Source organism: Nosocomiicoccus sp. HMSC059G07, from assembly GCF_001815515.1.
GTDB lineage: Bacteria > Bacillota > Bacilli > Staphylococcales > Salinicoccaceae > Nosocomiicoccus > Nosocomiicoccus ampullae_A.
The window spans coordinates 112,251-157,225 of the sequence record NZ_KV820808.1 but is presented as its reverse complement, the minus strand read 5'-3'; the positions used below and the strand labels follow the sequence as shown (position 1 = coordinate 157,225).

General features: G+C 35.8%; 38 protein-coding genes, 1 pseudogene, 2 riboswitches and 1 other annotated feature. Of the genes and pseudogenes, 7 read left to right on the top strand and 32 right to left on the bottom strand.

Going from position 1 to position 44,975, the window contains the following annotated elements; translation table 11 throughout:
- Window positions 1–450: 450 nt before the first annotated feature.
- Complete coding sequence (gene trpB / locus HMPREF3029_RS03800; protein WP_144265405.1) at window positions 451–1,629, bottom strand: tryptophan synthase subunit beta; 1,179 nt, start codon at window positions 1,627–1,629, stop codon at window positions 451–453.
- A 502-nt stretch (window positions 1,630–2,131) separates the two neighbouring features.
- Window positions 2,132–2,227, top strand: a riboswitch (TPP riboswitch).
- 73 nt (window positions 2,228–2,300) lie between these two features.
- Between trpB and tenA the strand changes: the two genes are divergently transcribed.
- Both tenA and thiW read left to right on the top strand, forming a co-directional pair.
- Window positions 2,301–2,972, top strand: coding sequence for a thiaminase II (gene tenA / locus HMPREF3029_RS03795; RefSeq protein ID WP_070709926.1), 672 nt, complete (start codon window positions 2,301–2,303; stop codon window positions 2,970–2,972).
- Window positions 2,973–3,500 (top strand): energy coupling factor transporter S component ThiW, encoded by a 528-nt coding sequence (thiW, locus tag HMPREF3029_RS03790; protein ID WP_070709925.1) that lies wholly within the window; start codon window positions 2,973–2,975, stop codon window positions 3,498–3,500.
- Window positions 3,501–3,550: 50 nt separating this feature from the next.
- On the opposite strand, the gene HMPREF3029_RS03785 is transcribed toward thiW, so the two are convergent.
- From HMPREF3029_RS03785 to HMPREF3029_RS03770, 4 genes are all read right to left on the bottom strand, one after another.
- On the bottom strand, window positions 3,551–4,798 hold the full coding sequence (locus HMPREF3029_RS03785; protein WP_070709924.1) for a peptidoglycan bridge formation glycyltransferase FemA/FemB family protein: 1,248 nt from the start codon (window positions 4,796–4,798) through the stop codon (window positions 3,551–3,553).
- A gap of 18 nt (window positions 4,799–4,816) precedes the next feature.
- A complete protein-coding gene (locus HMPREF3029_RS03780) occupies window positions 4,817–6,094 on the bottom strand; it encodes a peptidoglycan bridge formation glycyltransferase FemA/FemB family protein (RefSeq protein ID WP_070709922.1) in 1,278 nt (425 codons plus the stop codon).
- Window positions 6,095–6,110: 16 nt separating this feature from the next.
- Window positions 6,111–7,349: an aminoacyltransferase gene (locus HMPREF3029_RS03775; RefSeq protein WP_070709920.1), complete on the bottom strand. Its 1,239-nt coding sequence runs from the start codon at window positions 7,347–7,349 to the stop codon at window positions 6,111–6,113.
- Between the two features lie 134 nt (window positions 7,350–7,483).
- Window positions 7,484–8,746, bottom strand: a complete 1,263-nt coding sequence (locus HMPREF3029_RS03770; RefSeq protein WP_070456634.1) for a Y-family DNA polymerase — start codon at window positions 8,744–8,746, stop codon at window positions 7,484–7,486.
- 140 nt (window positions 8,747–8,886) lie between these two features.
- Between HMPREF3029_RS03770 and HMPREF3029_RS03765 the strand changes: the two genes are divergently transcribed.
- On the top strand, window positions 8,887–9,858 hold the full coding sequence (locus tag HMPREF3029_RS03765; protein ID WP_070709918.1) for a DUF1002 domain-containing protein: 972 nt from the start codon (window positions 8,887–8,889) through the stop codon (window positions 9,856–9,858).
- Window positions 9,859–9,894: 36 nt separating this feature from the next.
- On the opposite strand, the gene HMPREF3029_RS03760 is transcribed toward HMPREF3029_RS03765, so the two are convergent.
- From HMPREF3029_RS03760 to parE, 12 genes and pseudogenes are all read right to left on the bottom strand, one after another.
- The gene (locus HMPREF3029_RS03760) at window positions 9,895–11,103 is read right to left on the bottom strand and encodes an ABC transporter permease (protein WP_070709916.1); all 1,209 of its coding nucleotides are present in this window, start codon (window positions 11,101–11,103) and stop codon (window positions 9,895–9,897) included.
- On the bottom strand, window positions 11,096–11,428 hold the full coding sequence (locus HMPREF3029_RS09625) for an ATP-binding protein DrrA1-3 family domain-containing protein (protein WP_246830701.1): 333 nt from the start codon (window positions 11,426–11,428) through the stop codon (window positions 11,096–11,098). The genes HMPREF3029_RS03760 and HMPREF3029_RS09625 overlap by 8 nt, the downstream gene beginning before the upstream one ends.
- A 63-nt stretch (window positions 11,429–11,491) precedes the next feature.
- Window positions 11,492–11,907 (bottom strand): annotated as a pseudogene (locus tag HMPREF3029_RS09620) (ABC transporter ATP-binding protein); the annotation flags it as partial.
- 202 nt (window positions 11,908–12,109) lie between these two features.
- Window positions 12,110–12,484 (bottom strand): DUF3021 family protein, encoded by a 375-nt coding sequence (locus HMPREF3029_RS03750; RefSeq protein WP_070709914.1) that lies wholly within the window; start codon window positions 12,482–12,484, stop codon window positions 12,110–12,112.
- On the bottom strand, window positions 12,485–12,928 hold the full coding sequence (locus tag HMPREF3029_RS03745) for a LytTR family DNA-binding domain-containing protein (RefSeq protein ID WP_070709912.1): 444 nt from the start codon (window positions 12,926–12,928) through the stop codon (window positions 12,485–12,487).
- A 493-nt stretch (window positions 12,929–13,421) separates the two neighbouring features.
- Window positions 13,422–13,874, bottom strand: a complete 453-nt coding sequence (locus HMPREF3029_RS03740) for a hypothetical protein (RefSeq protein ID WP_070709910.1) — start codon at window positions 13,872–13,874, stop codon at window positions 13,422–13,424.
- A gap of 91 nt (window positions 13,875–13,965) precedes the next feature.
- Window positions 13,966–14,865, bottom strand: coding sequence for an acetamidase/formamidase family protein (locus tag HMPREF3029_RS03735; protein WP_070709908.1), 900 nt, complete (start codon window positions 14,863–14,865; stop codon window positions 13,966–13,968).
- A gap of 357 nt (window positions 14,866–15,222) precedes the next feature.
- Window positions 15,223–16,095: an Abi family protein gene (locus tag HMPREF3029_RS03730; RefSeq protein WP_084778844.1), complete on the bottom strand. Its 873-nt coding sequence runs from the start codon at window positions 16,093–16,095 to the stop codon at window positions 15,223–15,225.
- Window positions 16,096–16,289: 194 nt separating this feature from the next.
- Window positions 16,290–18,044, bottom strand: a complete 1,755-nt coding sequence (locus tag HMPREF3029_RS03725; protein WP_070709906.1) for a GMC family oxidoreductase — start codon at window positions 18,042–18,044, stop codon at window positions 16,290–16,292.
- The gene (locus tag HMPREF3029_RS03720) at window positions 18,037–18,837 is read right to left on the bottom strand and encodes a gluconate 2-dehydrogenase subunit 3 family protein (RefSeq protein WP_070456658.1); all 801 of its coding nucleotides are present in this window, start codon (window positions 18,835–18,837) and stop codon (window positions 18,037–18,039) included. Before HMPREF3029_RS03720 ends, HMPREF3029_RS03725 begins: the two co-directional genes overlap by 8 nt.
- 66 nt (window positions 18,838–18,903) lie before the next feature.
- Window positions 18,904–21,318, bottom strand: a complete 2,415-nt coding sequence (parC, locus tag HMPREF3029_RS03715) for a DNA topoisomerase IV subunit A (protein WP_070709904.1) — start codon at window positions 21,316–21,318, stop codon at window positions 18,904–18,906.
- The gene (gene parE, locus HMPREF3029_RS03710) at window positions 21,311–23,305 is read right to left on the bottom strand and encodes a DNA topoisomerase IV subunit B (protein WP_070709902.1); all 1,995 of its coding nucleotides are present in this window, start codon (window positions 23,303–23,305) and stop codon (window positions 21,311–21,313) included. The genes parC and parE overlap by 8 nt, the downstream gene beginning before the upstream one ends.
- A 174-nt stretch (window positions 23,306–23,479) precedes the next feature.
- Between parE and plsY the strand changes: the two genes are divergently transcribed.
- A complete protein-coding gene (gene plsY, locus HMPREF3029_RS03705) occupies window positions 23,480–24,076 on the top strand; it encodes a glycerol-3-phosphate 1-O-acyltransferase PlsY (protein ID WP_070622755.1) in 597 nt (198 codons plus the stop codon).
- A 39-nt stretch (window positions 24,077–24,115) separates the two neighbouring features.
- Here the strand turns inward: plsY and acnA are convergent, their stop codons facing one another.
- Window positions 24,116–26,809, bottom strand: coding sequence for an aconitate hydratase AcnA (acnA, locus tag HMPREF3029_RS03700; RefSeq protein WP_070709900.1), 2,694 nt, complete (start codon window positions 26,807–26,809; stop codon window positions 24,116–24,118).
- A gap of 226 nt (window positions 26,810–27,035) precedes the next feature.
- Between acnA and mscL the strand changes: the two genes are divergently transcribed.
- Window positions 27,036–27,440: a large conductance mechanosensitive channel protein MscL gene (gene mscL / locus HMPREF3029_RS03695; protein ID WP_070709898.1), complete on the top strand. Its 405-nt coding sequence runs from the start codon at window positions 27,036–27,038 to the stop codon at window positions 27,438–27,440.
- Between the two features lie 40 nt (window positions 27,441–27,480).
- Here the strand turns inward: mscL and HMPREF3029_RS03690 are convergent, their stop codons facing one another.
- From HMPREF3029_RS03690 to HMPREF3029_RS03630, 13 genes are all read right to left on the bottom strand, one after another.
- Window positions 27,481–28,746 carry a bifunctional folylpolyglutamate synthase/dihydrofolate synthase gene (locus HMPREF3029_RS03690; protein ID WP_070709895.1) on the bottom strand — a complete coding sequence of 422 codons (1,266 nt, stop codon included), beginning with the start codon at window positions 28,744–28,746 and terminating at the stop codon, window positions 27,481–27,483.
- Between the two features lies 1 nt (window position 28,747).
- Window positions 28,748–31,375: a valine--tRNA ligase gene (locus HMPREF3029_RS03685; protein ID WP_070709893.1), complete on the bottom strand. Its 2,628-nt coding sequence runs from the start codon at window positions 31,373–31,375 to the stop codon at window positions 28,748–28,750.
- Between the two features lie 43 nt (window positions 31,376–31,418).
- Window positions 31,419–31,629, bottom strand: a binding site (T-box leader).
- Window positions 31,630–31,662: 33 nt separating this feature from the next.
- The gene (locus HMPREF3029_RS03680) at window positions 31,663–32,715 is read right to left on the bottom strand and encodes an AbrB family transcriptional regulator (RefSeq protein ID WP_070709890.1); all 1,053 of its coding nucleotides are present in this window, start codon (window positions 32,713–32,715) and stop codon (window positions 31,663–31,665) included.
- A gap of 232 nt (window positions 32,716–32,947) precedes the next feature.
- Window positions 32,948–34,231, bottom strand: coding sequence for a glutamate-1-semialdehyde 2,1-aminomutase (gene hemL / locus HMPREF3029_RS03675; RefSeq protein ID WP_070456682.1), 1,284 nt, complete (start codon window positions 34,229–34,231; stop codon window positions 32,948–32,950).
- 2 nt (window positions 34,232–34,233) lie between these two features.
- Complete coding sequence (gene hemB / locus HMPREF3029_RS03670; protein ID WP_068129375.1) at window positions 34,234–35,214, bottom strand: porphobilinogen synthase; 981 nt, start codon at window positions 35,212–35,214, stop codon at window positions 34,234–34,236.
- The gene (locus HMPREF3029_RS03665; protein ID WP_083314971.1) at window positions 35,204–35,905 is read right to left on the bottom strand and encodes a uroporphyrinogen-III synthase; all 702 of its coding nucleotides are present in this window, start codon (window positions 35,903–35,905) and stop codon (window positions 35,204–35,206) included. Before HMPREF3029_RS03665 ends, hemB begins: the two co-directional genes overlap by 11 nt.
- On the bottom strand, window positions 35,883–36,806 hold the full coding sequence (gene hemC, locus HMPREF3029_RS03660; RefSeq protein ID WP_040928670.1) for a hydroxymethylbilane synthase: 924 nt from the start codon (window positions 36,804–36,806) through the stop codon (window positions 35,883–35,885). The genes HMPREF3029_RS03665 and hemC overlap by 23 nt, the downstream gene beginning before the upstream one ends.
- 7 nt (window positions 36,807–36,813) lie before the next feature.
- Complete coding sequence (gene hemA, locus HMPREF3029_RS03655; protein ID WP_070709888.1) at window positions 36,814–38,163, bottom strand: glutamyl-tRNA reductase; 1,350 nt, start codon at window positions 38,161–38,163, stop codon at window positions 36,814–36,816.
- Between the two features lie 102 nt (window positions 38,164–38,265).
- A complete protein-coding gene (gene yihA / locus HMPREF3029_RS03650; RefSeq protein WP_070709886.1) occupies window positions 38,266–38,853 on the bottom strand; it encodes a ribosome biogenesis GTP-binding protein YihA/YsxC in 588 nt (195 codons plus the stop codon).
- 49 nt (window positions 38,854–38,902) lie between these two features.
- The gene (gene clpX, locus HMPREF3029_RS03645; RefSeq protein ID WP_068129367.1) at window positions 38,903–40,159 is read right to left on the bottom strand and encodes an ATP-dependent Clp protease ATP-binding subunit ClpX; all 1,257 of its coding nucleotides are present in this window, start codon (window positions 40,157–40,159) and stop codon (window positions 38,903–38,905) included.
- 114 nt (window positions 40,160–40,273) lie between these two features.
- The gene (gene tig, locus HMPREF3029_RS03640; RefSeq protein ID WP_070709884.1) at window positions 40,274–41,566 is read right to left on the bottom strand and encodes a trigger factor; all 1,293 of its coding nucleotides are present in this window, start codon (window positions 41,564–41,566) and stop codon (window positions 40,274–40,276) included.
- Between the two features lie 77 nt (window positions 41,567–41,643).
- Window positions 41,644–42,639 carry a hypothetical protein gene (locus HMPREF3029_RS03635; protein WP_070709882.1) on the bottom strand — a complete coding sequence of 332 codons (996 nt, stop codon included), beginning with the start codon at window positions 42,637–42,639 and terminating at the stop codon, window positions 41,644–41,646.
- Window positions 42,632–43,243 carry an NUDIX domain-containing protein gene (locus tag HMPREF3029_RS03630; protein WP_070622767.1) on the bottom strand — a complete coding sequence of 204 codons (612 nt, stop codon included), beginning with the start codon at window positions 43,241–43,243 and terminating at the stop codon, window positions 42,632–42,634. The genes HMPREF3029_RS03635 and HMPREF3029_RS03630 overlap by 8 nt, the downstream gene beginning before the upstream one ends.
- 73 nt (window positions 43,244–43,316) lie before the next feature.
- Window positions 43,317–43,361: riboswitch (PreQ1 riboswitch) on the top strand.
- A gap of 5 nt (window positions 43,362–43,366) precedes the next feature.
- Between HMPREF3029_RS03630 and HMPREF3029_RS03625 the strand changes: the two genes are divergently transcribed.
- Complete coding sequence (locus HMPREF3029_RS03625) at window positions 43,367–43,825, top strand: QueT transporter family protein (RefSeq protein ID WP_068129359.1); 459 nt, start codon at window positions 43,367–43,369, stop codon at window positions 43,823–43,825.
- Window positions 43,826–43,861: 36 nt separating this feature from the next.
- On the opposite strand, the gene HMPREF3029_RS03620 is transcribed toward HMPREF3029_RS03625, so the two are convergent.
- Window positions 43,862–44,071: a hypothetical protein gene (locus HMPREF3029_RS03620; protein ID WP_070709879.1), complete on the bottom strand. Its 210-nt coding sequence runs from the start codon at window positions 44,069–44,071 to the stop codon at window positions 43,862–43,864.
- Window positions 44,072–44,246: 175 nt separating this feature from the next.
- On the opposite strand from HMPREF3029_RS03620, the gene HMPREF3029_RS03615 reads away from it, so the two are divergent.
- Complete coding sequence (locus HMPREF3029_RS03615; RefSeq protein WP_070709877.1) at window positions 44,247–44,789, top strand: helix-turn-helix domain-containing protein; 543 nt, start codon at window positions 44,247–44,249, stop codon at window positions 44,787–44,789.
- The last annotated feature ends 186 nt before the right edge of the window (window positions 44,790–44,975 follow it).

Genomic DNA, 44,975 nt, shown 5'->3' with positions numbered 1-44,975 from the left:
GGTCAATATAAGCGTCGAAAAGAAGAACTATATGACTAACATGAGATATGTATCATATCATTTAAAAGATGAAGAGCTTCGGTGACACGAGGTTTTTCATCTTTTTATTGTATTATAGAACGGTAAATGCTGATATTTGTGTTAATTTTACGCAAATTGAATTTGTGTAAACGACTGAGTTATTATGTGAACAATTAGATGATTTGCGTTAACGAAATGATAACTGTGTTTACACAAAAGAGCATTATATAAAATTAAATAATTTATATGAACGATAAAGCAATTTGCATAAACGAATTTTCGATACGTTAACGTAAAAAGGATAGTGAGTACTTGTTCGTATCCTACAATACATATAACTTCCTATAATATATGTTATGTAAACTTTATATATAAAAACAAGTACGCATCCTTATATATACTATATTCGGATACGTAATGTAGTTTTGTTTATTGATTTAAATATTCCATAACTTGTTCCATATCTTTGTCGCCACGACCGGAGATTGTTACGACGAGTATTTCGTCTTGGTTCATTGTTGGTGCAAGTTTTAGTGCATGTGCGACGGCATGTGAACTTTCTAATGCAGGAATAATTCCTTCAGTTTTAGACAGTACTTGGAGTGCGTTTAATGCTTCTTCATCTGTTGCGTATTCGTATGAAACACGTCCAATGTCATTATAATAACAATGTTCAGGTCCCGCACCTGGATAATCTAATCCAGCGGATATACTATATGCATCATCATCAGTTAAATACATTTTAGTACCATGTAATATATTTACTTTTCCTTTATTTATGGCCATTGAGTGTTGATTCGTTTCAAATCCCTTACCAGCAGCTTCTACACCATATAATTTTACCGTTTCATCTAGGATAAATGGATGCATCGTACCAATTGCGTTTGATCCGCCACCGATACATGCAACAATCGCATTTGGTAGTCGGTTTTCTTTTTCTAATATTTGAGTTTTAATTTCACGACCGATAACGCTTTGGAAGTCTCTGACAATTGTTGGGAATGGATCTGGACCTAATGCACTTCCGAGTAAGTAATGTGTGTCATCGACGTTTTTTACGTAATATTCAAGTGCAGCGTCTACTGCTTCAGTTAACGTACGATTCCCCTCTTCAACAGCGACAACTTTTGCACCAAGAAGTTCCATTCTAAAGACGTTTAATCGTTGTCTACGCATATCTTCAGCACCCATAAAGATTACGATTTCCATATCGAACATCGCTGCGACAGTTGCACTTGCAACTCCGTGTTGTCCAGCACCTGTTTCAGCAACGAGTCGTTTTTTACCCATTCGTTGTGCAATTAACGCTTGCCCAATCGCATTGTTAATTTTATGAGCACCTGTATGGTTTAAGTCTTCACGCTTTAAATAAATTTTAGCGCCGCCAAGTGTTCTCGTTAAATTTTCAGCGTATGTCAGTGGTGTTTCACGACTTGAGTATTCTTTTAAATAATAATTAAATTCCTCTTGGAATGATTCATCATGTTTTAATTCGTTGTACACTTCTTTTAATTCTGTCATAGCCGCTTTTAATTCTTCAGGTACAAATGCACCGCCATATTCTCCAAAAAATCCATTGTTATCTGCTTCAGTTTGAATTTTATTTATTGTGTTAATATTCATTATTATAATCTCCTTATTTTTAATATTATTTAGATTTATCACGATGACGCCATCGCTTAAATTTAAACTCACAATAATTATTTAATAACACTGTCATCACTCTCCTTATAAAAAAACGCGCAATTTGAATCCTAAAAAAGGACGCAAAATGCGCGGTGCCACCTATATTAACAGTAAATACTGTTCACTCATTCAATCAAAAAAGCACCACGTAATAATATTCGTAAGGACGATATTATTTCGCGGTGCCACCTTAATTGCTTCTCTTATCTATATTTGGTTAAACATTATTCGCCCAATTCAAAATAGCATTGTACATGTTCGCATCTAACACATGTTTTCTGACTGCTACAACAGCTACTTTTACTTTTACGAATAAGTAATTATTATATTAAACGCTCTATTTTAAATTGTCAATAATTTTTCATCTTTTTATATTTATAAGACAAAATGTAAAAAGTATAGTATACTTCGGTTGTAATCAAATATTAAGCACATGGGGAGCTTCGGCTGAGAAAGATAAGACCTGACCCACAACCTGATCTAGGTAATGCTAGCGTAGGTATTGTGTATATGCATGCTTATTTTGCATGTGTTTATTTCACAAGCCTCCTCTAATGGAGCTTTTTTTGTGCAAATAAAAGGAGAATTATTTTATGAAGTTTAGTGAGAAAGCTCGCGAATTATCAAAGAAATTCTGGGATGGTAGCCACACGCATCCGTTCGTTACAGGGTTAGCTGACGGTACGTTAAGCGATGAATCATTTAGATATTATCTAATACAAGATGGCTATTACTTAATCCACTTCTCTCGCCTATTTGGTGAAATTGCAGATCGCGCAGAAGATAAAGAAATTAAAGATATTATGACGCGTAACAGAGAAGATTTAGAAGCAGGAGAAATCGCAGTTCGTGAAGATTTCTTTAAAGACCAAAATATTTCGGATGAAGAATTTGACAACACAGAAGTTGCGCCGACAGCTGATCACTACATCGCTCATATGTATAGACAAATTGTAGAGTCTGAAGACTACATTGGCGTTGCGGTTGCGGGGATGTTACCTTGCCCTTGGTTATACCAAGATATCGGTGCTGAATTAGTGAAACATAAGTCTCCAGTACCGATCTACCAAAGCTGGATCGATACGTACGTGACTGACGAGTTTAACAACTTAACTGAAAGACATATCGATCTTTGCGACAAATTATACGATAAAGCAAACGACGACCAAAAAGAAAGAATGTTAAACGCATTTTATATGAGTGTCAGATTCGAGTACTTATTCTTTGATATGTCATATAAACAAGAAGAATGGGTGCAAATTTAATTGTCGACAAAGAAACTTACAATCATTTCAATATGTATAGCATTAAACACTGTATTATCTTCAGTTATTAGAATCGAAGGTATGGCACCTATGTCAACGGTGTTTAACATTATATTTGCAACATTTGGTACATTTTATGTCACACTAATCGCCCTCGTCACAGCAATATTAAGAATGTTTATCTTTAACATTCCACCGCTTGCTATAACAGGCGCTCTGTTTGGTGCGATTTTAGCCGGATTATGTTACAAATTCACAAAATCCATATTTGGAGCATGGTTCGGGGAATTCGTTGGAACAGGAATCATCGGATCGATTGTATCCGTACCTATTATGCAATTCTTTATGGACCTTGATTCAAATGCAGTCTGGTTCTTATATACACCGCGATTCGTCGGTGCAACAATCATCGGTGGTATTATAGCTGTACTCATCTACTCTAGACTTAAACATTCAAGAGTATTTAAGGACATACAACAGTTATTCGATAAAAGCCCTAATGAAAATCCAACTATACGTAAATCATAATAAAAAGAGAAGCACTATAGATTTTGAAAATCAGTGCTTCTCTTTTTTCATTATTTTCTAACTTTATCGATTAACTTTTGAGCATTTAAAACGATCGGTTTAAATACTTTTGTAAATGTGCCAGGGAGTTCTTCGATATAAGCATTGTAGCCTTGCTTAAACTTAAATACACCGTAATCACTCGCACCTTCATGGAAGTTACCTGTAATTCCGAACATATTAAAGCGTTCGAGGCCGAGTTCTTTTGCTTTTTTAATCATTTCCCACGTCACAAAGTTCGTACCTAGATACTGTGAGTGCTCTGGATAACTACCACTATATAGATATACCATCTCATTATTATTGTAGTAATACATACCGACAGATAGATCGATTAAACCACCATATTTATCACGATGTGTGATTGCTTCATTTAATCGTTTTTCTCTACTTTTCACTAGGTTTTTCTTTTCATTTAAGCGGCGTTTTTCACCGTTTGATTTATTCTCTTTATTTTCTAATACTTCAATCTCTTTAGATAATTCATCAAACTCTTTCTCTAGAGACTCGATATATTCGTTTAAATTAATTTGAGACATGACGATATATGATTTATCTTTTAAATTTCTCAACTGTGCTTTTATACGATGTTCTGGGATTGGATCGAATTGTAATCGTTCTTCAGTATCTTTATAGATTTCAATGAATCTATCATACTCTGATTCATCTAAATATTTTAGTTTCAGAGGGAGTTTCTCACACTGTCTCGTATTATATCGTGTAGACGAGTTCATATTTTTTAAAATATCTTTTAAACTACCGCTTATATCTACTACAGATTGGAATCGTATATTTTCTTCAAAGATCATTTGCCTTGTAAACCCGTGATGTTTAAATCCATTTCTTTCAAAAAGATGAATGACTTCATGATTATTTCGCTCATCGTTTTCTATGACATTTCCTTCAGAATCTCTCACTTGATATATCATATAAGGTGAAAATGTTAGACTTGCTGCGCCTTTGTCTTTTGCAAATGAACTGATTTCTTGAATAAAACATTCTAGCTTATCGTTAGTATAATCGAGAATTAATGGTCCAGAATGTGTAGTCATCGCTTTAAAGAATCTGACAAGCGGATACTCACTCAGCATTGATATCCCAATTACATTATCCATGTCATCTATTAAACCTAATAAATAGACTGTTGCGTTATTTTTCATGTAGTCATAATATAGTTCATCGTGCATAAAATGATACATATCTTTATATGTTTTCATAAACGTATAAAATTGTTGTTCTGAAATCTCTTCAACTTTCATTTAGAATGCATCCCTTTACTATCTTTTTCCAAGTTTTTGTCTTAACTTTGCTTTAACCTTGTTTACATTATTTGCAAGTGGATGAATGACTCTCACAAAATCTCCGACTAACTCTTCGATTTGAGCATTAAATCCTCTTTTAAAACGATATACTCCGTAGTCTTCACCGTCTTCGCTAAAGTCCCCAGATACGCCGTAGAAATTATAACGTGCAATTCCGTGATCCATCGCATACTTCATCATCTCTAAGTGCATCATGTATGGACCAACAAACATGTTAAATTCCTCGCTTGAAGCACCTGCGTTATATACGAGTTCGTAAGGTGTTACAAAGTATACCCCACTACCGAGATTTAATACGTTGCCGTATTTTTCTCTAAACTCTTTCGCTTTTTCAAGGTCATTTAAATGTCCTTCGATATTTCTCTCTAATTCGTTAATTCTATTTAACGTCTTTTGATTTTGATTTTCTTTTTTCTCTTGCTTTTCTTTTTGTTTTTGAAGTTTGTTGACTTCTTTTTCTGTTTGTTCGATAAAAGGATCGAGCTCGATATATGCTAAAGGTACGAGTACTTTGTCTTTGTAAGTTTCTTTGAATTGTTTAAAGTAAGTTCTAGGATCTTCGTTGACAAAAAAGTCTTGGCGCTCTGCAGTATCGAGATACATATCGACAAAAATGTCCATCTCATCTACTTCTAAAAAGCGAACCTTTACCCCGTAACGCTTGGCTTTACGCATATTTCTTCTGCGTAAGTTATCAAACGACTTTACAAGCTCATCTTCATTTTTAAATTGACTCACGTCTAACACACTCATCCAACGTGCTTGTGATGTATTAGAATAGCCTCGTGTAAATCCTTGGTGAACATACCCCATACTCTCTAATAGTTGAATGACTTCGTCACGGTTTTCATAATCATCATAAGGTTTTACATCTTTATCGTATTTTTTATAAATCCAGTTTGGATCCACTTTAACGAGTGATGCATCGTTTTGCTTTAAGTACTCAGTTAAGCCAGCAAAGTAAGCACGAACGATATTTAAATTATCGTAATCTAAGACAGGTCCTCTATTTGAATAGTAAAAGTATTTGCCTAATACACTCGGTTCTTTTGTAAATAGTCCTGCTGCAATGACTTTGTCCTCTTTGTCTTTAAGACCGAGCAGTTCTACTTCCCATCGTCCGTCGACTAAACGATTTGCTTTATTTTCAATCATTTGGAAAAAGGCACTTTCACGCCCATCGTTTTCAATGAAATTTTTATATTCTTCATCAGTTAATTGTACAAACTTCATACTTTTCTCTCTTTCCTTATCTTTTTAACAGGTGATATAACTTATCTAATGTTTTATTGATTGGCTTTACAAAATCTCCAATATATTCATTGACCGTTGCATTAAACCCTTTTTTAAATTGAATAACACCATAGTCTTCAGCATCTTCTGTAAACTTCCCACTAATTCCGTAGAAATTATATATATCTACGCCATGTTCTATAGCGTATTTAATCATTTCCCATTGGATACTATAGCTTCCTGCAAAATGTCTAAATTCATTTGCAGTGCCTCCAGCTAAATATGCAACTTCATGTGGTGTATTGATATAATAACTCGCTGCAACCGGCAACTCTTCACCGTGAGTTTCACGAAGTTTTAGACCTTCTTCTAATTTTTTCTCAATGTTAGCAAGTTGTTCTTTAAAGTTCTTTACTTTATTTTGTGCTTTCTTATTATCTGGATGACGTTCCAGTTGTTTTTCTGCTTTGTTTAAATCTTTTTGCATTTTTTGAACGTCAGACTGTAACGTATCTACATATTCATTTAAATCAACATATGCGAGTGGAATCATAACATTATCACCGAAATATTGTTTACGTGACTTGTAAAACTTCGGTCCACGGTCAAAGAATTCTTTCATCTCACTTGTGTCTTCCATAAAGTCAGTAAATATATCGATGTCATCTAAATCGAGATATTTAACTTTTATTCCATCTTTTTCAGCTTTTTTAATATTACGTTTACGTAGTTGATCAAAGTCATTAAATATTTCTTTTTCAGTCTTATCTTTTAAATCTAATGTTGAATGCCACCTAATTTGAGTGTCTGGGCTAAAGCCAACTGTAAATCCGTCATGGTCATACCCAAGATTTTTAAACGTATCAAATAATTGATGACTGTCTTTTTCTTCTAGAATATTTCCGTCGTGGTCACGTACGTTTAGTACGACATATGGATCTACACGAAGATACACGACTTTTTTATTTTTTAAAAATGATTCTAGACCTCTAAAAAATGCTTTAACGATATTTTCGTTACTGTAATCTAACACTGGACCACGGTTCGTATAAGCAAAGTTAAAGAATTTCATTACACGACCGAGCGTAACTAAACACGCTGCTTTTACTTCACCATCATGTTTTAAACCGACGAGATAACTCTCTGTGCCTTCATCTTGCTTTAAACGATAGTTATCTAACGTCTGTGTAAAATGACTAAAGTTTTCTTTCGTATATTGTTCAAATTCTTCTTGTGTAAGTTCTACAAACTCCATTCGTTTCAATCCTTTATCGTATACTCGTTTCATCGGTTAAAGTATAGCATTTTTTTACTATAGTATTCTATTCATACCATTTTCTGCATAACTTAATATCAATCTATCATTATAGCATAATTTATATAGCTTTTTTAGCGTTTATGACCCGCAATTAACCCTTCTCTTAGTTTTAACGTCGAGGCTTCTGTCATACTTAACGCACGCATCACACTAAGTGTTCCGTATTTCACTTTTAATTCGTCGATTGTCTTTAACAGTTGATCTCGTTTATACTCTTTTTCATTATCTTTAAATAAATTACCTTGTATATAATCATTACGAATTAAATTCGTTAAGCTAACACTAATCGTACGATACAGTGCGTCTGTATCAGCAATTTTTGTCAGTCGCATCCAAATACCAAACATCACTTCGTTTTCGTCATGTGTCCCTTCATCAATTGTAAATTGTTTCCCGTACGATTTCCCGAATTTTGTCGACACTTGAAAATGTATCGTTCGTGCGCGCTTATTCATTAAACGAAGTCGATGGATGACCTCATCCACGTGCTCGAGTAAGACGACATATAATTCGTGAAATTGATAATCTCTCATTAGTATTTGACTTTTTGCGATTGTCGGGCTTTTCGCATTGTATTTTTCACTTAATTTACTAAAATCAATACCGTTTGCGTGCATATGCCAGTCGATTCCAATCACGCCAAAATCTCTTTTTAAATATTCTACCGGATAAAGTGCTAAGTCTTTAACAGTAAATATACCCCGCTGATTCAATTTCTTTTCTGAACGTTTATTAATACCAAAAAAATCTCTTAACGGTGTAATCGGCCACAGTTTTGCAGGAATGTCATGATAGCGCCACTCTGTAATACCGCTCGGCATTTTCTTTGCTTCAATATCTAAAGATACTTTACTTAACAACACGTTATCTCCAATCCCAATCGCACAGTCAATTTTCGTTTCTCTATAAATATGTGCTTTTAACATTTCAGCTAACGCATACGGTGTTTCAGCAAATAAATGATAACTATCTGTCACATCCATAAAAAATTCGTCAATCGAATATTGATGAAAATCTTCAGGTGCAACGTATTGTAAAGCAATTTCTGTAATACGCTTTGAATACGTTAAATAGGTTTTCATCGAAGGATTAATAACTTTAATATGTTCGCCTTTTGGTATTTCAAAATGTCTCGATCCTGTTTTAATACCGAGTTCTTTCATCTTTGGTGTTGCTGCTAATACGACAGACCCCATCGAATCAACATCACCAACGACCGCGAGGTACGTCGTATTCGGATCCCATCCATTCATAATACAAGATACACTCGCAAAGAAACTTTTCTGATCGATACAAAATATATCTCTCTTTGGACATAAATGATAATTGTACATACGCTACCTCCTAATACGAACATATGTTCTATATTAGAATAACATATTTTTACGAAGCGTAAATACCTTATCTTTTGTATAACGACAATGAATATAGTATCCTTAAAACAAATTTAGAAGTAAGAGAGGTATGTTTATATATGAAAAAGTGGATAGCAGTAATCGCATCGCTTTTATTAACGATTACACTCGCAACACCAGCTCTCGCTGCAAGCGCATGGAAAGAAAGCGTCACAATTTATGGTGCTGGTCTTAAAGATTCACCTCAACAAGAGCAAATAGCAAAATTATTAGGAACTAAAGATGATGACATCGTCGATTACGTATATGGTAACGACACTGAAAAATATATTAACTATCGATATGACGACAGTATTTTATTCTCTAGTATTCGCATTATGGAGAAGAATTCTGGCGGACTAAAAATTGATATCGACGAAACGTACGGTAAAATCACTCAAATTAGTCCACAAACTTATCAAAACGCATTGATTACAGCAGGTGTGACTAATGCAGATGTCGTAATCGCTGCACCACACGACGTTACAGGAGAATCAGCGTTAACAGGAATTTATAAAGCGTATGAAGTCCAAGGGGATAGTTTAAATCCTGAATATACGAAAAACGCTCAAGATGAATTAAACACAATCTCAGACATCACGTCTGAAAACGAAGGTAAAGACGGCTTTAGTGAAGCACAATTAAACAAAGCAATTACCGAAATCAAAATTACGATCATTAACCAAATTAACAACGGTGCAAACCTCACAGAAGACGACATCCGTCAAATTGTCGATGAAAAAATTAAAGACAACGGACTCGATGGTATCGTGACTGAAGAACAAAAAACTCAAATCATTAACATTATTATCCAAATTAAAAACTCAGGATTTTTCAATGAAGAATCTGCAACAAAAATCTTAGAAAGTTCTAAAGACTTACTTAACCAAATTAAAGATAGTGATGCTTTTAAAGACGCAAAAGATAAAGCGAAAAACTTAGGTAACGATATTAAAGACTTCGCTGAAAGTGAAGAAGGACAAGGGCTCATCGAGTCTATTAAATCATTCTTTAGATCACTATTTGAAGCCATTAAAAACTTATTTAACTAAGTAAAATGCCGATGGGATATCCCATCGGCATTTATTTTACATATTTTTCAATTTTTTAATCGATTTTAACATATTAGAATCATTCATTAACACGTTTCGCTTGTACACTGTCGTCGTTAAGAACAGCAATAATATGATTGAAATAGCGAGAATTGCGATACCGATATATATGACACTCATCGGCGTATCTAAGTTAAGAAGTCGTACTGGCATTGTATACGGTGTAAAGAATGGGACATAACTACTTATCTTGAGTAAAGTTCCGTCACTATTCATGATGTTAAATAGACCGATATAAAATCCACCGATTGAAATAAATGATAATGGCATGAGTCCTTGCTGTAAGTCTTCCATACGCGATATAAACGATCCAAGTAATGCTGCAAATATTAAATATAGTAATAATCCGAGCACTAAAAATACAACAGAGTAAACAATAATTGGTACAGTGTGTTCATTTGAAACTAATTCAAATTCTGATAACGTCTCTTGTAAAGAAGACGTTTTAAATGCAATTAGCCCTAGACCAATTACAATCAATATCTGTGTGAAAGATACGAGTATAATCGCACTTACTTTCGCTAATACGTGCTGCGTTGGAGATATACTTGATACGATCATTTCAATGACTCGTGATGATTTTTCTTGAGCAATTTCCGTTGCGATTTGACTCGCATATCCAATGATGATAAAGAACATAAGCATAATGACTGCATAAATAATAACTAAATTCAGTAAGTTCTCACTTTCGAAAAATCCGCCTTCTTCTACTTCCCCTTCACCGTCAGAGTCACTACTTTTGACAGTTAAATCTACACGTGAATCAAGTAACGCTAAATCCTCTTCAGAGATATCAATCGCATTTGTCACGTAGATTTTATTTAACTCATCAAGAGCAAACTCTATCGCTTGACGGTTATCGTTAGATAATTCGCCGTCAGAAGTTAGCGTTGCTTTGATTGGTAGCTCTTTAGAATCGATTTCTAATACGTTCTTAGCATCTGGCTCTATTAGAATCGTATCGTCGAACGACGTAATAACATCCGTAACGACTTTTTTATCTTGTTCTGTCGCTTCTATCGTTATTACTGTTTTTTCATCTTCACTATCAAATAGATTTAAAATTTTGTCGAAGTTCATACCTGCAAATACAAACAGAACGAGTAATAGCGTCGTAATTATAAACGATTTCGCTTTAATTTTTTGTATATACGTCGACAATAACGTCGCTAAAAATTTATTCATCGTGCTCACCCACTTTACTTATAAATATTTCGTTTAACGTCGGATCTTTTACGCTAAACTCACTAAAATAACCAAGTGGTGTTACGCGATCGTAAATCGGTTGAGCGAATGTTTCATCTTCAATTTTTAGTGTTACTAAATCATTCTTTTTATTGTAAGATAAAACACCTAGATGATCTTTTAAGAACGATACGTCATGTGTTCCACGAATGAATATCGTTTTTTGCTTAAAGTCATCTTTAATAGATTTAATAGAGCCTTCTGCGACTTGTTTCCCACGTTTTAAAATACAAATTGATTCACATAACTCTTCAACGTGTTCCATACGATGTGTACTAAAAATAATCGTCGCACCATTTTTGTTTAACTCTTTGACCGCTTCTTTTAATAATTCTACGTTAACCGGGTCTAATCCAGAAAACGGCTCGTCGAGTATGAGTAACTTTGGATTATGGATAATACTCGCAATGAGTTGAATTTTTTGCTGGTTCCCTTTAGATAACGCTCCGATTTTTTTCTTCATGTTTTCAGATACTTTAAAGCGCTCTAGCCAATATTCTAATTGCTTTTTAGCGTCTTGTTTAGACATGTTTTTAAGTTGCGCCAGATAAAGCACTTGCTCTTCAACAGTTAGTTTTGGATGTAATCCACGCTCTTCAGGCAAATATCCAATGTAGTCTGTAAAGTTGTAATCGATTTTTTATCGTTAAACGTTACAGAACCACTCGTTGGTTTTAATATATTTAAGATCATACGAAACGTTGTCGTTTTACCTGCGCCATTTCCACCAAGTAAACCATACATATCCCCTTCTTGGACCATAAAGTTTAAATTGTCAACAGCTGTAAAATCGCCGAACTGTTTTGATAGATTGTTAATATTTAATCCCATAAGTGCCTCCTATATTCGTTATGTGTATAATACTACATTATGAAAACTGTATTTTTCAATATATATAGTAAGTGAGAAATAAAAGTGCCACCGAGAAGCTCTCGGTGGCACTTCGTTATTTATCCTTTAATTTTTTGTTAATTTCTCTACTATCGCGAATTGCCATGATTATATATACACTTTGGATGATTAAAATAATGACGATGATGTCAGCGGCGTATAATAATATGTCCGATAAAGTAGCTGATATCCATCCGTTCATCACCGCAACAATTGTAAAAGCGACTGTACCGACAATGAGTTGAATGAGTCCAGCAAGAGGTGGTGGCATTTTTGTTAAATGTGCACACGTTGCGAGTCCGATAAGTGAAGAGGCAATCCATACTGACATAATCTCCTTAGAAGGTTCTAAAGTCATAAGTGAAACTAAATAAATAAAACTTCCGATTAGTACAGATTGAACCATAAACTTTAAAGCATTTCCTAACATTTAAATCCCCAACCTTTCTTTTAAAATTGATACAAATCGTCTTGAAATATTGACCTTTTGTCCGTTCGACATGACTGCAATTAAATTCCCAGAAAAAGACGGCTCGACTTTTTTAATCTTCTGTATGTTCAATAGCTCTGACTTCGATACTTGCATAAACGTATTAGAATTCAGTTCATCTAAAAATGTCGAGAGGCTTTTGTAAGTCTGTACAGTTTCTTTATTCGTATAAATCGTCAACACTTTGTTATGAATCTCAGCACAAACGATATCCATCTTTTTAATGACGGTGAATTCATCATCAGATTTCACAGTGATGTTTTCTTTGTCTTTCGTAAAATGATCGACATATGACAAGACCCGTGCGCCAACAGTAGCATTTTGCGCGTACACTTTCACTTCATTTTCATTTAAACTACTATCGATAATAAGATTAATCTTCACTTTCGACCCCTCCCTCTCTTGCTAAATTCAGTATACAATTATATTTAAAATTACAGTTAAAAAATTCGTAAGTGGTAAAAATATCGGTATAACCGGTAAAAAAGCACTTCTCTAATAGTGAGAAGTGCTTGATATTGTTCAATATTGTTTGATTTTAGTTTTGATATGCGTGATAAGTGCCGTTATTTAACACTTTTACGTTGTTTCGACGCTTTTTTGTTAGATAAAATGATATATTTAACAAAAATCAGTTCATCCGACCAAAATTTGTTAATTATATTGATATATTTAACAAAAATCAGTTCATCCAACCAAAATTTGTTAATTATCCTGAGATATTTAACAAAAATCAGTTCATCCAACCAAAATTTGTTAATTATATTGATATATCTAACAAAAATCAGCTCGAACAATCAAAATATGTTCATTATCCTGAGATATCTAACATATTCCGAAAATTTTTGTTAAATATCCGGATTATCAGCTAGCTTTCTTACCTAAACTTCTCCTGATGATGTTCAATAATGTCAGGATGACAAGTTAAAAGCTCTTCTCCTTTTGACGTCAACGTATTTTCATCTACATAACCATTTTTCTTCAGCCATTCGAATTCTTCTTTATAATTTAAACCATACTCTTGTGAGAAGAACTTCGGTGCACGTTTACGATTCACATTTTTAATCCACCAAAGCATAATAACGTGACCAAACACTAACTTGTAGTCATTAATAAACGTCATATACGATTTATGTGGCAATAACGTATTAGATACTTTAATTTGCTTTAACAGATCATTCGCATCCCCTTCAGACGCGATATACGGAATCTTATCATATCCATCTTCACGATAATCTTGTTCAAGTTTTTCTCTAAGCGATAAAACACCCGCACGCTCACGATCCTCACGACTTCTTTTAGAAAAGAAAAAATCTAAAAACTTCCCCACTACATTCACCTCTATAGAAACACTATTAATTATAATGATAGCACAAAAAGACACTTCTCTTTATAGTGAGAAGTGTCTTGAGTTCTTTATCTTAATAGAAGTTTAAGTCATACGTATCTAATACAAATTGTGGGATTAAAAACCGTGTTGTCATGAGTGGATCGACGACTTGACTGATTTGTGCTTGACCGACTGCGCTTAGTAACATCGCAGCTTCGTCTAATTCTAAGTCAGTATTTTTAGCTAAGTAATGAACCGCTTGTTTTGTCGCTTCTTTCACCGACTCATCGAGCGTTTCTTTTGAAACGATAAACGAAAGTCCTTCATCATATTTGACGATTGGATGTTCGATCTCATTATCTTTAATCACTTCAACTTTTAAAACGGCAGAACCAGCAATTTCAACGCCTGTACCACAAATTTCACCATCTCCCATCGCACCGTGGAAATCTCCTAAGCAGAGTAACGCACCTTCTGTACGAACTGGGAAATAAACGACAGATTCTTCTTTAATAATCGTCGTATCCATATTTCCACCATGAGAATCTGGAGTCCCACAAGGTATTTCATCTTGTTCAGGAGCAACTCCAATAACACCAATCATCTTAGTAATTGGGAACGAAAGTTTATCGTTAAATATTACTTTATCATCTTTAATCTGTACAATCTTTTTAGTCATCTCAGTGAGTTCATCACCAAGCATTCCAATTCCTGGACCTGTTAAAAGCACACCTTGAATATCGATATTAATTTTTTCAATCGTTACTTTAAGCGTGTCACCTTTTTCAGCACCGTTGACAAAAATAGGTCCCGTTGCTGGATTCACTCTATCCCAGTCGAGTGAATCAATCATATCCGATTCCTTACGAATTTGGTTTGATAACCCATCAACCGTCTCAACTTCAATCGTTTCGCCACTATCAATAAACATGACCGGTTCGTGATCTTTAGAAAAAGAAAAAACAGTATTATCAGCAGAAAGCTTTTTCATCATCAATCTCCTTTCCTGAAAACGCATTCATATTTTGACTTAAATGTATCATATACAGTTTTAAAAGGCAATTTAGATGGTTGAGTAGTAGTTGGCAGTAATTATTTAACAAAATAACTCACAATATGTTAGATATCTGGATATATTTAACAAAAAGTAGACAAAAAAACTAAAATTTGTTAATTATCCTGATATATCTAACAAAAACAAGGTCGAAAAACTAAAATATGTTAATTATCCGCAGATATCTAACAAAATCGCACATTTTTTGTTAAATAAACGCCTAAATAACTAAAAGTTCATAATATTAAGCACCGTAATAAATGAATTTATTAAACCTAATTTATTACGATACTTTTATATGGTTTCTAAAATATTTGTCCAGTTTTCAGGAAAACCTAATTGAGTAATATCCACTTCTTCATACTCATTAAAAAGTTCTGAGATATTTGTTAATAGTATTTTCGTTAAAACTTTATCATTTAAAATTTTACAAATCACATAAATAGCTGCAAAAGTAGTATTGCCATATTTTATTTTCTTTCGATCCGCTTTTGATAGTTTAAAATGAATAGGTAAATGTCTGTTATATAGTCTACCAAAGTGCGCACAGATATTTCTTAAAGTAGATAAAGCATATAACCAGTTTCTAATATAAAAACGGTTGTTGTTAAAAGTAATTGCAATTCCATCTTGATCATTATCATGTAAGTTCGAGTATATTTTTGAAAGTAAACTGAATGAAGTGACTTCAATTACAACCCAAATTGGAAATATGGATTTATATTTTTCTTTATGATGAATAATAAATAGTTCTTTACTTCTATGTACTTCATGATTAATTTGAGTTCTCATATCGTTGAAATAGTCTAAATTTTTAAAGTTAGATTCATCTAGATATGATGTTGAACCATATTTATGGGCCAAATAGTAGGAGATTTTAGTACGAAAGGAAACTTCAATTTTCTCCAATAATGATAGTAATTCTAAACGTAACTTTCTATCAAATTCATACAATTTATATATATGATTAAATGAAGCACCTTCATAAAATATATCATTACTCTTTAAAGTTAAAGTATAGGCGCTAAAACGATAATAATTAATTTTACTAAGTATATCTATAGCATATGATTCATCTTCTATAATAAGTCCACGTTTTTTTAATAAATCGATTTGTTCCTCATATGTTTTTGGTTGTTTAATGTGCATATTATCACCGTTTACCATAAGGTCCCCCTTATCAAGATATAAAAAAAGTCCCACCATGGTACGCATTGTTAAGAGGCGTGGTGGGTTCTGTTACTTATATAATAAGCTTTTTATTTCACTTTGTCTATACAAATGATTTTTATTTAAGAAGAAAAACCCCCTAAAACTAGAATTTCATCTAACATTAGAGGGTGTGCGAATAATGTTTAATATTATGCGTTCGCCGCTTCTTTGTCTTTTACTAATTGTCCGCCACCATCGTCTAAGTATTTAAGAATACCTTCTGACGCACGGTATGCGAGTGCACCGATTGTTGGTGTTGGGTGGTGTCCTCCGAATTGAGGGAATGCTGATCCACCGACTACGAATAGGTTGTCAACGTCCCACATTTGTAGGTAGTTGTTGACTGCTGAGTTCTCACTTGATTCACCCATGATAACTCCACCTGTGTAGTGTCCACCTTGATATTTGTGGTCAAATTCTTCTGGTACTTGGTCATCTTCGATGTGGTCTGCACCCATCGCTTCTAAGATTTCATGACATCTTTCTACACCGAACTTCGCGATGTTACGTTCGTTGTCACCAAACTTGTAAGTTACACGTAGTAACGGATCACCAAACTCATCTTTATAAGTTGGGTCTAAGTCTGTGTAGTTGTGGTAGTAAGATAAAGTACACGCAGAATACCAAACATGTAGCATACTGTATGCATATTTTAGTGACTCTTCTTTAAACTCTTTACCCCAAGTTGGTGTATCGCCTTTAATGTTTTGTCCACTAGCGATCGCACCGAATCCGTATTGACGTAATTCGATACATCCACCACCGATGAAGTCTAAATCAGTGTGGTCAAAGTTATCCGCTTGATAGTCGTTTAAGCATGCACCAAGTGCTCCTGCACCCATGTATAAGTTAAACTTCTTATCGTCGAAGAATCCTCTCGCACCGTTAAATGAAGAGTTGTATTGACCGTTGAAGTTACGTCCAATTACACCTTTACGAGTTTTTGGATCGTACTGTTCACCGATATCTGAAAGCATAAGTAGACGGTTGTTAGAAATCGCAAATGCTGCAAGTACAACAACGTCTGCTGGTTGCTCATATTCTTCACCAGTTACTAAGTCTGTATATAGAATACCTTCTGCTTTTTTAGAATCTTTGTTGTACAGTACTCTACGAGCAAGAGAGTTTGTACGTAATTCAAAGTTATCGTGTTTTAAAGCAGTCGGAATAACAGTTGCGAGTGGGTCAGATTTTGCACTGAAGTCACAGCCTGCACGTGTACAGAATGAACAGTACATACAAGCGTTCATCTTTTCACCATCAGGGTTTTCATAGTTTTGAGACATGTTTCCTGACGCCATTTGGAACGGATGTAATCCGAGTTCTCTCGCAGCATCTTTAAATAATTTTAATGGAGGAGTTTCTTCCATTGGTGGGTTTGGCCATTCCATTTTACGTTCTGGAGCTAATGGATCTTGTTCTCCACCAATACCTGCTGTTTTCTCCCACATTTCATAATATGGCTCAAGCTCTTCGTAAGTAATTCCCCAGTCTTGAATCGACATTTCTTCAGGAATTTTATCTTTTCCGTAGCGCTCTTCAGTCATACTACGAATTTCAAAGTCATATGGCCAGTAACGATATGTACTACCTGCCCAGTGCACACTTGCTCCTCCGACGTTAACTCCTAATTGGAAGTCTTTCATCGTACGAACAGGTAACGCTGTTTCGTCCAATTCGTTACGTGACGTTACTGTGTCACCTTTTAAGTTTTGCATGATTTGGAAACGATTATCAAAACGAAGCTCGTCTTTTACACCGATATAGTCTTGTCGGTTTGCGTGTCCACCACGCTCTAGTGTAACTACTTTTTTACCAGCTTTCGCCATTTCAGCACTTACTACTCCACCAGCCCAGCCGGTACCTACGACTACTACGTCGACTTTATCTAATTTCTTAGCCATAAGTTACGCCTCCTCCTTGATAATCTCTTAAACTTTCAGGTTCGAGTTCTAAGAACTCTTCAGACATAATATCGTGTTCCCATCCCATACGAGGTCCTGGGTAACCGATCATCTTCCAACCTGCCATATCTCTATTTCCGCCGTAAACCGGGTCAGAATACACACCTTCGATTACAAGGCTTCTTAATAATTCAAAGAATGCCTCTGAACGCATACCTGGCGTTTCAACTTCTCCCGCTTCAAATTGTTTTAAAATATCAATCATTTGTTTCTCTTCAAGTTCATGGAACTTTTTATCGTGTGCCTCTTGACTGACATCTGTTAATTTTCTTAAGCCGATAATCATCATCTCACCACGTGTAATTCTCTCTTGACGTCCGTGAGTGTCTGAACGCATCGGTTCAAATGGTCCAAAACGGTAGTCTGTTGCGTTATGTCCGTAATGACCATACATTTGTCTATCGATGAAATATGGTACACCGAGTTCAGTTGCACCCGGTCCATTATCATCTTCTGGATAAATAATATCTGCAGCTGCAGCAAGATTTTTAAAGTCGTCTTGACGACTGAAGTATGTTCTCGCATCTTTAATTGGAAGTGATTCAGCCGATTGGCCGCCACCTTCACCAGAATCGCCTCCTCCGACAGTCGGTGCATCAGATTTACCGCCATCTAAGTTGAACCCAATGAGTCCACCAAGTAACGAACCACCGATAATACCACCAGTAGCAACACCTGTTGTCTTCAGGAAGTCACGTCTTGAAAACTGTTTTTCATTTTTGTTTTCAGCCATGATAATTTTCCCCCTTTACATTATCATATCTCTATTTTAACAACTTACATCTAAAATACAATACGATTAAGGTATTAAGTACTTAGAAAAGTTTACGGTTTCTATCTCCCCAAATTTGTCTTCGTCAATCACAAAGGATCCGTTTGAGTATTTGTCGGATAAACGAATATCCATTGCTTCAATACTAGTATGATCATTTTCATTAAATAAGAAAATCTTAAAGTTCCCTTTGTAAAGGGTAGCACGCACTACTTCATGCGGTTTTGACTTCACTGTTTTATATAACATTTTACCAACTTGACTACGTTTTCCGAGTTCGAATACGTCGATACTCGTACGTTTCACGGCTCCTCTATTCGTCACAGATAACAAGTAATCATTGTCTTTTACGAGTTGTCCTAATACTACTTTGTCGTCTTCTTTTAACGATATACCTTTAACACCTTTTGTTCGAAGACCAGTTTCTGATACTTCATCGATATTAAACATAAGTGAAATACCGTTTTTAGTCAGTAACAATATGCTCGTATTGTCTGTTACAACATCCACGCTAACGACTGCGTCATCTTTACTTAAGTTGATTGCTGTAATCACACGGTTAATACGTGTCATTTCGTGATCTTTTAACGGTGTTTTCTTCACTTGACCAAGTTTTGTCGTAATGACGATAGAAGCCGCTTCCTCAAACGACTCAATCGCATACGCAAACAGTGGATACTCATTACTTTCGATATTATATTTACTTGATAAATGTACGCCGTGGTCTTTCCAACGAATCTCTTCTAGTTCATGGACAGGGATTACCATATAATTTCCTCGGTTCGTAAATACGAGTAACGTTTCTAGCGTATGTCCTTCTTTAAAGAACAGTAACTCATCGTCATCTTTCATACCGAGTTCTTCAAATGGACTCGCTCCAAAACTTCTCGGACTTGTACGCTTAATGTATCCGTCACGTGTCACAGTAATTACTGTATCCTCTTCTCGAATTAACATCTCACGATTGACTTCAAGTGATTGTATCTTATCTTCGATGACTGTTAAGCGCTCTGATTTGAATTGTTGTCTCACGTCACGTAACTCTTTTTTAATCACTTTTTTAAGCGTGTTTTCATCATCTATTATTTCTTTTAACATATTGATTTCGAATTCTAAATCGACATGTTCGTTTTCTAAATCGACGATATCCGTATTAGTTAATCGATATAACTGAAGCATGACGATTGCTTCTGCTTGTCGTTCAGTAAAATCATACGCGCTCATCAAGTTTTCTTTCGCATTCTTCTTGTTTTCTGATTCACGTATAATTCGAATAACTTCGTCGAGTATCGATAACGCACGCATTAATCCTTCGATAATATGCATACGTTTTGACGCTGCATCGAGTAAATATTTAGAACGACGTAAAACGACGTCTTTTTGATGTGCGATATATGCTTCTAATATCTCTTTTAAACTTAGTAGTTTTGGTCGGCGATTATTAATTGCGACCATATTAAAGTTATACGACACTTGTAAATTCGTCTTTTTATATAAGTAATTGAGTATCGCATCGATATTTGAATCCTTACGTAATTCGATGATCACTCTTAAACCGTCACGGTCTGTTTCATCTCGCACTTCTAACATACCATCGACTTCTTTATCTAATATAATCTCATCGATCTTTTTAACAAGTGCTGCTTTATTTACTTCAAACGGTAATTCTGTAATGACTAAATGTACTTTGTCTCCACGTTTAGTTTCAACGTCGACTTTTGCACGCACGACAATTCTACCTTGTCCTGTTTCATATGCTTTTTGAAGTTCTTTTTTACCTTGAATAATCCCACCTGTTGGGAAATCAGGTCCCTGCATAATTTCAAGTAATTCACTTGTTTTTACAGTCGGTTTATCGATGACTTTTAGCGTGGCGTTAATGACTTCCTCTAAATTATGCGGTGGAATATCTGTTGCGTAACCCGCTGAAATACCAGTTGAACCATTCACTAATATATTTGGAAACTTTGACGGTAATACTGTCGGTTCTTTTGCCGTGTCGTCGAAGTTATCCATAAAGTCGACAGTATCTTTATCGATATCGTTTAATAACTCACCTGATAATTCAGACAGACGCGCTTCAGTATAGCGCATTGCTGCTGGTGGGTCTCCGTCGACTGAACCTTTGTTACCGTGGATTTGAACGAGCTCTTCACGCATCTTCCAGTCTTGACCTAAACGTACCATCGCGTCATATATACTCGATTCACCGTGTGGGTGGTAGTTACCAATTACGTTACCGACAGTTTTCGCAGATTTACGATATCCTTTGTTAAACGTATTTCCGTCTTTATACATCGCATATAAAATACGGCGCTGTACGGGTTTTAATCCGTCACGTACATCTGGAATCGCACGGTCTTGTATAACGTATTTACTATATCGACCAAAGCGGTCACCAATTACGTCTTCAAGTTTTAATTGTTGAATATGTTTATGCATAACTATCACCATCCTCTAAAATGTCAATACGATCACTATCGAGTATTGACGCGTCATCTTCTAACGTAAAGCTGACGTTCTCTTCAATCCAGTCACGTCTAATTTCAACGTTATCACCCATTAAAGTTGATACTCGTTTTAACGAAAGTGCCTCATCATCAATTAGAACTTGAATGAGTGTACGATTTTCTGGATCCATCGTCGTCTCCCAAAGCTGGTCTGCCATCATTTCCCCGAGACCTTTGTAGCGCTGAATTTCAACGTTATCACCGAGTTCTTCTTTCATTTCTTCAAGTTCCTCTTCTGTCCACACATATCGAGTCTCTTGTTTTTTACCACGTTTTTTCTCTAATTTAAATAACGGAGGTAACGCGATATACACTTTACCTGCATGTAAAAGTGGACGCATATAATTAAAGAAGAAAGTAAGAAGTAGCACTTGAATGTGTGCACCATCCGTATCTGCATCTGTCATAATGATTACTTTATCGTAGTTCACTTGATCGATATCAAACTCATTACCGACACCTGCTCCGATCGTATGGATAATCGTATTTATTTCTTCATTTTTAAAGATATCTTCAAAACGTGCGCGTTCTGTATTGATCACTTTACCTCTTAACGGTAAAATCGCTTGGAATTTTCTATCGCGTCCAAGTTTCGCCGAACCTCCTGCAGAGTCCCCCTCTACTAAAAAGAGTTCGTTTTTCTTTCTGTTTTTGCTTTGAGCTGGTGTTAACTTACCAGATAGTAAAACGTCACGACGTTTCGATTTTTTACCGTTACGCATCTCTTCACGTGCTTTACGTGCAGCGACACGTACTTGTCTAGCTTTAATTGCTTTTTTAACGAGTTCAGCTGATAAAACACCGTTCTCTTCTAAAATATATGGTAAATTCTCACTTAAAACGTGATCCATTAATTGTCTCGCTTCAGGTGTACCGAGCTTCCCTTTTGTTTGTCCTTCAAACTGAAGTAACTCTTCAGGAATTTTAACGGAAATGACAGCTGTTAGCCCTTCACGAATATCGTTACCTTCGAGGTTTTTGTCTTTATCTTTTAATTCGCCAATTTTACGCGCGAAATCATTAAAAATACGTGTAAATGATGATTTAAAGCCAACCTCGTGCGTACCGCCGTCTTTCGTACGGACATTGTTTACAAAACTCATGACCGTTTCTGTGTACTGGTCATTATATTGAAATGCAACATCTGCTTGCATACCGTTTAGATTACCAGAAAACGCGATCGGTGAACCAAAGTTTTCTTTACCTTCATGTAAGAAATTAATAAAAGAAAGTAAGCCATCTTCGTAATGAAACAATTCATGTTTATCTGTATTTAAGTCAGTAATACTCACTTCTAGATTCTTTTCTAAAAATGCTGATTCTCTCATACGATCAACGATTGTCTCGAAATTAAATTGTGTACCCGTTTTAAAAATCGTACGATCTGGCTTAAACGTAACACGCGTTCCGGTTTGATTCGTATTGCCAATTTCTTTTAACGGCTCGTCAACTTCTCCACCGTTTTTAAATGACATACTATATCGTTTACCGTCTCTACATATTTCAAGTTCTAGCCATTCTGATAATGCGTTTACGACGGACGCACCAACACCATGAAGTCCTCCAGACGTTTTATATCCACCAGAGCCAAACTTACCTCCAGCGTGGAGGATAGTAAAAATAACTTCTGGAGTCGACTTACCACTTTGGTGCATACCTGTCGGTAATCCACGTCCGTTATCACTCACAGTAATACTTCCATTTTTATTGATTGTAATTTCTATTTTATTACCATAGCCGTTAATAATTTCATCTACTGCGTTATCTGTAATCTCATATACTAAATGATGAAGACCTCTTGCGTCTGTAGATCCAATATACATACCTGGACGTTTACGAACTGCATCTAGGCCTTCTAATATTTGAATTGAGTCATCTGAGTAATTTGAATGTGCCAACCGCGTACCTCCTACAAACATACGTTCGAATTAAATTCTCTTCTTATATTTTATAGTACTTCCCTCAATTTGAAAACCTCTAACATATTTTATAAGTTTACATAACATTATTATAGACGCTTCATTAATAATTATATACACACGAGCGAGATGTGTTAAAATATTATTACCTACTATTAAAAATGAGGGTGTCAAATGGAATTATCAACAATCGTTTTACTTATTGCTTCATATATTTTTGGCGCGATTCCGTTTGCTTACATTATCGGAAAAGTGTTTTATAACGTCGATATAAGACAACACGGAAGCGGTAATATCGGTACGACGAATACGTTTAGAATTTTAGGTAAGAAATCAGGGGTTATCGTCTTAATATTAGACTTTTTAAAAGGTGCAATTCCAGTATATGTAGCGATGTGGGCGAACGTAGATATACCGGTCATTATATTTGGATTATGTGCAGCACTTGGCCATGTATATTCTATATTTTTAAAGTTTAAAGGTGGAAAAGCTGTCGCAACTGGTGCCGGTGTGATCATGGCCGTTGCGCCTCTCATCTTTTTAATTATTTTACTCTGTTTTTTAATCGTCTTAACTGTATTCCACTACGTATCACTTGCAAGTGTATCTGGCGTAACGATGCTCTTTATACTATCGTTGTTTACAAATAACTTAGCACTTAAAATCGTATCAGGAATACTATTTATACTTATCGTCTTTAAACACATACCAAACATGAAGCGGATTAAAAACAAAACTGAACCAAAAGCATACTTATTTAAAAAGAAATAAAGGCCAAGACAAATGTCTTGGCCTTTTATATTCGACAAATTAGTTTTTAAGTTTGTCTCTAAGTACCATTTGTAAGATACCACCGTTACGGTAATAGTCTACTTCTACTTCAGAGTCAAATCTCACTTTAACATCGATATCTACAGTGCTTCCATCTTCTTTAGTCGCAGTGATTGTAATGATATCTCCTGGTTTAACATCTTCGTTTACAGGGATGTTAAACGTTTCGTTTCCTTCTAAACCGTAGTCTTCAGCGTGTTTACCTTCAACGAATTGAAGCGGTAATACACCCATCATAACTAAGTTAGAACGGTGAATTCTTTCGTATGATGCAGCAAGTACTGCTTTCACACCGAGTAAGTTTGTACCTTTAGCTGCCCAGTCACGGCTTGATCCCATTCCGTAGTCGTCACCAGCAAGTACAACTAAACCAGTGCCGTCTTCTTTATACTTCATAGCTGCGTCGTAAATACTCATTACTTCGCCAGTTGGCCAATAAGTTGTGTATCCACCTTCAGTTCCTGGTGCAACTTGGTTACGAATACGAATGTTCGCAAATGTTCCACGTACCATTACTTCATGGTTACCACGTCTAGAACCGTATGAGTTAAAGTCACGTGGTGATACACCTTGTTCAATTAACCATTTACCTGCTGGTGTATCTTTACCAATCGCACCTGCTGGAGAAATGTGGTCTGTCGTTACAGAGTCACCGAACTTCGCAAGAACTTTAAGGTCATTTAATGCTTCAACTTTGCCCGCTTCTTCTGGTAAATCTTCGAAGAATGTTGGGTTTTGAATATACGTTGAATCATCAGAGAAGTCGTATAATGGTGCATCTGTTACTTTAATGTTGTTCCACGTTTCGTTTGAAGTAAACACTGTCTCGTATTCACGTTTGAATAATTCTGGTGTTACTGTTTCATACACAGTATCTCTAACTTCTTGAATTGATGGCCAGATATCTTTCATAAATACGTCGTTACCGTCTTTATCTTGTCCAATCGGATCGTTATAAAGGTCAATATCAACCGTACCTGCTAAAGCGTAAGCAACTACGAGCTGTGGTGACGCTAAGTAGTTCGCTTTAACTAGTGGGTGGATACGCCCTTCAAAGTTACGGTTACCAGATAATACAGATGACACGAGCATGTCGTTTTCAGTAATTGCTTCTGTTACTTCGTCACGTAATGGACCTGAGTTACCGATACATGTCGTACAACCGTAACCAACAGTGTTAAACCCTAGCTTATCTAGATACTCTTGAAGACCTGAGTTTTCAAGGTAACCAGTAACTACTTTTGAACCTGGTGCAAGTGAAGTTTTCACGTGCTTAGGAACTGATAATCCTTTTTCCACTGCTTTTTTAGCAACTAATCCTGCACCTAACATAACGTACGGGTTAGATGTGTTCGTACAAGATGTAATAGCAGCGATGACTAAGTCACCTGTTTTAAGAGTTTCTTTTCCACCGTCGTTATACTCAACGTCGACTTTTTGGTCGAAGATTTCTTTAGAATAACCGTGACCGTGGTTACCATTTTCTCTCGTTACAGATGCTTCGAATTCTTCTTTCATTTTTGAAAGTAAGATTAAATCTTGAGGACGTTTTGGTCCTGATAATGAAGGCTCTACTGTTGATAAATCTAGCTCAAGCACTTCTGAATATGTCGGTTCTTTATCTGGATTAAAGAATAAGTCGTTTTCTTTTAAGTACTGTTCAACTAATTCAATATGATCTTCAGAACGACCTGTCAGTCTTAAATAGTTTAACGTTTCCTCATCGACTGGGAATAATGCGTTCGTTGCACCGTATTCTGGCGCCATGTTTGAAATCGTTGCACGGTCAGCAAGTGGTAAGTTTGATACCCCTTCACCGAAGTACTCAACGAATTTACCAACAACGCCGTGCTCACGTAACATTTGAGTGATACGTAATGCTAAGTCTGTTGCTGTTGCACCTTCTGGTAATTGGTTTTTTAATTTAACCCCAATAACTTCAGGTAATGGGAAGTAACTTGGTTGACCGAGCATTCCTGCTTCAGCTTCGATACCACCAACACCCCATCCGAGCACTCCTAAACCGTTGATCATTGTCGTATGTGAGTCTGTACCAACGAGTGAGTCAGGGAAGATTACATTGTCACGGTCATGTACAACGTTTGCTAAGTACTCTAAGTTGACTTGGTGAACGATACCTGTTGCTGGCGGCACTGCTTGATAGTTATCAAACGCTTCAGCTGCCCAGCGTAAAAATTCGTAACGCTCTTTGTTTCTTTCAAATTCTAATTCCATGTTTTTAACGAGTGCACTGTGTGTGCCGTAAGAATCAACTTGTACTGAGTGGTCAATGACTAAGTCCACCGGTACTTCTGGGTTAATTTTTTGAATGTCACCGTTTTTGTCGTTCATCGCTTTACGTAATGACGCTAAGTCAACGACAGCTGGTACACCTGTAAAGTCTTGAAGAATTACACGTGATGGTTTAAATGGAACTTCTTTACCTTGTAAATCACCTTTGTCCCAGTTCGCAAGAGACTCGATATGTTTTTCTTGAATAGAATGTCCGTCATATTGACGTAACACAGATTCTAATAACACACGAATAGAATATGGTAACTTTTCAACATCGCTATACCCAGCATCTGTTAAAGATCTGAGTGAGTAGTATGTCTTCTCAATTCCATTTACATTCAATGTGCGTTTAGCATTTTCTTGTAAATTTTTTGTCATAAAATTTTCCCCCCGGAATATATACGTTAATTTAATTGTAACTGTTTCTTGCTTATTTTGAAACATATAAACATTATTTTTCAATACGAACTACCTATATCTAAATATAAGTTTTAGTTATGGAAAAGAATAAAACAATAACAATTCGTTTATTATGGATGTAATGATATACTTTTCATCATTTTATTGTATAATATATAAAGGTTTTAATTTAGGAGTGTATTTAATGATTAAAGAATTTAAAGAATTTATGATGCGCGGAAACGTATTAGATTTAGCAGTAGCGGTCGTAATCGGTGCAGCATTTGGTAAAATTGTAGATTCTCTCGTAGCGAATATTATCATGCCACTAATTGCATTAATATTTGGAAACACAGATTTCGCATCTGCATGGGAATGGAACGGTATCACTTACGGTGTGTTCATTCAATCGATTATCGACTTCTTAATCATCGGTTTTGCTGTGTTTATGTTTGTTAAAATCGTAAACAAAGCAACATTCGGTGCATTTGAAGAAAAAGAAGTTGAACCAGAAGTTGCAGAAGAAGTATTATTATTACGTGAAATCTTAGAAGAACTTAAACTTCAAGACGCTAAAGAAGAACAAAAATATTTACGTGAAGAAGATTAAAAAATTATCCCAAATTAGTATTTACTAATTTGGGATTTTTTTATTTGTTAGAAAAGTGTTGTTTAATATAACTGATGAAATATAAACTACCTGTACAAAGTAACACATCACCATCAAACTGATCGACAAATTTTATATAATCATCGACTTGTTTTAAATTCGGATGATTCACTGCATTATAAATGTCTTGAACTGGTTTTTTACGATAAAAATCAAATTCAGTCACGACAAATTCATCTGCAATCGATGCGAGTTCGTCGACCATATATTGAATTGGTTTTCCGTCGACACATGAAAATAGAACTGTAATCTTTCTATCCGCATAGTTTTCTTTGATAGTTTTAATTAAAACATCAACCGCTTCTTTATTATGCGCTCCGTCTATAATAATCGTCGGGTCTTCTTGTAATACTTCGATTCGACCGACCCATGTGACGTCTTCAACACCGTGGACTGTTTTATTCATATCTAAATTTACAATATTTAAATCATGCATTTCAAGAAGTGATGCGAGAGCTAAGCTCGCGTTTTGCATTTGATGGTATCCGAGCATTTTTAACTGTATATCGTTAAAATCATAATCGTTATATTTAAACGAAAACTCCTGTTCATTATCTAGTAAAATAATATCTCTTCCGAGCTCTATACCTTTCGCATGATTTTCTTCTAATACTTTGTAAATGACTTGTTTTGATTCAGTATCGTCAACAAAATACACAAGCGGAGTATCTTCTTTAATGACCCCAGCTTTGTCTTTCGTAATTTCAACGAGGGTCTCTCCTAATATATCTGTATGATCTTTACCGATACTCGTTAAAATAGTCATGACTGGTTTAAACACATTTGTTGAGTCATGTGTTGCTCCTATTCCCGCTTCAACTACTACGATATCTACTGGATGGACATTACCGAAATACACAAACATCATCGCCGTAATAATTTCAAATTCTGTCGCTTGTCCAAGTTCAGTTTCTTCAGCCATTCGTTCACTCACAGGACGTACGATATTGGCAACGTGTGCGAGATCTTCGTTAGAAATCGGCGTACCGTCGATTGAAATGCGTTCATTGAACACTTCAATATAAGGCGAAGTAAACGTTCCAACTGAATAATCATTTTCATTTAACGCACTTCGTATATACGATACGACAGAACCTTTACCGTTCGTACCGACGACATGTACGCCTGTAATATTGTCTTGTGGGTTATCTAGTTCATTCAGCATCCAAACCATGCGTTTAACGCCTGGTTTGATGCCGAATTTTCCTCTATTGTGTATCCATTCTAACGTCTCATCATAATTCATGTTACTTACCTCTTAACCCGTTTAGTCGAGCTTCGACATCTTCATATTGCGCTTTGTATGAAGCTTCTTTTTCACGCTCTTCATTTACGATTTTTTCCGATGCATTTTGCACAAATTTTTCATTGCTTAATTTACCTTTAACACGTTTTAATTCACCATCTAAACGCTCGAGTTCTTTTTCTAAACGTTCGATTTCTTCGTTTATATCGATTAAACCTTCAAGTGGTAAAACGACAGTCGCACCTTTAACGACTTGAGTTTTTGCATCGTCTTGAATGTTCACTTTTTCGCTGATTTCTAACGTTTCAGGATTTGTAAATCGTGTAATATAGTGTTTGTTTTCTTCAATAAGCGCTCGACTGTTTGCATCTTTAATCTCAATTTTAATATCGATTGGCTTAGATAGTGGTGTATTCACTTCATTTCTAGTTTGACGTACTGATTTAATAATGTCTACGAGTAAACTCATCGTCTTATTACTTTCTTCGTTAGATAGTGACGCATCAACCGTCGGCCACTCACTCACGACGATAGATTGACTATTATCAATCGCTTGGTAAATTTCTTCAGTGACAAACGGCATAAACGGATGTAACATTTTTAGAATTTTATCAAGTGTGTAAAGTAATACTGAACGCGTCATTTGTTTTTCTTCTTCAGTACCTTCGTTCATTGAGATTTTAGACATTTCAATGTACCAATCACAGAAATCATCCCAAATGAAGTGGTATAAAATACGACCAACTTCACCGAATTCGTATTTTTCAAATAGACGAGTCACTTCACGAATCGTATCGTTTAAGCGCGTTAAAATCCACTCGTCCGCAACTGTTTTTGCGCCCTCTAAATTTATGTCTGCATGTTTAAAATCTGGACCGATATTCATTAACGCAAATCGTGATGCATTCCAAATTTTGTTGATAAAGTTCCACACAGATTCTACTTTTCCATCGCTATAACGTAAATCTTGACCTGGTGTTGATCCAGTTGATAAGAAGAATCTAAGTGCATCTGCACCGTATTTATCAATCACGTCCATCGGGTCTACTCCGTTACCTAGAGATTTAGACATTTTACGATTTTGTTCGTCACGTACAAGTCCATGTAACAATACGTCGTTAAACGGGCGCTGATCAGTTTGTTCAAGTCCTGAGAAGATCATACGCGATACCCAGAAGAATATAATGTCATATCCAGTGACGAGTACGTTTGTTGGATAATATTTTTTAAGTAAATCTGTTTCTTCTGGCCAACCTAACGTTGAAAACGGCCATAATGCACTTGAGAACCACGTATCTAATACGTCTTTATCTTGCGTCCAGTTTTCAATATCTTCTGGTGCTTCTTCACCGACGTACATTTCTCCAGTTTCGTTATGGTACCACGCTGGGATTTGGTGTCCCCACCATAATTGTCTTGAAATTACCCAGTCATGAACGTTTTCCATCCAGCGGTTAAACGTACCTTCAAAACGGTTTGGTTCAAAGTTAACTCTATTATCTGTCTCTTGGTTTTCGAGTGTTTCATCTCTAAGTGGTGCCATTTTAACGAACCACTGCGTCGATAAATACGGCTCGACAATTGCATTACTACGTTCTGAGTGTCCGACACTATGCATGTGGGATTCAACTTTAATCAGTTGGTCTCTTTTTTCTAATTCTTTCACAATCGCTTTACGTGCTTCAAAGCGGTCCATTCCAACGAATTCCCCACCGAGTTCGTTAATCGTACCGTCTTCATTCATAACGTTAATACGTTCTAAATTGTGACGATTACCTAAGTCAAAGTCATTCGGGTCGTGCGCTGGTGTGACTTTCATTGCACCTGTACCAAATTCTATATCGACGTAATCGTCAGTAATCACAGGAATTTCACGTTCCATCAGTGGTAAAATTACTGTTTTACCAATAATATCTTGATATCTTTCATCGTCTGGATGTACGACAACCGCAGTATCACCGAGCATCGTCTCTGGGCGTGTCGTTGCGATTTCTAAATAGCCACTACCATCACTATATGGATACTTAATATGGTAAAATTTTCCTTCGATTTCTTTATGAATGACCTCAATATCACTTAACGCTGTACGTGTTTCTGGGTCCCAGTTAATGATGTATTCACCGCGGTAAATGAGTCCCTTGTTATACATATTAACGAACGTTTTACGTACTGCTTTAGAAAGCCCCTCATCTAACGTGAATCTTTCTTTTTTATAGTCTAATCCTAGACCTAATTTTTTCCATTGATCGCGGATGTGGCCTGCATATTCTTCTTTCCAGTTCCATGCGTGAGATAAAAATTCTTCACGTGTTAAATCGTGGATATCAATGCCTTCTTCTTTAAGTCGTTGTACTACACGTGCTTGCGTTGCGATACCGGCATGGTCCATACCTGGTAAGTACAGCGTATCAAAACCTTGCATACGCTTTTGACGTGTAATAATGTCTTGTAGTGTCGTATCCCATGCGTGACCTAAATGTAACTTACCTGTTACGTTTGGCGGTGGGATAACGATTGTAAATGGCGGTTTATCTGACGTTACATCTGATTCAAAATAACCTGCTTCCACCCATGTTTCATATTTTCCTTTTTCAACTTCTGTTGGATTATACTTCGTTGGCATATCCATTTATATCAACCTCTTTCTTTAAATGACAAAATCCCGCCCTACTAAATAGGACGGGATTACCGTGGTACCACCTAAATTTGGCATAAATATGCCACACTTAATTATGATTAACGCTCACTAAACGTCTATCTTTACTATACATTCAAGATAAATTCTACACGTAGACTACTTCATATCACTATGACTATGCTCTCACCAACCGCATATTCTCTGAAGACATTTATGATACTACTACTTCTACTCTTCATATTTAACTACGTTAATTTTATTGTATTCACGCGTTTAAGTCAACTTTTCTGAGCACGTGGTCTCATTAAAAGATAATGAACGATCGGTACGACAATTAGGATGATAAAGAATATTCTAAACAAGTGATAACTTGAAATCATCGCAATATCTCCACCACTCTCCATCGCAACGACGATAATTTGAGCGAGACCTCCTGGAGCTGCTGATAAAAATAGACTCGTAAATTCATGAGACGTAAACATCGTATAGATGATAACAAGTATCATACTTCCGCAGATTAAGCCGATGTTTTGTATGACAATTGCACATATGTCACGTAGTGAAAGTTGACTAAATAACGTCGTAATCTGCATTCCAATTCGAATACCGAATAAAATTTGTGCAAATGCAATGAGCACAAAATCTAGCGTAAATGATGCTTCCGTTATTAAATTCCATACGATTGTTGGGACCATTGGACCGAGCAAGATTGCTGCTGGGAAATTTATCCTACGTAATAAACGATACATCACATATCCTGCTATTGGTATGAGTAACATATATACTGAAAACACTTCAGATAAGTTTGGCACTTCAGTAATTTTACTGACAGAAGTACTTTGAGAAAAATGTGTAATCATCGGCACTAATATGACGATAAAAACGATTCTTGAAGTCTGTGTCAATGAAACGAGCATTAGATCGGCATTTTTATTTTCTTCTGCCATTATAATCATCTGACTTAAAGCACCAGGAACACTCGCTAACACAGCAGTTTCAACCGAAGAATTCGTTAAATAACGAAAAGGAATCGATAAAAGTAAAGCGAGCAGAAGCGTTAATATTGTAATAATAACGATATTGTACCAGTCATCTGTCATTTTAATGATTGCTGGTAATGTAAATGATGTTCCAATTTGAATCCCCATTACAAATACACCAGAATTCGCAAATGGTTTAGGAAAATATATTTCATTATCAATAATACGTATGAATAATAGCGTTCCGATAATTGACGCAAATAAGTATGCGAGTGGTATTGAGAAAAACTTAAATACAGCACCTATTAATACGATAAACACAAGAAGACATAATAATTTTAAAAATCTCAAACACCATCACCTCAATATAAAAATACCTCGAGAAATCTCGAGGTATTGTCTCTTATAGATGATAAATAAGTACTGGTAATAGTAAAAGAAACGCTACTACAGGCATTAACCAATATACTAATCGTTCTGAAGCAGGTTGTCTTTTATCTTTCTTTTGAATTGGCATAGTTATCCTACTCTCTTACATATTTATATATTAAATTATGCACATTTTTTCTAACGAAAGCAATACCTATTTCATAATACGTGAAAGTGCGTTTCTAAACGCCTCAATTGTGAACTTAATATCTTCCTCAGTATGTTTAGTTGAAAGGAACATTCCCTCGAATTGTGACGGAGGTAAATATACCCCTTCTTTAATCATTTCAGGATATAGTTTAGCAAATAATTTTAAGTCTGATCCATTTGCATCTTCAAAGTTTTCAACTGGACCATCTGTTAAGAAGAATCCAATCATAGAACCTGCACGGTTAATTGTAAATGGTACGTTAAACTCTTTAAAGACTTCTGTTAGTCCTTCTTCAATCATATCTCCTAAATGATTAAAGTGGTCATAACTCTCTTTATTGAGTTGTTTTAACGTGTGTAACCCTGCTGTCATCGCAAGTGGGTTCCCTGATAACGTACCTGCTTGGTAAATATCTCCAGCCGGTGCGATACGTTCGATAATTTCTTTTTTACCACCGAACGCACCGACAGGTAGTCCACCACCAATGACCTTACCTAAACAAGTAATATCTGGATCGATACCAAAGTATCCTTGTGCACAGTTATATCCAACTCTAAAACCTGTCATTACTTCATCGAAAATTAATAGTGAACCATATTCATTCGTAATGTCTCTCACATATTGTAAGAAATCATTTACTGGAGGAACAACTCCCATGTTACCTGCGACTGGTTCCATAATCACCGCTGCAATGTCGTCACCGTAATGTTCAAATGCGACTTTTAAGCTTTCTTTATCGTTATATGGAACAGTAATCGTATTTTTAGCTGTACCTTCAGGAACTCCTGGTGAATCTGGTAAACCAAGTGTCGCAACACCACTACCTGCTTTGATTAACAGTGAGTCACTATGCCCGTGGTAGCATCCTTCAAATTTTAAGATTTTATTGCGGTTTGTATAACCTCTAGCAAGTCTAAGTGCTGCAAGTGTTGCTTCAGTACCTGAAGATACAAAACGAATCATTTCAACTGACGGTACACGGTCGATGACGAGTTTTGCGAGTTCGTTTTCTACCGCTGTAGGTGCACCGAATGAAGACCCTTTTTCAGCTTGTTGTTTAATCGCTTCAACAACCTCTTCATCAGTGTGACCTAAAATTAACGGACCCCAGCTTAATACGTAGTCAATATACTCGTTACCATCAACGTCTTTCACTTTCGCACCTTTTGCGCTGTCGATAAATAACGGATCCATATTTACCGATTTAAACGCACGAACTGGAGAGTTAACTCCACCTGGCATTAAATGAACTGCTTCATCAAATAATTGTTTCGATTTTTGGTACATCGTTAAATTGCTCCTTCGTTAATTTTTTTACATAAGTCTTTTGCAAAGTACGTAATAATCATATCCGCACCTGCACGCTTAATAGATAACATTTGTTCTACGATAACTTCTTCATCTAGTAAACCTTGTTCGATCGCATTAACAGTCATCGAGTATTCACCACTGACGTTATATGCAATGATTGGTAAATTCGAATTGTTTCTAACGTCACGGATAATATCAAGATATGAAAGTGCAGGTTTTACAATCATCATATCTGCACCTTCACGCGTATCACTCTCTAGCTCTCGTAGTGCTTCTAAACGGTTTGCCGGATCCATTTGATATGTTCTTCTGTCACCAAATGATGGTGTAGATTCTGCTGCATCTCTAAATGGACCATAGAACTTAGATGCGTATTTAATACCGTAACTCATAATCGGAATATGATAAAAACCTGCATCATCTAATCCTTTACGAATCTCTGTAACAAAACCATCCATCATGTTTGATGGTGCAATAATGTCAGCACCTGCTTTAGCTTGTGACACTGCTGTCTCGATTAAGAGCGGTAATGTTTTGTCATTATCAACGTCTTTCGTGTTTGGATCGATGACACCACAATGTCCATGATCTGTGTATTCACATAGACAAGTATCTAAAATAACAATTAAATCAGGATATAATTTTTTAGATAGTTTACATGCCTCTTGAACAATCCCATTTTCATCATATGCACCACTACCAACGTCGTCTTTATGGTTTGGCACACCGAAGAAAATAACCGATTTAATACCGAGTTCATAAACTTCTTTTAGTTCTTCTTCAAGTAAATTTAACGAGATTTGGTAAACACCTTTCATCGATGGAATTTCTTTTTTTACGTTATCACGTTCCACGACGAAAATCGGATAAATTAAATCGTCTTTACGTAATGATGTTTCTCTCACTAAATCTCTCATAAATTCTGATTTTCTTAATCTGCGATGTCTATCAAATTTCATTTTGAAACTCCTTTTCCATTTCGTTAATCATACTTTCTAATGTCGCTTCTTTTGGTATCTTCGTTTTTACACCGTAAGATAATAAAGCACTTTGAGTGACGTGCCCAATAGAAATTACTTTTAAGTCGGTTAAATCTTCTTTTTTAAAATGTGCCATAAAAGCGTGAACGCCAGACGGACTAGAAAATGTGATACCGTCAATACCACTGAGTATACGTTTTAACTCTCTTATCGTAATATCATTCGATGCGGGTGCGTATAACGGTAAATCCGTTAGTTCTGCACCTTCACTTATAAAGTAATCTCGCATAATTGAACGCTTATCTTTACTTGCAGGATAAAGTACACGCATTCCCTTTTCCACTTTAAACTCTTCTTTAAACCCTTCTTGCGTATAATCGCTCGGCTCAAAGTCAACGTGGAATCCCGCTTCGACGAGCGCTTCTGACGTCGTTTTACCAATAGACGCGATATGTTTTACATCGAGCATATTTAACTCGTCTTTAAAGAAGCGGACGGTGTTTTTACTCGTAATTACAGCGTAATCATATTGTTTATTTAATATCGATTTATCATACGGTAACTTTTTAAACGTAATAATCGGTAGATGAATTAAATCTAAAGATGTTTCGACATCTCTAAAATGACTTTGAGTAACGACGACTCTTTTATTTATTTTTGTTGATTTCATCAATAATTTCTTTTGCACCGATTTTTTCCATTTCGTCAGCAACTAAATTACCGAGTACAACCGGATCGTCTCCAGATTTTTTAACGAGAAACTTCTCATTACCATCTTCACTCATAATGAGACCAGTTAAATATAATTCACCATCTACAAATTGAGCATTTGCTCCGATTGGCACTTGGCAACTACCGTCCATTCGTTTTAAGAATGTACGCTCTGCTGTCGTTTCAGTCGCTGTTTCATCGTGGTGAATCGTCTGTAAAATTTCGTGCATTTCTTTATCGTCTTCACGAATTTCTACACCTAATGCGCCTTGCGCAACTGCTGGTATAAACTCTTCAGGGTCAAAGTATTCAGTGACGACATCATCACTCCAGCCCATACGTTTTAAACCAGCTGCAGCGAGGATGATCGCGTCATACTCACCGTCACGCATCTTTTGAATACGCGTGTCGATGTTTCCACGTACCCAGTTCACCGTAATATCATCACGCATTTGTTGAAGTTGAGCTGCACGACGTAAACTTGACGTTCCGATAATTGAACCTGGTTTTAAATCTTTAAATGACACATTTCCATTCGATAAAAATGCGTCACGTCTATCTTCACGAACTGGTACAGCTGAAAGTTTAAACCCTTCTGGTAATTCACTCGGTACGTCTTTTAACGAGTGTACAGCCATGTCGATATCTCCAACTTTTAGTGCGTGTTCGATTTCTTTAACGAATAGACCTTTACCACCGACTTTACTTAATTGACGGTCGACAATTCTATCTCCTTTAGTTACGATTTCTTTTACTTCAAAGTTTACTTCTGGATTCTTTTCTTTTAACGATTCAATTAATTGCATCGTTTGAGTTTTTGCAAGACCACTACGTCTCGTCCCGACTACAACTGTTTTCATGATCGGCCTACTTTCTCACATTTTGTTTTTCTTTTCTTAGTTTTTCAATCGCTTGTAACGATTCATAATGTCTTTTATGAATATCTTCAACGATAGATTCAATACCAAAAATATGTTCCAGCTCTGTTAACTGTACTGCGCCTTTACGTTCATCCGCGAGTTCTTTCGTGTACGTAATAGGGTCACGTAACATTTGGTTAATAATACTTTTCATATGTTTAGATATAATCGTCTTTTCACGTTTAGTTAAATCTGGTAACTTATTTGTGATGCTTTCAAACGTCGTTTCATGTATGTTTAATGCTTTCGTACGCATTGCTTCGATTACAGGACGTACACCTTGCATTTCAACCCAATTTAAAAATTCTTGAATTGATGTGTCTATCATCGCTTCAATTTTTTTAGCTTCTTCTTTTCTCTTTTTTAAATTATCATCGACAATTCCACTTAAATCATCGACGTTATAATGATGGACGTTATTTACATTATTAACATTTGGATCGATATCACGCGGTACAGCGATATCAATAAGTATGAGCGAACGTTCATCATCTAGGTTACGGACTCTTTTAATCATTTCTTCAGTAATGATAAAGTTCGGTGCACCTGTACTTGAGATGACGATATCTGTATCTTTCAGTGCATCTTCTAATTCATCCATCGGTCTAAATTGACCTAAATAACGTTCTGCGAGTTGTTTGCCGTTATCTGGGTTACGGTTTACAACTGTCACATCACTCACACCATTAGACGTTAAGTTTAATAACGTTTCTTCTGACATTTCTCCCGCACCGAGTACGAGAACTTTAACATCTTGAATATTTGTAAAAATCTTCTTAGCGAGTTCTACCGCTGCATATGACATAGATACAGCATTTTTAGAAATATCTGTTTCACTATGTCCGCGTTTTGCGATTGTGATAACTTCTTTGAATAATCGATTAAAAATCTTGCCAGTCGTATGTTCTTCTTGTGCGAGTATAAACGCATCTCTAATTTGACCTAAAATTTGCGTTTCACCGAGCACCATTGAATCTAACCCTGCAGCAACTCGGTATAAGTGATGAATTGCTTCATCATTCACTTTTAACTCTGTCACGTTTTTAACGGTTTCTAGTGGTATGTTGAAATACTCACTTAAAAAGTTTCTCGTGTAATAAGATCCCGTATGCACTTGATCTGTCACGACATATAATTCTGTTCGGTTACACGTTGAAAAAATTACCGCTTCTAATATGCTTTTTTGATCACGTAACGTATGAAGTGCTGGTACGATATCATGATCACTAAAATTAAGTTGTTCGCGTTCATCTACGCTTGCTTTCCTATAGTTTATACTAAGTGCAATGACATGCATTTAGATTGCCCCTTACTTACCGATTAAATATTTGTTTACTTATATAATAGTATCAAATATAGGACGTTCTTTGAGTTTTTTGGCTCAATGTTCAATAATTTGTTAGATTCTCTCCTCAATTGCATCGAGTACTTTATCTACATTGTACTTCTCAGTTGAAGAAAATGGGATAATGACGTCTTCAGGTTCTAATTCTAATTCTTTTCTGATAATTGATACGTGTTTTTGTAATTTACTTTTAGGTAATTTATCTGATTTCGTTGCTACGACAATCGTTGGTATATCGAGTTGTTTTAAAAAGTCATACATTAAAACGTCATCGTTTGTCGGCGGATGACGTAAATCGATAATTTGAACACACGCATGCAACATCTCTCTATGAATAAAATAATTCTCTATCATCGATGCCCATTTTTCACGTTCTTTTTTAGATTGCTTTGCGTAACCATAGCCTGGAACATCGACAAATACGAATTGATTATCCGCATTATAAAAGTTTAACGTCACCGTTTTACCTGGTTTACTTGAAATTCTCGCGATATTTTTACGTCCACATATCGCATTGATAAAACTCGATTTACCGACGTTTGAACGCCCTGCCATCGCTATTTCTGGTAAATTTGTTTCAGGATATTGCTCTTTTGCTACTGCCGATATTAAAAATTCAATTTTGTTTGGATTTAATTCCATTTACTCCACCTCTAAAAAAAGGCCGTCTTATAAAAGACAGCCTAATAAATTATGCACTCTGTTCATTTAAGTGAATTTCGTTACCTTCAGCATCATATACTAAAGGATCTGTTTCATTCACAATCGTATCTTTCGTAATTTTAACTTTAGAAATATTATCATTTGACGGTACGTCAAACATAATGTCTACCATACGCTCTTCGATAATTGAACGTAATCCACGCGCACCTGTTTTTCTTTCTATCGCAAGTTTCGCGACCGCAACGAGTGCATCATCATCAAATTCTAACTCAACATCATCAAGTTCAAGCATACGTTTATATTGTTTCACTAAAGCATTTTTTGGTTCTGTTAAAATTGAAGTCAGTGCGTCTGTATCGAGCTCTTCTAAATTCGCTATAATCGGCACACGACCAATAAACTCAGGAATTAACCCGTAGCTTTGTAAGTCGTCCGGACGAACTAATGCCATTAACTCTTCATTCGTATCGACATTTTCTTCGCCGCTACCAAATCCAATTACTTTCGCACCAATACGGCGTTTAATAATCTCTTCAATACCATCAAACGCTCCACCGAGGATGAACAGAATATCTTTCGTATCGATTTGAATCGATTCTTGGTTTGGATGTTTACGGCCACCTTGTGGTGGTACACTCGCAACTGTTCCTTCTAAAATTTTAAGTAATGCTTGTTGTACCCCTTCACCGGAAACATCGCGTGTTATTGACGTATTTTCACTTTTACGAGCAATCTTATCGATTTCATCGACGTAAATAATTCCTTTTTCAGCACGCTCAATATCATAATCCGCTGCTTGAATTAAACGGAGTAAAATATTTTCAACGTCATCTCCAACGTATCCCGCTTCAGTTAAACTTGTCGCATCTGCAATCGCAAACGGCACTTCTAATGTGCGTGCAAGTGTTTGTGCGAGTAATGTTTTACCTGAACCTGTTGGTCCAATTAAAGCGATGTTACTTTTAGAAATTTCTACATCGTCATCACTTTCATGGTTAATACGTTTATAGTGGTTATACACCGCAACACTAAGTGCACGCTTTGCTTTTTCTTGTCCGATGACATACTCATCAAGCGCTGCCTGAATTTCACCTGGTTTTGGAATCTCAGTTAAAAATTCTTGTGGTGCGTCTTTTAATTCTTCTTCTATTATTTCGTGGCATAATTCAATACACTCATTACAAATGTAAACGCCACTTCCTGCGATCAGTTTTTGAACTTGATCTTGGTTTTTACCACAGAAACTACATGTTAGATCTTGATCATCTTCGTTAAATTTAAACATGTATACACCGACCTTTCGCTCTTACGTATATTACTATACTATACCGACTCTTTCAAATAAATTGTATTGATAAAAAAACTCTATACACATCCATGTATAGAGCTTTTGTTGATTTTATTGTTTTCTGTTATCTACTAAGAACTCAATTGCTTTTTGGTTTTTAATATCATTTTCAATGACAGATAAATCACCGAGTACTTTTTTGATATCGTCTTTTGCCATTTGGAATTGGTCGGCTAACTTTTGTAATTCGTTATCGACATCTTCTTCAGTCGCTTCAATGTTTTCAGCTTGTGCAATTGCTTGTAAAGTTAAACCAGTACGTACACGTTTAAACGCGTCGTCTTTCATTTGCTCGAGTAAGTCTTCTTTCGTTTGACCAGAGATTTGCTCGAACAACTCTAAGTTTAACCCTTGTTGAGCAAGACGCTGTTCGTATTCTTGAAGCATTCTTTGTTGTTCACTTTCAACCATTGCTTCAGGAATTTCCATTTTCGCATTTTCAGCTGCTTGAACAACGAGAGATTCTCTTAATTCATAATCTCTTTCTTGTTCTTTAAAGTTCTTTAAGTCTTCTTCGATTTGTTTTTTAACTTCGTCAGCTGTTTCAACGCCTTCAAAGCCTTCTAATTCTTCTTTAACAAATTCGTCAGTGAGTTCTTTTGCTTCTTTTTCTTTTACTTCGTTTAATTTTACTTTAAACGTTGCGTCTTTACCTTGAAGTTCTTCTGCTTGATACTCTTCTGGGAAAGTAACTTCTACGTCTTTTTCTTCTCCAGCTTTAAGACCGATTAACTGATCTTCAAATCCAGGAATGAATGTACCACTACCGATTTCAAGGTCGTGTCCTTCCATTTCTCCGCCTTCGAATGCTTCTCCATCAACGAAGCCCTTGAAGGCGATGTTTGCAACGTCACCTTCAGCAACTTCGCCTTCTTTAACGACAAGCTCAGCATATTGACCGAGTAACGCTTCGATTTGTTCGTTTACATCGTCTTCAGATACTTCGGCATCGATTTCTTTACCTTCAAGTCCTTTGTATTCACCAAGCTCTACTTCTGGCTCTACAGTCACTTCTAATTCAAGTACTAAATCTTTGCCTTTTTCAATTTCTTTAACATCAACGCTCGGTTGATCGACTGGTTTAATACCTGTTTCATCAATCGCTTTGCTATAAGCGCCTGGTAAAACGATATCTAAAGCGTCTTGATATAATGATTCAACGCCAAAGCGTTTTTCGAACATTTGACGAGGAATTTTACCTTTTCTAAATCCAGGTACTTGAATATCTTTTTTTACTTTGTTGAATGCTTGGTCTAAAGCTTTGTCAAAATCTTCAGCAGGTACTGTAATTGTTAATGTACCTACGTTTCCTTCTTTCTTTTCCCAAGTTTGTGTTTGAGACATAATCATTTCCTCCGTTATTTTACATTTTAATTAACCTATTCATTGTAACATAATCGATTTTTCAATAAAAGTATCGACTACTTATGAATTTCTTTTTCAATTTTTAGTATCCAATCCGCCACAAAACCATTAAACGAATGCATGGGTAATTCGTTATTTAACATTTTTGTATACGATATAAACCCTTTTGCTAGTTCTTTAGGTGTGAACGGCACTTTAAGAGGATACCATAGTAAACTAATGTTTAAAAATATTTCAATCGCTTGTTGTATGCGTTCCTCGTGGTCAAAGCGAAGCTGACCGTCTTCTACGATCCAACGAATCGTCGGTTCAACTTTTGCAGATTTCTCAAATTGTTTAAATTCACTCGTATGTGCATCAAACGTTTCACCAAATTTTTCTAGATGAATGACACCGTCATACTCTATTTCTTTTAAATAAATGACCATCAGTGATGCTACACTCATATCTCTTTCCGATTGAAGTAATTTATAAACATCATCACCATATGTCTCATCTTTTAAATCGATTAAATGCTCAACCGCAGCGATGACAAGTGTCGGATTTTCGGCGTTTAAATACTCATCTATATCAATATCTACCGTATTAAACACTTCATCATTATTTTCATTTGGTTGCGTCATCGTATTTCTTTTCTTTAACTCTTCTGTCGCATAATGTTTGCAATGTGTCGCAAATTGTATAAGTGAGGCTGCCATCCCACTCTCTTTACCTGTCACAGTAACGATATTTGACCATTCGAGTAATTCTTCATATAACTCTAAATTGAATAACGCTTGAAGGATCATGTTCAGATGAACTTCTGCTTCATCGCGTGACACTTCTTTCGTTTGAAAACACTGCTGAGCGTATTTATACATCTTTTCATATTCGTTTTTTTGAATTAACACATCATAATACATTTCGACTAAAGTGATATTTGTATGTTCTATTAACGTGTTATATTCAGCAAATCTATCTATAAAAAAATCAAAATCATTATCATGATAGAGTGCTTTTAAATCACGTTCGATTTTTTTAATAAACCGTGGGTGTGATGTTAAATTATTCATATAAATCACGAATGATGAGTTCACTCCACGTTTCGTAGTTTCCTAACTCTTTTAACTCTTCTCTTTTTGACCATATAAGTTGTAGCGTGTCTTCTTCATTCGTAAATACTTTTTCTTTGTCGACATTTACTTTAAATACGAGTCCAATATGGACACGTCCGACTTCGTTTGTATCATCGTTAATTAAACCGATTAGTTCAAAGGCGTTTAAGTCTTTCTTTTCTAAGCCAATTTCTTCTTGTAGTTCACGCGATGCGTTTTCAAACATTTTTTCTTTAATGTTTTCTTCAGATTCAATATCATTCATATGTCCACCGACACCGATTGAATGAAGTCCATGTAGACGAGATTCACCGCCACCTGTTAAACGTTTATAAACGAGCGTTTCATCTTCACTTTCAACAATCGTATATGATACGAGTTGTTTATACGACTCGTCTTCTTCCATATCTCCACGGCGTTTAATTTCATAGTCATCTAACGTCTTCGTGATTTCATTAAAACGTGCATCAGATTGACTTAAAAAACCGTTAAACGCATGTGCTTCATCATTAAATAAATCTTTTCTATTTACTACTAAAATCATTTCATCAAATTTACTCATCTATATACTCCTAATCTTTTACTGTCTTCATTATACTATAGTAATTTTTAATGTGTTTTGCTATAATTTCACATTGAAACAGGTTCGAAAACTTCCCTGTATAAAAAACTAAGGAGAATTACAATGAAATTTACTTCAAAAGATCTTGCAATTAATGCATGTATCGCCGCTTTGTATGTCGTCTTAACGACAATTAACCCCATCGGTCACGGAATGATACAAGTCCGCGTGTCAGAAATGCTCGCTATCCTTCCGTTTATAAACCGAAAATTTATACCTGGAATGATCGTAGGTGTAACAGTTGCAAACTTCTTTTCACCACTCGGGTATATCGACGTTCTCGTCGGGGTCGGATGTGCGGTTGTTTCGTATACAATTAGTTACTTTATTAAAAACTTATGGATAAACGTCGTACAATACGCAGTTGTATGTGGGCTTATCGTATCACTTATGCTGAAATCCGTATTAGGGATACCATACTGGCCGTCAGTCATCGCGATATTCATATCGACATTAATCGTTGGTATGATCGGCGCAGTTATATTTAATGCACTTAAAGAAAGACTAAAATTAGTAGATTAATATAAGCAGTAAAGCACCCAATATTATGGGTGCTTTTTAAATATACCAATTCACAACTTCTTGATTTTCAATTTTAGCAATTATATACGCCTCTTTATCGTAACCGTCGTATTCCATACCACTTACAGACATATAAATTTGTCCTTCATTCGGCTGAAAATAAATGTCATAAGGTTCATCTCTAAATTCTTCATCCATACTGTCTAAATCTTCGTTAATCAATAAAATAATATGATCTTTATCCATGCGTTAATCTCCTTAATATGTTTTTTAATACGTGTATATCGTATACCCAACATAATCAGTAAAGTAATCTTTCATGAAGTATAAATAAAGGTATTTAAGAAAATAAAAAAGCCTGTAACTTTGAGCTGCACCCCTAAAGTTGGACATGAAAATCCAACTTTAGGGGTGTTTTTGTATGAAGTATAAAAAGCATAGCTTTGAATTTAAGGTAAAAGTAGTTAATGAATATTTAAATGAAGCAGGAGGATATAAATTTTTAGGTGAAAAGCATAATGTGGATAGATCGCTTGTTCAAACATGGGTAAAACAATACAACACATATGGCTATCAGGGCCTCACTAAATCTTTAAGTAATACTCAATATACTAGTGAATTTAAGCGAGCTGTTTTAAAATATAGAGAAGAAAATCAATTGTCCTATAGAGAAACAGCGGAATACTTTGGTATCAAGCATTTTTCAACAATCGCTAACTGGAATCGCAAGATTCAAGAAGGTGGCCCAGCTGCTCTAGAGGGCAAACAAGGGAGACCAATAAAACATATGCCTAATAAAGAAAATAACCAAAAACAAGTATCGAAGAGTGAACCACTGAATGAAACAGAACGCGAAGAGTTAGAACGTCTAAGAGAAGAACTAAGAATGAAAGAACTGGAAAATATCATTCTAAAAAAGTTAAACGCCTTACCGACAGATCCAACAGACAAAAAACGAAAGTAGCGCTTGAGGTAAGGCAAGAAACGACTTATACACTAAAAGAGATTTTAACAGTGTTGAAGCTACCAAAGTCTGTATATTACTACTGGATAAAACATATGGATGATCAGGAACAAAAAGATCGATGGCTAGTAGATAAAATTAGAGAGATAGTCTCAAAACATAAAGGTAGATATGGTTACAGAAGAA

What these genes read in the sequence shown, in the direction of transcription:
- acnA (WP_070709900.1), bottom strand. Translation starts at nt 26,809, where the DNA reads ATGACAAAAAATTTACAAGAAAATGCTAAACGCACATTGAATGTAAAT.
- HMPREF3029_RS03725 (WP_070709906.1), bottom strand. Translation starts at nt 18,044, where the DNA reads ATGGCTAAGAAATTAGATAAAGTCGACGTAGTAGTCGTAGGTACCGGC.
- HMPREF3029_RS03620 (WP_070709879.1), bottom strand. Translation starts at nt 44,071, where the DNA reads ATGGATAAAGATCATATTATTTTATTGATTAACGAAGATTTAGACAGT.
- HMPREF3029_RS03615 (WP_070709877.1), top strand. Translation starts at nt 44,247, where the DNA reads ATGAAGTATAAAAAGCATAGCTTTGAATTTAAGGTAAAAGTAGTTAAT.
- HMPREF3029_RS03785 (WP_070709924.1), bottom strand. Translation starts at nt 4,798, where the DNA reads ATGAAAGTTGAAGAGATTTCAGAACAACAATTTTATACGTTTATGAAA.
- parE (WP_070709902.1), bottom strand. Translation starts at nt 23,305, where the DNA reads ATGTTTGTAGGAGGTACGCGGTTGGCACATTCAAATTACTCAGATGAC.
- HMPREF3029_RS03750 (WP_070709914.1), bottom strand. Translation starts at nt 12,484, where the DNA reads ATGTTAGGAAATGCTTTAAAGTTTATGGTTCAATCTGTACTAATCGGA.
- HMPREF3029_RS03635 (WP_070709882.1), bottom strand. Translation starts at nt 42,639, where the DNA reads ATGAATAATTTAACATCACACCCACGGTTTATTAAAAAAATCGAACGT.
- HMPREF3029_RS03770 (WP_070456634.1), bottom strand. Translation starts at nt 8,746, where the DNA reads ATGTACAATTATCATTTATGTCCAAAGAGAGATATATTTTGTATCGAT.
- HMPREF3029_RS03775 (WP_070709920.1), bottom strand. Translation starts at nt 7,349, where the DNA reads ATGGAGTTTGTAGAACTTACACAAGAAGAATTTGAACAATATACGAAA.
- HMPREF3029_RS03720 (WP_070456658.1), bottom strand. Translation starts at nt 18,837, where the DNA reads ATGGCTGAAAACAAAAATGAAAAACAGTTTTCAAGACGTGACTTCCTG.
- mscL (WP_070709898.1), top strand. Translation starts at nt 27,036, where the DNA reads ATGATTAAAGAATTTAAAGAATTTATGATGCGCGGAAACGTATTAGAT.
- tenA (WP_070709926.1), top strand. Translation starts at nt 2,301, where the DNA reads ATGAAGTTTAGTGAGAAAGCTCGCGAATTATCAAAGAAATTCTGGGAT.
- hemL (WP_070456682.1), bottom strand. Translation starts at nt 34,231, where the DNA reads ATGTACCAAAAATCGAAACAATTATTTGATGAAGCAGTTCATTTAATG.
- hemC (WP_040928670.1), bottom strand. Translation starts at nt 36,806, where the DNA reads ATGAAAACAGTTGTAGTCGGGACGAGACGTAGTGGTCTTGCAAAAACT.
- yihA (WP_070709886.1), bottom strand. Translation starts at nt 38,853, where the DNA reads ATGGAATTAAATCCAAACAAAATTGAATTTTTAATATCGGCAGTAGCA.
- HMPREF3029_RS03730 (WP_084778844.1), bottom strand. Translation starts at nt 16,095, where the DNA reads ATGGTAAACGGTGATAATATGCACATTAAACAACCAAAAACATATGAG.
- hemA (WP_070709888.1), bottom strand. Translation starts at nt 38,163, where the DNA reads ATGCATGTCATTGCACTTAGTATAAACTATAGGAAAGCAAGCGTAGAT.
- HMPREF3029_RS09625 (WP_246830701.1), bottom strand. Translation starts at nt 11,428, where the DNA reads ATGGAACACGTTGAAGAGTTATGTGAATCAATTTGTATTTTAAAACGT.
- HMPREF3029_RS03665 (WP_083314971.1), bottom strand. Translation starts at nt 35,905, where the DNA reads ATGAAATCAACAAAAATAAATAAAAGAGTCGTCGTTACTCAAAGTCAT.
- clpX (WP_068129367.1), bottom strand. Translation starts at nt 40,159, where the DNA reads ATGTTTAAATTTAACGAAGATGATCAAGATCTAACATGTAGTTTCTGT.
- tig (WP_070709884.1), bottom strand. Translation starts at nt 41,566, where the DNA reads ATGTCTCAAACACAAACTTGGGAAAAGAAAGAAGGAAACGTAGGTACA.
- parC (WP_070709904.1), bottom strand. Translation starts at nt 21,318, where the DNA reads ATGCATAAACATATTCAACAATTAAAACTTGAAGACGTAATTGGTGAC.
- hemB (WP_068129375.1), bottom strand. Translation starts at nt 35,214, where the DNA reads ATGAAATTTGATAGACATCGCAGATTAAGAAAATCAGAATTTATGAGA.
- HMPREF3029_RS03685 (WP_070709893.1), bottom strand. Translation starts at nt 31,375, where the DNA reads ATGGATATGCCAACGAAGTATAATCCAACAGAAGTTGAAAAAGGAAAA.
- plsY (WP_070622755.1), top strand. Translation starts at nt 23,480, where the DNA reads ATGGAATTATCAACAATCGTTTTACTTATTGCTTCATATATTTTTGGC.
- HMPREF3029_RS03760 (WP_070709916.1), bottom strand. Translation starts at nt 11,103, where the DNA reads ATGAATAAATTTTTAGCGACGTTATTGTCGACGTATATACAAAAAATT.
- HMPREF3029_RS03780 (WP_070709922.1), bottom strand. Translation starts at nt 6,094, where the DNA reads ATGAAGTTTGTACAATTAACTGATGAAGAATATAAAAATTTCATTGAA.
- HMPREF3029_RS03690 (WP_070709895.1), bottom strand. Translation starts at nt 28,746, where the DNA reads ATGAATTATGATGAGACGTTAGAATGGATACACAATAGAGGAAAATTC.
- HMPREF3029_RS03735 (WP_070709908.1), bottom strand. Translation starts at nt 14,865, where the DNA reads ATGAAAAAGCTTTCTGCTGATAATACTGTTTTTTCTTTTTCTAAAGAT.
- HMPREF3029_RS03765 (WP_070709918.1), top strand. Translation starts at nt 8,887, where the DNA reads ATGAAAAAGTGGATAGCAGTAATCGCATCGCTTTTATTAACGATTACA.
- HMPREF3029_RS03630 (WP_070622767.1), bottom strand. Translation starts at nt 43,243, where the DNA reads ATGAGTAAATTTGATGAAATGATTTTAGTAGTAAATAGAAAAGATTTA.
- HMPREF3029_RS03625 (WP_068129359.1), top strand. Translation starts at nt 43,367, where the DNA reads ATGAAATTTACTTCAAAAGATCTTGCAATTAATGCATGTATCGCCGCT.